The sequence below is a fragment of the Rahnella rivi genome (assembly GCF_019049655.1).
GTDB classification, from domain to species: Bacteria; Pseudomonadota; Gammaproteobacteria; order Enterobacterales; family Enterobacteriaceae; genus Rahnella; species Rahnella rivi.
In genome coordinates, this window is the sequence record NZ_JAFMOX010000063.1 from 173,015 (window position 1) to 230,685 (window position 57,671).

The window sequence follows — 57,671 nt, forward strand, 5'->3', positions numbered from 1 at the left end:
AATGCACACCAGCCCAATAAGTAACTTACTTGTAGATTTCATGTAAACCTTTTGAATTTATCATTGGCGATAAGAGACTGAAAAGTCGCCACAATATACGCCATTGGCTGAAAGGTGTCATGACATGCGCCGGTTGAGTTTAGGGGATATTTTGCGTAGTATACGAAACATATATGATTCGTATACTGCCGAGGTCGCCCGATGGGTATCATTAAGATTTCAGAACTGATGCATGAAAATCTGCGTATCGCCAGTCTGGCCTATACGCGTTCGATGAATGCGCAGGCGGAACACTGGATGAAAATAGGCATGCTGATGGAAACCCATCCGGACATGACGCACAGTGAAATTTCGCGGCTGCTGGTGCAATGCAGTCTGGAGTCGGATGAAAACACCGGCAGTATCCGCACGCTGTTAAACGTGGGTGGCACACACAGGAAGGCAAGCAATGAATAGTGGTTTAGACAGCAGGTATTTCGTTAATAACAACCGGATGATCAAAACCCCGGAAGGCATCGATAAAGCCCGCATCGCCGGAAAACTGGCCGCCCGCGTGCTGCACATGATCACCCCTTACGTCGTACCGGGTGTCACCACCAACGAGCTGGACCGCATTTGCCACGATTTTATCGTGGATGAACTTCAGGCGATCCCGGCCAACATTGGCTATCAGGGCTATCAGAAGACCGTCTGCACTTCCATTAATCATGTGATTTGCCACGGCATTCCTTCCGACAAGGCGCTGAAAAAAGGCGATATCGTCAATATTGACGTGGCGCTGATCAAAGACGGCTGGTACGGCGACACTAGCCGCATGTATTACGCCGGCGAACCCTCCATTATGGCGCGCCGTCTGGTGGACACCACGTTTGAAGCAATGATGGCCGGTATTGAAGTGGTACGCCCTGGCGCGACGCTGGGCGATGTCGGCTTTGCCATCGCCGCCGTGGCACACCGCGAAGGCTTCTCCATTGTGGAAGAGTATTGCGGTCACGGTATCGGCATGGGTTATCACGAAGATCCGCAGGTGCTGCATTACGGCGAGCAAAACCGCGGGCTGGTGCTACAGGAAGGCATGCTGTTTACCATCGAGCCGATGCTCAATGCCGGTAAGAAGCAGAACAAAGTGCTGGGCGATGGCTGGACGGTCGTGACCAAAGATCACTCGTTGTCGGCGCAGTGGGAACATATGATTGCGGTGACGAAAACGGGCTATGAGATCCTGACGCCGTGGCCTGAAGAGAATTGATGCTCTGATACTACAACGCCTCCGTCAGGAGGCGTTTTGCTTTCTGGCGCGCGGTTTAGCTACGCTCAATGTCTTTTGTCGCGCGATCTAACGCATCGACAATTTTAAATAACGTATCCTGCCCGACGGGGCCTTTCGCCAGCCGCAGGTTTAACGCCATGCGGATATTATTAATGGCCCGCTGCATTTCCGGAATACTGCGGTTATTCGATAATATCGCCAGCGAATGCAGTTTGCCGGTTACCGCATTCAGTAATTCGCCCTGCTGTGCCAGCGATTCGGCCCCTTCTGCGGTGATGGTATATTGTTTCTTCCCGCCCTCTTCCTGAGAAGAACTGATTAACGCCTGCTCTTCCAGAAAAGTCAGATTGGGATAAATAATACTGGCGCTCGGTGTGTATTCGCCTTTGGCTAATTCCTCGATTGCCTTAATCAATTCATAACCATGCGCCGGACGCTGCTTTAGAAAATGCAGCATTAATAACCGGATGTCTCCGGTTTCAAACATTCTTTCGCGACGATGTTTATTCATCAGCATTATTTATTGTGCCAGTAAGCCACGCAGCGTACATAAGCTGGATCGCATTTTTGAGTGACGGTGAAATAGTCGTTCAGCGCTTTCACCCGTTTGCCTTCGCCGGTGGCCCAGATATAGAAATCATTGTCCGGCAGCGTCAGGCTTTTGACTTTCTGCATCAGGGCATCGGTTTCCAGATCGTCGCTGTCTTCCGCGCCAATGATCCACTCGACGCTGACGTCTTTTTCGTCTTCAAGATAGCGCACACAGCTGGCGTCTCTGGCTTTCACCAGCACGGTGATTTTCGCGCCTGTCGCGGCCTGTTTCAGCTCACTCAGGCGGCGTTTCAGCGCCGGAAGACCGGTTTCATCACACACGTACAATTGCCACTGATAATCCATCGGAATGATCAACGAACCGCGCGGACCGCCGATAATCAGCTTATCGCCGGGCTTCGCGCCCTCCGCCCACTCACTGGCGACACCGCCGTCGTGAAGGTAAAAATCAAGCGTTAACTCATTGGCCTGCGCGTCAAAGTGCAGCGGCGTGTATTCGCGGTTAAGCGGACGCGGCCCCTCGCCCCACACAATGCCCTCTTCGGTGGCCACCGGCGGCGTGACCACATCCCCCTGGCTGGCAGGGAAAAACAGTTTGATGTGATCATCAAAGCCACGGGAGGTAAAACCTTTCAGGTCTTCTCCGCCGAGGACAATCCGCTTAAAGCAGCCTGCAAGATTTTCAGAGCGCTTCACGGTGAGATCACGAAAAGCCAGCTCGTTTTTAACGCGAACCGGCAAGTTGGCGGCAGGTAAATCAGTGCGATGTTGTTCCATGTTCTTCTCTCTTTCAGGGAATCAGTTGCCGTGAAAGATATATCTTAGGAATGTTTTACGCAAGTGCCTTACCGCACGCCACCCCGTAAAAACATATCGACGGCGTTCACTACCAGCTGGCGGATCTCGGCAATCTGTAGCGGTTCCGGGTTTTGCTGATAGATGCGTATATTGGTTTCAGCGGTGACCAGCGCCAGGAATTGCTGCGCGCGCAGGTGCGGATCGGCCTGCGCCAGTTGCCCTTTTTCCATCGCCACCGTCATGAACGCGGCCAGCGCCCCGATGGATTCCCGCGGGCCTGAATCATGGAACAGCGTGCCGATGTCCGAATGCCCGGATTCCGCGATCACCATGCGGTATACCGCCAGCGCGGTGCTGTCGTTGGTCAGCACCAGCAACATGCGTTCACCAAAACGCGTCAGCACGTTTTCTAAATCCAGATCGGCAAAAGCCACGTCCAGCCCGTCAACCGCTTCGGCAAGATGCCCGGTCGTAAAAGCTTTCACCACCGCGACCAGCAGCGCCTCTTTCGAGGGGAAATAACTGTAAAGCGTGGCTTTGGAACCGCCGAGGCGTCTGGCGAGTTCGTTCATTGACGCACGCTCGTAGCCCATTTCCTGAAACAACGTTGCGGCAGCTTCGACGATCGCTTCCCTGCGGGCTTCGGTACGAACTTTCATCTTCCCTCCTGAGACATTTTCCGGCACCGGCAAGGGGAGAATCGCCGCCGCCGGGCGCTAAACTGTACGGTACAGTTCTTGTATACCTTCACTCTAACTGCGGGTTTAGGGGTTGTAAAGCCAGCCTGAAACGCCCCTGGCGGCGTACGAAGTGCAAAGATTCCGTTAAGAAACGCATTTATCTTTATCATTTTGTTGATAACAATTATCAGTATCATTATCATTCGCACCAACGCCAAAATGGGTATCGCAAAAAATAAACCCATATTTTATAAGGACAAAGGCTTTCTCAGGAAGAGAATCACCAGTGCGTCTTAGAATTTGCAGGGCAGTTTTGTTGAGCAGAACTTAAAAAATCAGTGCAGGACTAAAAACACATGTTCAAATCCTTTTCACAGCAGGGTTTGGTGAAAAACGTCGTTTTTATGGGGACGATTCTCACCACCACTTTTAACGTACACGCAGCGGAAGCCGTAAAAGACACCACCGATCTGGCACAAAACCAGACCACTTCTGAAGTGACCAAGAAGAAACCTGTGCGTACCGCGCAGGATTTGGCGCAGAGCAACGAAGAAGTTATGACGGTTACCGAGACGCTGCCGGATAAAAAACCGGGCTCGAAAACCACCCTCACCGCCGCCGACATGCAGAAAAAAGGCGGTAAAGATTTCGGTACGATCATGCGTTATGAACCGCTGATAAGCGCAACGGGTTCCAGCGGCGGTTCCGGTAACGGCAAAAGCGGCTTTGACCGCGCCGGCTACACCGGCTACAACATTCGTGGTCTGGAAAGCAACCGCGTGAGCATCGACGTCGACGGCATTCCGCAGCCCAGCGCCACTGGCCGCGCCTACGCCAGCCGCGCCGGTCTGGGCACGTTCGGCATTGGCCGTGACTACATCGATCCGTACATGTACGGTCAGGTGGATATTGAATCCGGTGCCACCTCGGCTGAGCGCGCCAACACCTCCATCGGCGGTGCCGTCTCCTTCCTGCCTAAATCCGCAGACGATTATCTGCGTCCGGGCAAAGAAACCTACTTCGGTTACCAGTCAGATTACAGCTCCTCCGATCGCTCATGGCACAACGGCATTACTGCCGCCGCCGGCGACCAGGAACTGCGCGGGCTGGTGGCGATCAGCCGTCGTGACGGTCAGGAAACCCGTAACAACAGCGATACGCATGACGCGTATCCGGCCAACTGGCACTCCAACGCGATTATGACCTCCGGGATCTGGCAGCCAAACGATGAACACAAATTCACCGGCACGCTGGATTACTACGAAAAAGTAAACCACACCCATTACGATGCGTGGAACAGCGCAGGCAGCGCCGTGCTCGGCACCGCACAGCAGCAAAGTAACACCCGCCGCTGGGGTGTGAGCCTGAAAGACGAATGGACACCGTTTAACGATTTCGCTGACGCCGTGGTTTCCAAAGTCTATTACCAGTACACGCAGGCGCACGACAACACCTACATGCCGAACGCCAGCAAGCAGATGATGAACGTCTATTCCAACTATGACGTCAACACCTACGGCGCGGAAACCAGCTGGCTGAAAACCCTTGGCCGCCATGAGCTGAGCGCCGGGATCAACGGTCGCGTATCCAACACCGAGCGTCCGTTCCGCGAAAGCCCTGAGCAGAGCATTTACACCACCACCATGCAGCCGGAAGCCAACAGCCGCAGCTACATTCTGGGCGGTTTCCTGCAAGACACTATGAAGTTTGACCTCGATGGACATAACTTCTCGGTGATCCCTGCGGTGCGCGTGGCGTATCAGAACACCAAATCGACAGACCTGTCTGACCTGTCCAACAATGTGGTGTCGGAAGATTCCGTCTCCACTCTTTACGGCAAAGCCAATACGGACACACAGGTTCTGCCTTCTCTGGCGTTCACTTATGATCTGACGCCAAAACTGATGACCTATCTGCAATACAAACGCGGTGCACAGTTCCCGGATGCCAGCCAGCTTTACGGCTCATGGAACCTCGGTTCGTCTTACGCGGGCGCTGCGCAGTATGCGCTGATCGGTAATACCGATCTGAAAACCGAAACCAGCAACAACTTTGAGTGGGGCGTGAAAGGGGAAGCCACGCAAGGCGTGAGCTTCAAAACCTCCGTGTTCTACAACACCTATAAGAACTTCATCGCCAACACCCGCTACACCCGTGCGGCCAACGGCAACATGTTCACCAACGTGCCCTCCAACATTTATACGATTTATCAGGCTGAAAACCGCGATAAAGCGTACATCTACGGCGGCGAGCTGAGCACCAAAATTGACTACGGCGCCTGGTTCAGCGATGTGAATGGCCTGAGCACCACCTTTGCCCTGGGTTACGCGAAGGGTCAGTCCAAGTCCAGCTATGCGGGCGACAAATACGTCGATCTCGACAGCGTTCCGCCAATGAAACTGGTGGCAGGCGTGGCGTGGGACGATCCGTCCGGCGTGTACGGCACCGCGCTGACGGCGACCTTCGTGAAAGGCAAAAAAGCCGAATCCACTAACCGTCAGAGCTACACCAACAGCGGCACGCCAATCGCCGATTCCACGGTGGAGTACATGAACGTGCCGGGCTACGGCATGGTAGATGCGACGGCGTACTGGCAGGTGGCGAAGAACGTGAAAATCAACGGTGGCGTGTACAACCTCACCGATCGTAAATACTGGGATTACCTGAGCAGCCGTACGCTGACAGACACCACCAATCAGGATGCTTACAACAAAGCGCTGGCCGTGATGCCAGGCCGTAACTTCCAGCTGGGCGTTAACGTCGATTTCTAAACGATAATTCCACACGGTAAAAATCAGGGGCGTCATGTGCAAACATGGCGCCTTTTTTGTTATCCGTATGAAACCTGTCGGCGCGCACGTTTCGCCCAATGCTGAAACGTCAGAATAGGCGTTTTCCTTTTTTACCTTGAGAGATTACATGGAATTAATCAGAAAACCCGTCGCGCTGGCCCTCGCCCTGCTGCTGTTACCCCTCACGGTTTCGGCGACCACGACCCTGCGCTACACCGATCACGAACCGGCGGGCGCGATGCGTACCCGCTTTATTGAAGACGTACTTTTTCCGGCGATAGAAAAAGAATCTCAGGGTCGCCTGAAAATTGAAGCCCATTGGGGCGGCGAACTCTCCACCGGTTACGACGCGCTGCGCACCGTCGGCGAAGGTAAAACGGCTGATATCGGCATTGTGGTGCCGGAATACGCCGCTAAACAGTTACCGCTGCATCAGATATTTAAAAGCTTTCCGGTCGGGCCTTCGGGCGCTCAGCAGATCGCGTTTTTCCGCCGCGTGTTTGCTGAAATCCCCGCATTCAGCGCGGAGCTTAAAAAAGAAAATGTGGTGAACCTCTTCTCTGCGACCGGCTATCCGGTGGCGTTTTTCAGCACGCATCCGCTGAAAAATCTGGAAGACATCACCGGCACCACGTGGCGTTCAGCCAGTTTCTGGCATCAGGATTTCCTGCGCAATGCGGGCGCAAAACCGGTGACCATGCCGTGGGGCGAACAGACGGTTAACGCCTTTAAGACCGGCGCGCTGGACGGCATTATGGTCAACGTCGACAGCGGTTATGATCTCAACATTCACCAGATGGCGCCGGACGTTTTAGTCTCAAAAGAGCTGTGGCTCGGCCATGTGTATCTGCTGGTGATGAACCAGAACGTCTGGAACGGACTGGCGCAGGATGATAAAGACGCCCTCACCCGCGCCGCCAACACCGCGTACCAAACCGCGGGCTCAGTCATGGACAGTCACTTTGAAACGCAGCTCGAAGCGCTGCGAAAACAGGGGGCGAAGGTACGCGTTCTGCGACACAGCGAAGTGGCGCACTGGCAACAGGTGACGCGTTATCGGGAGATTCAGGCCGACTGGGTGATCAGGCAGGAAGTATCAGGCGTGAAAGACGCCGGTCCGGCGATGCAACAGGTCACTGACATCATGACGCAGGTGATGAAGTAAATTGTGGCGAATGTCAGACAGAGGCGTTCGCCCCGCCCCTGTCTGATGTCTTTTACCCGCCGCTGACCGGCTGGATCACCGGATTTCCTGCGCGATCCTGCAAGACTTCCACCTCCACGCCGTAAGTGTGTGCGATAAGCTCTGCCGTCACGACGTCACGCGGTTTACCTGCGGCCTGAATTTTCCCCTGCGCGACCACCAGTAAATTATCGGCATACTGGCAGGCCAGATTGAGATCGTGCAGCACAATCACCGTCACCCAGCCACGCGCACGGGTTTCGCGACGCACCAGATTGAGCAACGACATCTGATGTTTCAGATCCAGCGCGCTGACTGGCTCGTCCAGCAGCATGACGTCGGGTTCGCGCATCATCACCTGGGCAAACAGCGCCATCTGCCGCTGCCCGCCGCTCAGCGAGGCGATTTCACGCCCGGCAAGATGCGCAATGCCCGCCTGCTCCAGCCGCTGCATCGCGGCGTCGAGCGTTTCATCATCAATGTGCAGCGCCAGTTTGCCGAGCCGCCCGAGCACCACCACTTCCAGCACCGTCAGGTCGATATCGGCGGTGGTGTCCTGAGGAAGATAAGCTATCGCATCACGCCAGCCGTGCAGCGATTTCCCCCGCACCTTGCCGGGCGAGAGTGTACGTTCGCCGCAGCGGATCTGCCCTTGCGCCAGCGCCAGTTCGCCAAACATGGCGTTGAGCAGCGTGGTTTTACCGGTGCCGTTCGGGCCAATGATCACATGTATTTTACCGGCTTCCAGATGCGTGCTGACCCCGCCAATGATCGTGCGTCCCTGCCGGTGAATATTCACATTGTCGAGCCACATCATAGGGTTCTCCTGCGCGGTGCGAAGATAAGCCACAACAGGAACGGCACGCCGACAATCGCCGTCACGATACCCACGGGAAATAACGCCCCCGGCACAATCGACTTCGACAACACCGATGCCGCCGAGAGCATCAGCGCCCCGGCGAGCACCGACATCGGCATTGAGAAGCGCTGATCCTCGCCCACCATCATGCGGGCGATGTGCGGCGCGACCAGCCCGATAAAGCCGATCACCCCCACAAAACTGGTCGCCGTCGCGGTCATCACCGCCACGATGATCAGGATTTTCATGCGCAGCCGCCGGACGTTAACGCCCAGACTCAGCGCGCGCATTTCACCCATGCGCAGCGCCGCCAGTTTCCACGAATCCGCCATCAGTAACAGGCAGCACACCAGGGTGGTGACCGCGGTCAGCGCCAGCGTCGGCCAGGTTGCTTTGGTCAGGCTGCCGAACAGCCAGAATAAGATCTGCTGCGAAAGCTCCGGCGACGACAAAAACTGAATCAGCGACAACAGTGACTGGAACAAAAACAGCAGGGCAATACCGCCGAGAATGATGGTTTCGGTTCTGACCGTACGCATCGACGCCAGCATGAACAGAAACAGCGCGGCGATCATCGAAAAGATAAACGCACCGATCGGCACGGAAATCATCGGGTTCAGCCCGAAGCCGCCAAATGCCAGGCTCAGTGCCGCGCCAAACCCGGCCGCAGCGGCCATGCCGAGCGTGTACGGGCTGGCCATCGGATTGTTGAGCAATGTCTGCATCTGCGCGCCGCCCGCGCCTAAAGCCGCACCGACCACTAACGCCATCAGCGCCATTGGCAAACGGAATTCACGCACGATGGCATCTGTCATCGCTGCCCGTTCGCCAATGCCGGTCAGCGAGCGGATGACTTCAGAAGGCGACAGCATCGACGGGCCGGTGGCAATATCAAACACCAGGCTGATGGCGGTTAACAGCACAAAAAGCAGAACGTAGCGCCAGCGTTTACGTTCACGCGCACGGTGAGCGGAAATCGCTTCGCTCCGTCCGGTGGAAATGGTCATCAAAATCCCCTGTCAGAAAACGAAAGAAGCGCTGCTCAGTGGCAGCGCCCCGGTATCACACACCCTCAGGATCAGTCTTTCAGACCGACCACAAACGTGCCTTGCGGGGTGACAGGGAGATATTTTTTGTAGAAGTTCAGGTAGTTCGCCAGCGGATCCATATCTTTGAACTGCGCAGGATAGAGCTGTTTCGCCATGTACTGCACCATCGCGAAATCAGAGAGTGTGCGGGACGCACCCTGATATACGCCGTACAACTGGCCGTTTTTGATTGCCGGTAATTCAGCCCAGCCACGACGGTTTTCAAAGCCTTTCAGCTTCTCACGCGCTTCGGCTTTGCTGATGCCCACGCCCATCGGCAGGGCTGACGGATTTTTATTGTTTTCACGCCCTGAAATGAAGATCACATCCGGTTTTGACGCCAGCACCTGCTCCGGGTTGATCGGCCCCCACCACTCAACAAACGGCGCAGCGATGTTATCGCCGCCCGCCACGGTAGCCATCGCGCCCCACATATTTTTGCCGTAGGTGAACGAATACTCTTCCGGCCCTTTGTTTCCGAATTCCACATACACTTTCGGCTTAGGTTTACCGGAGGCGGCGATGCGATCGGCCACCTCTTTCAGGGAAGAGGCATACAATTCCGCCATTTCACCGGCGCGCGCTTCCTGCCCGGTCAGTGTGCCCAGCACGCGGGTTGAGGCCACATGGCGCTCAACGGTTTGCGCGTTGTAATCGATGACCACCACCGGAATCCCCTGCTTTTCGATGCGCGCCACGTCGGCGCCCAGCGCTTTAAACTGCCAGTCGGCCAGCACCAGTAAATCCGGGTTCAGGCTCAGCACTTTTTCTACCGAGAAACTCTGCGCTTCAACTTCGCCCACGTCAGGAATGTCTTTCAGCGACGGACGGTGTGCAACGTGCATCTGCCAGTTTGCCGGCACCCAGCCTTCCCACGCTTCGCGTGAAATCCCGACAACCGAGTCGTAGGCCTTTTCCCCGCCGACGGACATGTAATCTTCAAAATAAAAACCCACCACCACTCGCTTGGCGGGGAGATCGACTTTTACCTGACGTCCGATGACGTCGGTAATGGTTTTGATTTCTGCCAGAGCAGAAGCACTGAGGCTCAGCGTCGCGAACGACAGCGCGCAGGCCAGCGAGCGCAGGGTAAGAGTGTGTGCAGCCATGAAGTTCAGTTTCCCAGGATAAGTAGATCAAGTTGAATGAAAATTATTATCAATTACGTCTGACGCTTTTATTTACACAAATAAACATTTTCTTTCAAGTGATTTAACACAGCCTGCGTGGAAATCCGTGCATAACTGAACCGGGGTGTACATTTTCTTGACAGCGGAAAAGTCTTACTTCATAAATATACCGTACCGTACGGTTTTGATGTAAAAACAAACCGACGTCCCGCTGCGACTCCTGACAGAAGGTAAGACGAATGTCTGCGTTAACGAACGGCTATTCTTTAGCAGCCTTGATTTCTTTAGCTTTTCTCACCGGGTGCGCGAGCACCCAGCCTGTGCCCTACACCGGGGTCACCTCTTCCTCCCGGATGAAACCTGATACGCAGGATGAATCCGGCCACATTTCATACCGCTACAGCATCCCGACGGACTGGAATAAATACTCCAGAGCGATCCTCGATCCGGTGGTGATTTATCAGGGTTCGGATGCCCAGTTTGATGATGTTTCCGCCGAACAGAAGCAGGCGCTGGCGGACTATATGCACCAGGCGTTTGGCAAAAGTGTCGGTCAGCATTTCCCGCTGACGCAGACAAAGACGCCCGGCACCTTGCGCATCCGCCTGACGCTGACCGGCGCCGAAACCACCACGCCGGTGCTGGGCACGTTTTCCCGTTTCGATCTGATGGGCGGGCCGTACAACATCGTTCAGTCCGTCCGGGGTAAACAAGGCTCGTTCACCGGCTCGGTGAGTTACGCGGTGGAAATTTACGATGCGACGTCTGACCAGCTGCTCAGCGCTTACATCGCCAAACAGTATCCGAACTCGCTGAACATCGGCGCGAGCTGGGGTGCGCTGAGCGCGGCTGAAACCGGCCTCGACATTGGCGCCGAACAGCTGCAAGAACAGCTGAAATAAACGGGACGCAGAATGAAAATCTACCCGCAGCAGGTCATTTGCAAACACTGCGACAGCCTGTATACCCGGCAATCCGTGCGGTCCGGCGAGGCCGCGCGGTGTCAGCGCTGCCATGCCGTGCTGTACCGGGGAAGCTGGCTGAGTCTGGAACAGTGGCTGGCATTAACGGTGACGGCGGCGATGTTTTTTATCATCGCCAATCTGTTTCCGGTGCTTGAAATCCAGTTTCACGGTCAGTCGCAGGCGACGACCTTAGCGGAAACCACGATGGCGCTGGCGCACAGTTACGCCTCGCCGCTGGCTATTCCGCTGGCGTTGCTGATTATCGTTTGTCCGTGCCTGCAAATCCTGCTGCTGGGCTGGGTGCTGTGGCACGCCTGCCGGAATAAAACCGCACCGGGCTTCGCGCCCGTCATGCGTTTACTGGCCGGTCTTGCGCCGTGGAGCATGGCGGAAGTGGCGCTGCTCAGCATTCTGATCGCCGCCATCAAACTCTCCGGGCTGGTGCACATCACCACCGGCCCCGGCACCTGGGCGCTGCTCGGGTTATGCCTGTTACTCCCGGTAATCAATCATCAGGATTTTCATTCGCTGTGGAGACTGAAAACCCTGAAAGAGAAACGCGGATGAAGCCGGTCAGACAGGCATTATCTGCGGGTCTGGTGCGCTGCCCTGTCTGCGGGCTGGTGTGTGAGCATGTGCTGGCGGTGCAGGATTTGCCCTGCCCGCGCTGCAACACGCCGCTGCACCCCCGTCACCCGGAGAGTCTGTCGCAAACCTGGGCGCTGCTGCTGACCGGTCTGCTGCTGTATCTGCCCGCCAATCTTTTGCCGGTGATGTACAACAGCTTTGCCGGTCACGGCGGGGAGAGCACGATTCTTGGCGGAATCTCAGGATTCTGGAATTCCGGTGATTACGCCATCGCGGCGATCATTTTTGTCGCCAGCGTCGTTGTACCCTGCGCCAAATTCCTGATCCTCGGCGGGCTGCTGATCGCGGCCAAAAGGCCGCAGACCGGCGGCCAGCGTTTTCGATCCCGCCTGTTCCGCCTGACGGAACATGTCGGTTACTGGTCAATGCTCGACGTCATGGTGGTGGCGATCATCGCCGCGCTGGTGCAGTTTCCCGGTTTCAGCACCGCCGAACCCCGCATCGGCATTGTTTTTTTTGGCGCAGTGGTGATGTTCACTCTGCTGGCCGCACTGACGTTCGATCCGCGTCTGCTTTGGGAAAATAAAAAGAATGACTGACCACGACTCACCCCCGCCTGAGATCCTGCCGCGCCGCTGGCGTCCTTCGCTTATCTGGCTGGTGCCGGGGATCGCCGCGTTCACCGGCCTGTTTTTGCTGATGCAGCTCTGGATGTCCGCCGGGCCGGAAGTCTCCATTACCTTTCAGACAGCCAGCGGATTACAGGCCGGTAAAACCGAAGTGAAATACAAAGACGTCACCGTCGGGCTGGTGAAATCCATTGTGTTAAGCCCTGACAGCCAGCGCGTTCTGGTCACGGTGGCGCTGATGAAGAATGCTCAAAATCTGGCGAAAGCCGACACCCGTTTTTGGGTGGTTCGCCCGCGCGTCGGCATGGGCGGCATATCAGGCATTGATACGTTGCTGTCGGGCGCGTACATCAGTCTCGATACCGGCACATCTGAGAAATCCGGCAGTCTTTTTCAGGGGCTGGAATCGCCGCCGACGGTGATAAACGGCATGCCCGGCAAACAGTTTGAAGTGGTGGCCGACGATCTGGGTTCGCTGGATATCGGCTCGGCGGTCTATTACCGGCGGATACCGGTTGGCCGCGTCTCTTCTTACGCGCTGCGCCCGGACGGCAAGGGCGTGAGTGTGAATATTTTCATTGATGCCCCCTACGACCGTTTTGTCACACCATCCACCCGTTTCTGGAATGCCAGCGGCGTCGATTTATCATTGAATTCCGACGGGTTACAGCTGAAAACTCAGACACTGGCCTCGGTGATAGCAGGCGGGATCGCGTTTGCCAATCCGCCGGAAAGTGGCGCGTCTCTCCCCTCCGGCGGCCACAGCGTCTTTCATCTGGCAGACGATCTGGCTTCGGCGATGGCCCCGCAGGACGGCACCCCGCAAATCCTTCAGCTGCGTTTTCAGCAGTCCTTACGCGGGATGCAAACCGGCGCGCCGGTGGAGTTTTCCAGCGTGAAGCTCGGCAAAGTGACGGCGATCGATCTGGATTTCGAACCGGCGGGATCACGCTTTATTTCGGTGGTCACGCTCGAGGTCTACCCGAACCGTTTAGGCCGCGTGCTGCAAAAGCTGCCTAAACCGCAGAAAGATGGCGATAAACAGGCGGCCTTTTTCCTGCGCGATCTGGTGCAGCATGGCCTGCGGGCACAGGCGCGTACCGGCAATTTACTGACCGGCCAGTTGTATATTTCCCTCGATTTTGTTCCCGGTGCCGCGCCGGTGCCTTTCGATCTCAACGCCCGCCCTTTGCGCATTCCGACGCTGAACGGTGGTTTCGACCATTTGCAGGAACAGCTCGCCACCATCATCGGCAAAGTGTCGAAAATGCCCATTGAGTCGATAGGCAATAATCTCAACGCCACGCTGGGCAATCTCAATCAGACGCTGATTCAGGTGAACGGCCAGGTGTTGCCGCAAACCACGCAAACCCTGCGCCAGCTGGATCAAACGATGAAAGGCGCGCAGGCGCTGCTGGCGGCGGACTCTCCGCTCTTCAACACGCTGGCCGAATTCCAGCGCACGCTCTATTCCCTGCGCACACTGAGCGGTTTACTGACGCGTCAACCGCAGGCTTTGTTGACCGGCAGACAGAATGACCCGAAGGAACACCCATGAAACTTACCGCTGCTGTAAACACCGCCTGCGCCCTGCTGCTGCTCAGCGGTTGTGCCTCCTCCACGCCGCCGCACTATTACACGCTGGTGACCGCCGCCGACAGCGCACCGCCCGCCGTGGCCGCCGCGCCGTTCGTGATCCGCATTCACCCGGTGACAGTGCCGGAACAGCTGAATCAGCCGCAACTGGTCACGCGCAAAGGCGACGGCGAAATGGTGATGTCCGATGACGCCCTGTGGGCCTCGCCGCTGCCGGAAGAAATGCGCAGCGCGCTTACCGGCCAGCTGGAACATTTGCTTAATACCACTGAGATCAGCGGGCTGACGCCGCCGCAGGACAAACCGGTGGTCGGCATCAGCGTGGCGGTTCAGCGTTTCGATGCCTGGCCGGGAAACCGCGCCAGCATCGCCGTCACCTGGCGGCTGAGTTTTGCGGCAGGATCCGCCGAAGAACAGCTCCTCACCTGCCGCACGCAACATCAGCAAACGGCGCGGGGAAGCGATGCCGGACTGGTCAGCGCGCAACAGTTGCTGATGCGCGAGGTGGCACAAGACATGGCGGAGAGCATAAGAATGCGCCAGTGCCGATGACGAAAGAAAATCACAAAACCTTTTGCATCAAATTGATACATTTTGTTATGTTATCACATATCAGATAATCAGCAGCGAAAGACGGATTGACGGGAATGACAGCAGACAGGATGAAAAATGGCCGACCGGTGCTTGCGGTTGAAGGGCTGACGCTGTGGATCGCCGGAGAAAAACGCATCGACGATCTCAGCTTTCACGTAAACGCGGGTGAACGCGTTTGTCTGCTGGGTGCATCCGGTTGCGGAAAATCGCTGACCGCCAAAAGTATCACCGGCGTTCCCCCTGCGGGGGCAAAAATCAGCGGCAGCATCCGCGTCAACGACGTGGAAGTCTGCGGAAAACACCCGGTGGCACGCCCTCTGGCAGGCCGCGTAGCAACGGTGTTTCAGGACTCATCCACTGCGCTTAACCCGCTGATGACGCTGGGCAAACAGTTGCGCCTCGCCCTGCCCGCGGCCAGGGAAAGTGACATCAGCGCCATGCTCGGTGCCGTCGGGCTGGGTGATATCCCGCATTTTTCGGCCCGTTATCCGGCGGAGCTTTCCGGCGGCCAGCGCCAGCGCTTATGTATCGCGCTGGCGATGCAATCCTCCTCCTCATTGCTGGTTGCCGACGAACCCACCACTGCCCTCGATGTGCTGACCCAGCAACGGGTTTTAGACGTGATGCGCAACGCCTGCGAGGTTCGCGCGCTGCTGTTTATCACTCACGACGTGGCGGTTGCTGCACAACTTTGTCAGCATGCACTGGTGATGGAAAACGGCAAGCTGGTGGAATCCGCGCCCATGGCGCAGTTACTGCGCCACCCGCAACACCCTTACACCCAGCGTCTGGTTCACGCCGCGAAACAGGCCGCGACACTGCATTCTCCGGTCGTCTCCGCCTGCGGAGTGGCGGTCTGATGAATTCTCCCCTGCATCTGGTGACTGAGCCTTTTCTGCATCTGCACAACGTCAGCCGTCATATCGCGCTGCCGCGCTCGTTCTGGCGTGCCATAAGGCAGGCACCGGTTGAACGCAACACGCTGTTTTCGCATTTATCGCTGCGCATTGGCCGCCATGAGCGCGTCGGGCTGGTGGGTGCCTCCGGCTGCGGGAAATCTTCATTACTGAAAATTATGCTGGCGATGGAAGCACCTGACAGCGGTGAGGTTTTCTGTCACGGCGTGCCGGTTCGCCCCGGTTCTGCCCGCTCGCTGCGCGATTTCCGGCGTTGCGTTCAATACATTCCGCAGGATCCGGCGGGGTCGTTACCGCCGGATCACACCGTCGGTCAGATTGTGGCACAGCCGCTCAGGCGCCTCGGCGCGGGCGAGCCGGTCGGCCCGCGGATGCGGGAAGTGATGGCGCAGGTCGGGCTGAGTGACACCCTGCTTGAACGCAAAGCGGGGGCGCTCTCCGGCGGGCAGGCGCAGCGTGTGGCGATAGCCCGGGCACTCGCCATCCGCCCTGAATTTTTGCTTGCCGACGAGCCGGTCAGCGGGCTCGATTTGCCGCTGCGCGCGCAAATCAAACACCTTCTGCAACAGGTGACACAGCAAAATGGCATGGGCCTGATGATGGTGACGCACGATATATCGATGGTCGCCGGGCTGTGTGAACGCCTGCTGGTGATGCATGACGGCCAGATCATTGAAGACCGCGCCACACAGGATATTCTGCATTCTCCGCACCACCCGCATACCCGCCAGCTGTTGCAGGCGATCCCACATTTACCTTTGACCGTTAATGGATAACCGGATGTTCACCCGATCACTTTCGCGCACTGGCGCACCCTGGCCTCCGTTGCTGCTCGGCAGTAATCTGGTGTTTAACATCGGCTTTTACGCGGTGGTGCCGTTTCTAGCCATTTTCCTGCGCGATGACATGTTGCTTTCCGGCTGGGCGATCGGCCTGGTGCTCGGCCTGCGAACGTTTTCCCAGCAGGGAATGTTTTTGCTCGGCGGCGCGCTGTCCGATCGTTTCGGCGCGCGGGTGGTGATTCTGTGCGGCTGCGTGGTGCGTATCGCCGGCTATCTGCTGCTCGGGCTTTCCGACACGCTGACGCCGGTGATCATCGGTGCCTGTCTGACCGGCATCGGCGGTGCGCTGTTTTCGCCGTCCATCGAGGCCTTGCTGGCACAGGCCGGAACGCACAGTGAGAAAGCGGGAAAACGCAGCCGGGCAGAATGGTTTGCCCTTTCGGCGGTGTGCGCAGAGCTGGGCGCGGTGCTCGGCCCGTTACTCGGATCACTGCTTTCCGGCTATGGTTTTCAGCCGGTGGCGCTGGCCGGTTCGGGGCTGTTTTTACTGGCGCTGGTGGTGCTGTTTTTCACCCTGCCCGCCGCGCCGCAACGCGCTGCCGGACTGAACATTGTGCCCTGGTGGCAGACGTTCCGTCAGCCGCGGTTTGTGGCTTTCATTGTGGCTTATAGCGCTTACCTGTTCAGCTATAACCAGCTGTATCTGGCGCTGCCGGTGGAATTGCGCCGCTCAGGCGGCAGCGAGCAAGATCTCGGGCCGTTGTTTGTGCTGGCCTCGGTTCTGGTGATCGTTCTGCAAATGCCGCTGGCGCGATTTTCCCGCCGCATGGGCGCGCGGATTATTCTGCCCGCCGGTTTTCTGCTGCTGTCTTCGGCCTTCGCCGCCGTCGCGATGTTTGCCTGGACGGTGCCGCCGGAAGGCTGGCTGCGGCTGCTGCCCTCGGTGTTACTGATCACGCTGCTGACCGTCGGGCAGATGCTGATAGTGCCGGTGGGGATGGATCTCATTCCGCGCTTTGCCGGGCAACATAATCTCGGCGCCCATTATGGCGCACTCTCCTCCATGGGCGGCATTGCCGTGCTGGCGGGAAATTTCCTGCTCGGCGGCCTGCTCGATGACGCGCTGGTGCCTTCCCCCGGCGCGGTGATCCCGTGGCTGGCGCTGGCTGCCGTTCCGTTTTTAAGCGCACTGGCGATGTGGCGAATCTGCCGCCAGCTGCCTCCTCCTGCAATCTGACAAGGAACTTCTGATGTCTCTGTTACGCATAAGCCCGCTGGCCGGGCTGCTTTTTGCTGCACTTTTACTGACCGGCTGCTTCAATGAAGCCGATAAAACCACCGAAAACAGCGGCGATGCGCGCCTGCGTCTGGCGATGTTACAGCCGCCGCGCTCCGGCCTGACACCGCTGAGCGACGACGCGTTCAAGCTCTCCCGCTGGAGCACCGCAGAAACGCTGGTGATACTCGATAAACTCGGCGAAGCCCGGCCTGCGCTGGCCACCCGCTGGCAGCAAACCGGCGAAAACAGCTGGCGGTTTGAGTTGCGCCCGGACGTAAAATTCCACGACGGCACCGCGCTGGACGCCGCTGCCGTGGTCAATGCCCTGACCGTCGCCGCACACGCCGCGCCTAAACCGCGCATTCTCGATGGCGTGCAACTGACCGCCATGGCCGACGGCGAACATGCGGTGATCGTCACTACCGCGCAGCCGGATCCGCTTCTGCCACAGCGTTTATCCAGCCCGCAGCTGGCGGTGTTATCGCAGAAAGCCTACAGCGCCAGCGGCGTGGTGGACCCGCGCCACACCGGTTCCGGCCCGTTCGAACTGGTGGAGGTGAACGGCACCAGCAGCGCACGGCTGGAGCGTTTCGACGGATACTGGGGTGAAAAAGCCAAAGCCAGCGGCATTGACGTCAGTTTCGTGCCGGACGGCACCGCTCGCGGCGCGGCCCTGCGTACCGGCACGGCGGACATCGTCGAGGCCATTCCGGTGTCGCAGGCACCGCTGCTTGACCAGCACCTCATTCACGAAGTGCCGATGCCGCGCACCAATACGTTGTATCTCAATACGCGGCTGGGTGTGATGCAGGATCCGGCGCTGCGTGCCGCCGTGCGTGAAGCGCTTAACCGCCAGCAACTGGTGGATAACGTTTACGAAAAACGCGCCGACGTTGCACAGGGGTTACTCGGCCCGGCGTTGCCCTGGGCCGCACAGCTGCGTCAGCCGGTGAATTATCCGGTCACCGCCCGCAAACCGGCCGGTGAAACCATCACGCTGGCCACTTTCAGCGATCGCGCCGAACTGCCGGAAGTGGCGGTGTACCTGGCGCAACAGCTGACGGCGGCAGGTTTCACCGTCAGACAGGTTGTGCGCGAATATTCGCAAATTGAAACCGACGCGCTGGCCGGTAAATTCGACGCCTTTATTTTATCGCGGGCAACGGTACTCGATTCCGGTGATCCGGTGGCCTATATGTACAGCGATTTTGCCTGTAAAGGGTCGTTCAACATCGCGCAACTTTGCCGTCCGGAAATCGACAAAGCGCTGCAACAGGCCGCCGTTATTCCGGCGGGCGGGGAACGTCGCCAGGCGATCATGCAGGCTGAAAACCTGATCCTCGCGACCGATGCCGCCATTCCGATGTTGCACGAACGCGTGATTCAGGGCGAAGCGGCGGATGTGCGCGGTGCCGTGCGCGATCCGCGTGAACGCACGCTGATTAACGCCGCCACGCAGCGCGGGGTTCAGGCCGACTGATGAGCGAGTCCTTGTATTGCCGCACCTGCGCGGGGGTGAGCCGTTTTCGTCAGCGCCAGCCCGGCGGAGCGCTGTTACCGCTGATCTCACGCCTGCTGACGCTGGCGGCCATCGTGGTACTGATCGGCCTGCTGCCGTGGCTTTCCGGCACGGATCCCGCGCTGTCGCTGCTGCGCGCACGCTCCGGCGATCAGGAAGCCACCGCGGAAACCCTTAATGCCATCCGTTTGTCGCTCGGGCTGGATCAGGGGCCGTGGCACGCGCTGGCCCACTGGCTGGGCGGCCTGCTGCGCGGTGATGCAGGGCTTTCGTGGATTTCAGGCCTGCCGGTTTTACCCGGCATGTTGCGGGCGACCGGCGTGTCGCTGACGCTGATGGCCTGTTCGGCGCTGGTGGCGCTGGTCATCGCGCTGCTGCTGTGTGCTGGCACCCTGAGGCGCGGATTGCAGGGCGACACGCCGCGTCCGGCGGGTTTTCTGGCCGCGATGCTGACCACGATGCCCGAGTTTTTACTGGCTTCGCTGTTGCTGATTACCGGCGCGGTCTGGCTGCCACTTTTTCCGCCTTACGGCTGGCAGGGCTGGCATTACGCCGTACTGCCGTCGCTGGCGCTGGGGCTGCCTGCGGGAGGCTATCTTGGCCGTATTTATTCCGATGCGCTGACCGGCACGTTCGGCGAAAGCTGGATCACAACCTGGAGCGTGCTGGGGATCAGACGTCGCCATACGGCACGCGCAGTGATCCTGCGTTCGCTGCCGGGCGTGATGCCGTTAACCGGTCTGGTGCTGGTGGCGCTCACCGGCGGCGCGGTCGCCGTCGAGAAAGTGTTCGCGATCCCCGGTATCGGGCGCGCCACGCTGGGCGCCGCTGCCGCCGGAGATTTACCGGCGTTGCAAACCGGCGTGCTGATCCTGCTGCTGCTGGCCTCGGTTATCGGCATGCTGGCGGGCGGGGTTCGGCGACTGTTGCTTGGCCGGGCCCTGACGCTCGGTGCCGTCCCGGTGCCCGCGCAGGCCGCCCCCGCGCACCGGCAAAGGGTGTGGATCCCGCTGGTCTGTCTGGGCCTTCTGCTGCTGATGGTCCTGGCCGGTTACGGACGGGATCCGCTGTCGTCTGACTATATGCGGTTACAGCCGCCGTCATTCGGGCTGCCTTTTGGGGCGGATGCCATGGGGCGCGATCTTCTCGCCCGCGTCGCCCACGGAACGCTGAATACCTGTTTACAGGCGCTGGTGGTTTCGCTGATTTGTCTGGCGATCGGCGTCATCGTGGGGGCATTTCCCCGCGCGATGACCGGCCCCACCGAAGTCACCAACGCCCTGCCGCCGGTGATCGCCGGGCTGATGGTCGCCGCGTTGAACGGGCCGACCGCAACCGGCGCGATCGTCGCCGTGACCGCCGTCAGCTGGGCACCGCTTGCCGCGCACACAGCGGCACTGGTGGCAGAGATTCAGGCACGTCCTTATATGAAAATGCTGCCGGTGGTGGGCGTCGGTGCAGTACGTCGCACCCTGTTTTACGTGCTGCCTGCCCTTTCAGGCCCTCTGGTGCGCCATGCCATGTTGCGGCTGCCGGGCATTGCGCTGGCGCTGGCCTCTCTCGGCTTTCTCGGCCTCGGCGCACCACCGCCGGTTCCCGAATGGGGGCGCGTGCTGGCCGAAGGAATGCCTTACATCGAACGTGCAGGCTGGAGCGTTTTCGCCCCTGCTGCCGCGCTGGCGGTGCTGTCGGTGATGGCGGTGACGCTGAGCAGCCTGAGGTGGAAAAAATCATCAATGGCACACTGAATCGTTATCTGAAAGGCTAAATCGCGCTAAGCTGTCGCCTCGAATTTTAAGGGGTGACAGGAAATGGATCCGCGTAAACCGCTGGACGGATTTGCCAGCAGCGTGATGGTGGTGTTGTGTGTTATTTGGGGTGTGCAGCAGGTGGCGATCAAAAGCGCTGCGGCAGATATCACGCCGTTATTACAGGTCGCGCTGCGTTCCGGGATCGCCGGGCTGGCGGTGCTGATGTTGCTGCTGGTGCGCCAGCGTAAAGTGCCGTTCAGCGCGGACAATCTTGGCCCCGGTTTGCTGGTCGGCCTGCTTTTTTCCATCGAATTCATGTTCGTCGCCGAGGGGTTGCGGTTCACCACCGCCGCGCACATGGCGGTATTTCTCTACACCGCGCCGATATTTGCCGCGCTCGGGCTGCATTTTCTGGTGCCTGAAGAGCGGCTGAGCGGGCTGCAATGGTCGGGCGTCGGCGTGACATTTGTTGGCGTGATGGTGGCGTTTCTGTTTGGGGGCCATGCTTCGAACTCGCCGCAGGCCAGCAACATGCTGCTCGGCGATTTCTTCGGCCTGCTGGCCGGTGCGTTCTGGGGGATGACCACTCTGGTGGTACGCCGCAGCAAGCTCTCTTCCGGCAGTGCGACCATGACGTTGTTCTACCAGCTTGCCGGTGCCTTCGTGTTGCTCGGCGGGCTGGCATTACTGACCGGCCAGACGCAATTTCGCCTCACCCCGGTGTCGGTCAGCAGCATGCTTTTCCAGACGCTGGTCGTCACCTTCGCCAGCTATCTCGCGTGGTTCAGCCTGATGCGCCGCTATCACGCCTCACGGCTGGGGATCTTGTCCTTTATGACGCCGGTTTTCGGTATTCTCGCGGGGGTAGTTTTCCTGCATGAGCCGCTGAAAGTGAACTTCATTCTTGGCGCAATGCTGATCATGCTCGGCATCCTGACCGTCAGCGCCGACAGCATTCTCAGGCCATGGGTGGCGCGGCGGCGCAGATAGGTTTTGGCGGCGGTAAACTTAGGGCCCGTTGATCTCACAGCATGCGTGAGATCAACATTCTTTTAAAACATTCACCTCTCTAATCAGTCATCGGCTGATGACGCTTGACACTCAACCTTCTCTGTTGAGATAACACCCTGAAAATAAAAATTGTACATATTTTGACATGACTTATTTCAGGACAAACAACATGAGAAGATTACCCGTTTACCTTCTGCTCGATACGTCAGGCTCCATGACAGGAGAACCGATTGAAGCGGTGAAAAATGGCGTTCAGACGCTGCTTTCCACCCTGCGCCAGGATCCTTATGCTCTTGAAACAGCCTATGTTTCCGTGATTACCTTCGACTCTTCTGCCAGACAAGCCGTTCCGCTGACCGATCTTCTTAACTTTAAACTTCCGGACCTGGTCGCCAGCGGCACCACGGCGCTGGGAGAAGCACTTTCCCTCACCGCTCGCCGTATCAATGATGAAGTTCAGAAAACCACCGCTGAAACCAAAGGGGACTGGCGACCGCTGGTCTTCATCATGACCGATGGCTCACCGACCGATGACTGGCGCAAAGGTGTCAGTGATTTCAAAGCGGCCAGAACCGGCGTAGTGGTAGCCTGCGCAGCCGGGCATTCGGCTGAAACCAAGGTTTTGCAGGAGATCACCGAAATCGTACTCCAGCTCGATACCGCCGATTCCACCTCGATCAAAGCCTTCTTTAAGTGGGTATCTGCCAGTATTTCAGTGGGCAGCCAGAAAGTGGAATCCGGCAAGAAAGAGGTTATCGGGCTGGACGACTTACCCCCACCACCACCGGAAGTTAACGTCGTTTTGTAGAAATAATCAGGAGGTTTCTATGACAGTCAGTTTGAGCAAAGGACAAGGCGTAAGCCTGAAAAAAAATGAGCACGACTTATCCTCAGTCACCATTGGTTTAGGCTGGGATATCAACGAAGAGAAAAAGGGATTTTTGGGCGGATTGCTGGGTAAAAAAGACCCTGAGTATGATCTCGATGTGGTGGCGTTTCTGTGTAATGCACAGGGCAAAGTCACCGATCTGGGGAAAACTGAAAACGGCAAACCGACGCTGGTCGATGGCGATATCATTTTCTTCAACAGCATGCGCCACAAGTCCGGCCAAATCTGGCTGACCGGAGACAACCGAACCGGTGCAGGCGACGGTGATGACGAGCAGATCATCGTTAAACTGAACACCCTGGATCCTAAGTACGACAAAATTGTGTTTATCGTGCAGATTTACAACGGCGTCCAGCTGAACCAGCATTTCGGCAAAGTGAAGAATGCGTTCATCCGCGCCGTCGACGCCAAAAACATCGAAATGGCCCGCTTTGACCTTTCAGGGGGAGCCGCCTTTACAGGACGTCGGTCAATGCTTTTCGCTGAACTGGTGCGCGAGAGCAACGGCTGGAAACTGACTGCGGTCGGAGAACCTTCTGATTCGGATACTTTTGTCTCACATCTGAAGGGCTATATGTAATATGAGAAGGCTCCCCGTTTATCTGCTGATCGATACCTCCGGCTCAATGCGTGGTGAATCTATTCACGCGGTTAACGTCGGAATTCAGGCGATGTTGAGCGCGCTGCGTCAGGATCCTTATGCGCTGGAAAGTGCACATATCTCCATCATTACCTATGACAATGAGGCGCGTGAGTTCATACCGCTCACTGCACTGGAGGACTTTCAGTTCACTGATATTGTGGTTCCTGCCGCGGGCGGTACCTTCACGGGAGCCGCGCTGGAATGCCTGATTCAGTGCGTAGACCGCGATATCAAACGTTCAGAGGGTGATCAAAAAGGCGACTGGCGTCCTTTGGTCTTTCTGATGACCGACGGCACGCCTTCTGATGCGTGGGCCTATGGTGAAGCGATTAAAGAGATAAAAAAACGCACGTTTGGTTCCATTATCGCGTGCGCGGTGGGTCCAAAAGCCAGACATGAGCCTTTGAAACAATTGACCTCTCAGATTGTGGCGCTGGAGACGCTGGATTCCACCGCCTTCTCCGGTTTCTTCAAATGGGTATCGGCCAGCGTGGCTTCCGGTAGCAGCAGCGCTGGCGTCAGCACTGGTACGGATAATCTCCCGCCTCCCCCACCTGAGATTCAGCTGGTTCTGTAGTCCGATGGCAAAGTGCAGACATTCTGTACTTTGCCTTTTTTTATCGCTTCCTCAGGCGCGGCAACTTGTGTGTCCGTGCCGGAAAAGGATGTTGCTATGAGAAGACTGCCCATTTTCTTCATCCTCGACTGCTCTGAGTCCATGGTCGGAGAAAATCTGAAAAAAATGAATGACGGTCTGCAGATGATCGTCAACGACCTGAAAAAAGATCCCCACGCCCTCGAAACTGCCTGGGTATCCGTCATTGCCTTCGCAGGTGTGGCAAAAACCATTGTTCCGCTGGTGGAGGCAGCATCATTTTATCCCCCTCGTTTGCCCGTAGGCGGGGGTACCAGCCTCGGCAGCGCGCTGCGAGAACTGACGCGCCAGATTGACAGCCAGGTTCGAAAAACCACCCAGGAACGTAAAGGCGACTGGAAACCGGTGGTGTATCTGCTCACTGATGGCAGACCAACTGATGATGTGACCCCTGAAATCAAACGCTGGAATGAGCACTATGCCCGAAAGGTCAACCTCATCGCCATTGGCCTCGGGCCTTCGGCTGATCTGAACGTGCTTCAACAGCTCACTGAAAATGTCCTGTTATTTACCGATGCCCGTGAAGGCGATTTCACCCAGTTTATCAAGTGGATCACGGCATCCGTTTCCGCGCACAGCCGCAGCGTGGGTGAAGAGGCGCCGCCTCTGCTGAACAACACGGATTATATTGTCCGGCTGGCGAAAGATGATGTGGCGAGAGCCTATGATGAAAACTGCGTCACGCTGACCGGCCGTTGCAGCCGCTCCCGCCGCCCTTATCTCATGAAATATGAACGCCCGGACATCAATCTCTCCACCCTCAATTTCAAACTGAACATCAACAGCTTTAATCTCGCCGGATGCTTCCCGATTGATGAGGATTATTTTGAATGGAGCGATGAAACCGCGTCTTCGCTACAGGTCAATACCAGCGAACTGAATGGCGTTCCGGGCTGCCCGCACTGCGGGAACTCCAGCGCGTTTGCCGCCTGTAGCTGCGGGAAATTGCTGTGTATCAACGGTCCCGATGATGTGATCTGTCCGTGGTGTGCCAAAGCGCTTTCATTCAGTGACGATAACGGACACTGTGATTTTGATGTTAACCGGGGCAGAGGCTGATGGAGATCAATGCCAATTTACATCAGAAAGTGCTGTCACAAATCATTGAGACTCACGCACTGACATTGTCAGACGCGCGGCGCGTGGCGCTGTGCGAGGATGCAGAACTGCAGGCGGCATTTGAGCATTTCGTGAGTCTGGTGAGTGAGAAAGCGCAAAGGGATCACTCAGCGCATGAACCCTCAGTCATGGAAGACGAAATGAGAGAGATGCCAGAGGTGACACAACCACTGGAACAGGAGCCCGCCAGCGATATCCTTTCATCGCCTGAACCGGAACTTCCTCCGACAGAAGAGACAAAAACCGCTTCGCCGGTGTCCGTCCCTGAAGAAACGTGGAAACAGGCGCCTTTTCCGTCGTTCGATCAGGAAGAAAACCCGCCGCCCGTGACGGCTAAACCGGTATTAAAACCCGGTCAGGTGCCTTCGGATGCCGACAGGCTAACAGTGACGCCGGTGTTATCTGCGGTATCGGTGGCGAGAATTAACATTGCGAATGCCCGCGCCGGGTCACTTTTCCATTCTGAAATTGACATCACCTTGGATAACGGCGAAAAAGCCACGATTCAGGATGTCTCTTTTTCACAAGATATCGGGCTTACCTTCGATCCCCTGACGTCTTCGCTTCAGGGCACACCAGCCGCCAGTGGTGACCACGAGATTATCGTCACCTGGTCCGCCGGCGATGCCCAATCTCATGCTCAAAAGGTGTTATTTATTGTGAACCCGGATCCGCGCAGTCTCTGGAAAATCATCGATCCGCCGGCTGACGATAAATATTTCAAAGCCAATGTGGATCATCATCAGCTGGACGACAACGGTATCCGCATCGCCGCCGCCAGCCGACGCGGACGTTCGCATGAGCATGTCGGATCTTTTCGTGATGATGATTTTTTCATCTCCCACTGTGCAGACCCTGGCTGGAGCATCATGCTGGTCGCCGACGGGGCGGGCAGCGCGAAGAATTCCCGCGAGGGCTCACGCATTGTCACCGAAACCGTGGGCAAACAGTTGACACAGTATCTCGGGGGGGAGCGTGGCCGCGAGTTAAAAGAACGGGTGCTGAACTGGAGCGCTGAGGATCAGCAGGTCATTGGCGCTGACTTCATTAAACAGTTTCATCAGGCCTCGAAAATGGCCGTCAATAACATCAACAATGCCTCTATTTCGACAGAGGAACCCGTGAAATCCTACTCCACCACTCTGCTGGCGACGGTGACACTCAGAACAGGTGCCGAACTTTTTGCCGCCTCTTTCTGGATGGGTGATGGCGCGATCGCAGCTTATGGCCCGGCGGGAAAAGTCCGTGTTCTGGGTACACCCGACAGCGGTGAATATGCCGGGCAAACGCGGTTCCTCGACCTGGAAGCGTTACAGGATGCTGAATTCAGTAAACGTATCCGCATCGGTAAGTGGCCGGACATCTCACATTTGATCCTGATGACCGACGGTATTTCCGACCCCTATTTTGAAACCGATAATGGGTTGCTGAAAGCCGAAAAATGGGATGCGCTGATCGCTGAAATCGCACCGTCATTGGACGGGACAGGCAATACGGCGGAGCAGCTGGCTGAATGGCTGAACTTCTTTTCTCCCGGCAACCACGATGACCGCACGATCATTGTTTACTGGTGATTAACGATGGCAAATATTATTACGTGTACAACCCGGGATGGAAAAACCATCCAGTACGTTGACGAAATTATTGGTTCCGGGTCGATGAAAGACGTGTATTTCTCACCGGATAAATCTTACGTGGTGGCATTTTATAAGAAGACCCCATCGGCTCAGGCTAAAGAACGCATTGATATGATCACCGGGCGTTACCGGGAGAGCATTTTTGAACAATCAGGCGGTGACTACTGGAAAGGCTTATTCTGCTGGCCAACCAGCGTGGTCGAATCTCAGGGCAAAATCGGGGTAGTGGTGCCCACTTATCAGAATCATTTTTTCTTCAAATACGGCTCTAAAAATAATGATTTCCTGGGTATTAAAGGCCGTGAAAAAGAGGGTAAATGGTTTGCCAGTGCCAACAATCAGAGCAAGTTTTTGGATCCCCGCGAGCGAGGGAACATCCTCAATTATCTCAAGGTCTGTCTGCTGCTGACCAGGGCGGTCAGAAGAATGCATGCGGCGGGTTTATGTCACAGCGATCTGAGTTATAAAAACGTTCTGATTGATCCCGAGCAAGGGCACGCCTGCGTCATTGATATCGACGGGCTGGTTGTGCCAGGGAAATATCCTCCCGACGTAGTGGGAACGCCAGATTTCATTGCGCCAGAAGTGGTGAAAACCAGCCATCTGGAGAAAGACGATAATCAGAGATTCTTACCCAGCATCTCGACCGATCGTCATGCCCTTTCGGTACTGATCTACATGTATCTTTTTTACCGCCATCCTTTACGTGGTGGAAAGATCCACGATATGGATGACGAAATGCGCGACGAGTCGCTGTCCATGGGTGAAAAAGCGCTGTTCATTGAACACCCGACAGATCACAGTAATGCGGTTAAACTCAGTCAGGTGAGCCCTTCTTCTTTACCCTGGGCGGATCCTCAGCAAATCCCGTACACCATTATGGGCCCTTACCTTACGCCTTTGTTTGAAAAGGCCTTTATCGACGGCCTGCACGTACCGGCTAAACGCCCGACCGCCGATGAATGGGAAACTGCGCTGGTGAAAACAGTGGATCTTATCCAGCCCTGCCTGAACCCCGCCTGCGAGCAGAAATGGTATGTTTTCTCAGGGAAAACCCAGCCCGTTTGCCCTTACTGCGCGACACCCTTCAAAGGAAAGTTGCCGATCCTGAATTTATACTCTTCCCGCAAGGCAGGCAGTTACCGACCGGACGATCACCGCCTGATGGTGTGGAGCGGCCAGTCTCTTTTTGCCTGGCACGTTAACCGGCTGATTGCCCCAAACGAAAGAACATCCGACGCGCAAAAAAAACGTGTCGGTTACTTTGTTTTTCACCATGATCAGTGGTGGCTTGTGAACGAAGGGATAACCGGTCTGATGTCGTTGCCCGACAAAAAGAATATCCCCATCGGTGATAAAATCGCCCTGAATGACGGTACTCAGTTTGTTCTCTCTGCCGAAGAGGGCGGAAGACTGGTGGTGGTTCAGTTGGTGTCGGGCTGAGTAAGGTCAATGACGCGGCAGTGAATTGTCTTTCATGCAGAGGGTAAATGAGAGGCTTCACTGCCGTTTTTTTGGTGGGATCATCGCCAGGATTCTGGCGAAGTTACGGCAATCGGTCCGCTTGTCGCTGCAATCCATCGAAGATAGCGCTACTGATTTTTTCGGGAAAATCATCAGGCAACAGAGATTTCACCTCTTCGATCACAGGTCCCGTCTGTTCTTTCAGCTCCGCCATCATGCGAACGATGTTTTCACCCGGATAATCCACGCGTTGAGCCATTGAGACAAAATGCCGCGGGAGAATTCTACTCCAGTGAAAATGCCGGTTACTGCCTTGCAAGGCCATTGCCATCTTCGCTTTTTTCGCCGGGATACCCAGCGGATGCATCAGAGGATATGCCGACATAACATCATAAAGTGGCGTCATCCGGTAAGCACTGCCCGGCTCAATGTAGAGGCTGAAATTCTTGGCATGGCCGTCAATGGCCGCCAGCATCCAGAACAGGATCTGGCTTTTAAAGAAGGTGTCGCGATCTTTTGCCACCTGCTGAGAACCGAGCAACAGCTTCATTGCCGATGCAATACCGGGTCCACCGTCCGACTCATATTTGAGCGCAGGCGCGACACCCAGTGCCTGACAAAAATCCTCCTGCGGCAAACGCATCAACCATGACGCATCCTGCGACCAGCGGCGGTCGAACCTTTCAACGATAAGTACCTTTTGGGCGCCGAAACGCGCAATCTCTGCACGCGCCACCGGAAATCCAAATTTTTCGGCAATCTTCAGGCACAACCATTCATTTTCAACGCTCTCACTCAAATCGATACCATTGTTAGCGATATATCCGATGGGCAGTTTAAGAATATGGCTGGTCGGTGTACTCCCCTGAGGGCGATGCCACTGGTTGCGATACCACAACAACGCAGTTTTCTCCTGAGCTCCGGCAATGGAAATACGGAAATCGTCGATTTCGGCCCCCATGCCTAACGGAGCTTCTTTATAGCCCTTTAGCAGTTGCTCGATCTCTGTATCACTCAAAGGCTGGGCATGGATTTCAGTCACCGGCGAAACCGGTTCACCTTCCGGATACAACTGGATTGCACCCACACAATCACTGCCGATTCGGGAGAGGAGATCAAAGGGTTGCCTGGTGGGGATATGAAAACGTGCCTGAATTCGATTTCGGATGTGTTCGTTGTCGGGGAGAAGATTATCAAAAAAGTTGTACACCACAGAACCACGGAATTTGGCTACCTGCAGCGGCAATGAAAGTGAAATAGCACGAGAGCCGGCACGTTCCAGCCAGCTTTCATGATAGACAAATGACATTTCCCCGCCGCCTGCTTTTTCTAACGTACCCACAATGATGCCGTTCAACGCGAGCGTTAACTTATCCATGTATCACCACTCCTGATCCCAGGTCGTTTTATCCTGTGGATTACTGTTCCTTGGTGTTATTTGCAGTTCCAAATCCAGCGCTGCTAATAATTTAAACAGAGTTTCCAGCCGGGTACCGTCCGGGTAGTTTTCAAATTCTGAAACGGTAGATTGCTTAAGTCCTATCGTTTCTGCTGTTTTACTCTGGCTCAGTTTACGCTTTTTGCGCTCATTCCGGAGGGCATTGGCCAACATTTTTGTCGAAGTTATGTTCATTTTATCCTCCATGGCGGATTTTTTTAGTATATCCCCTAAAAGGGATAAATCAATTTCTATCCTCCAGGGCGGATAAAAAATTAATATCCCCTGCAAGGGATAGAAGTCATCAATTGCCCTCCCCGCCGCCGCATGTTCAAATATCGTTTTTGCGATCTCACAGAAGCGCCGATGAAGAAAAGTGAATTTATCGCTCAGGATTTACTGAGCAAAATTTATCAGCACAGCGGATCACTGCCGGAAAAGTTGCCGCCGGAACGTCAGCTGGCGGAAGAATATGGGGTGTCGCGCTTTACGGTGCGCAAGGCGCTGGAAAAACTGGTGAGTATTGGCGCGGTGCATATTGTACAGGGCTCGGGGATTTACATTAACCCCGGCGTCAGCAGCAATCCGCTGGTATATAACTCGATCACCGAAAAGAAATTCGCTGAGATCAGTTTCAAAATGCTGGAGCTGCACAAGCGGCGGCCGGACAAAGAAGAGCAACAGGTTTTCGATCTGACTGCGGATGATTTTATCTGGGCGTTCACCCGTTTGCGGCGCATCAGCCAGCGTAACGTACAGATTGAATATTCGCGTATGCCGGCCAGTGAATTTGGCGATCTGAATCAGAAGACCATTGAACACTCTATCCAGCAATATGTGCTGAGCAAAGGCTATGCGATTTCACATTCCCTCACCCGCTATCAGGCGGTGACAGTCAGCAAAGAGCAGGCACAGATCCTGGGATGCAAAAAAGGCATTGCCGCCATGCACATTACCAACAGAGGCATTTTGCAGGGCGGCAAGGTTTACGCGTTCAGCGACATTATCGATATCGATTATTCCTGCACCTACGTTATCCCGTTTAATCAGGACAATCTGGCCTTCCGCCAGACTTAAGGTGTGTGGATCACGCCGTCCGGCAGGCGGCTTTGCGTCCATTCGTGCGGCCGGTACACCACCGGAAACTCTGCGGCGGCCTCCTGGTTAAAGCCCACGCCAATCCCCGCGTCTTCTCTCGGATAAAAATAGCCGTTTTCAGGCATCTGCGCGCCGGGGAAAACCTGCTGCGTGTTGGCCGGATACGCCACAAACTCCTGGATCGCCGCGTTGTGCAGATGAATATTCAGGTGCGTGTTCACAGCGGCACCAATCGGGGTCATGTCCGGCGGGCAATGCCACGCCAGGCGCACGCCAAAACTCTGGCAAAAATGCGCCAGTTTTAAAGCCGGTGTGATGCCGCCGATTTGCGAAACGTGGCAGCGGATAAAATCGATCCGGCGGTTGATAATCAGATCTTTCCATTCAGCCGGATTATTGAATAACTCACCGGTCGCCAGCGGTACGGCGGTCTGGCTGCGGATTTGCGCCAGCCATTCGTTCTGATCCGGCGGCAGAATATCTTCGATAAAGTAAGGCCGGTACTGTTCCACCGCTTTGGCGAACTGCACCGCCTGTTGCGGGAACAGCCGTTCGTGAACGTCATGCAGAATGTGGAACTGATGACCGTACTTTTCACGCAGCGCTTTGAACATCGCCAGCGTGTTGTCGATGTACTGATCCTGATCGTAATACGCGCCCGCGGTCGGTTCACGGGTACTGTGAAAATCACGCGCATTGCCGCCGTAGAAGCCCAACTGACAGCGGATATGCCGGTAACCTTCGGCCAGTAAACGGTCCACCTGAGCGAACAGTTCTTCCAGCGTTTCACCTGCCGCATGGCTGTAGGCGGTCACCGCATCTTTCGATTTACCGCCAAACAGATGATACAGCGGCATGTTGGCCAGCTTGCCTTTGATATCCCACAGCGCCATATCGATGCCCGCAATGGCGTTGTTGATCACCGGCCCGTTTCGCCAGTAAGCGTTCACCATCATCATCTGCCACAAATCTTCGATGTGATTGGCATCGCGCCCCATTAGCAGCGGTTTGAGGTATTCATCCACCATCAGTTTGACCGCCAGCGGACGCTGCTGGAACGTCGCGCAGCCCAGGCCGAAAACGCCACGATCCGTTTCAATTCTGACCACCACTAAATTATGGCGATCCGGGCGTGTTATCTGACATTCGATATTGGTAATCAGCACAGGCTGCATGATAAATCCTTAATAAAGACCGTGATCCGTTTTAAAAAAAAGGCGGCGGGAATATTCGTATTGGGGTTATTTCAGCGTATTTTTAGCCTGCTTGTAAACCTTAAATTGAGGCTTTTATTTTGGTTTAAAAGCACAGCTGAATATCACTAAAAAACAGACCAATTTGACTGACACGCACGAAAATGGTGCCTTGCAGTGAAGTTTTGTGATGAAGATCCTGTTTTATTGGTTTGTTTTTAAAAAGGCGCGTCATTACACTCCCCTTCCATCTAACAATGAATAATTAATTTGTCGTCGCGGGGTTCAGGGTGAATACAGAAATAATGCATTCAGTGATTAAACTGGTGGGCGGTGCAGAAAATATCAATAAAGTCTGGCATTGCATGACCCGTCTGCGTTTTGATTTACACGACGAAAATAAAGTGGCCTGGGAGGAAATTAAAAACCTGTCCGGCGTGCTCGGCGCACAAAGTCAGAGCGATCAGGTACAGATCATCATCGGACCCAGGGTGAATATCTGGTACGAGGCCATCGTCTCGCAGCTGGATCCGGTGAGCGTTAACGGCGATCCGGCAACAGGAAATGTTTCCACAAAAGGACGAAAAAGCCTGGTGTCGATGTTCATGGATACCGTCTCCGGCGTGTTCGGCCCGATCGTTCCGGCCATTGCGGGCGCGGGGATGATCAAAGGTTTGCTGGCCGGACTCATTGCCCTGAAAGTGATATCAGCCAAAAGCGAAACGGTGATGATCATCGATTTGATCGCCAGCGGCGTGTTTTACTTCCTGCCATTTTTCCTCGCCGTTTCTGCGGCGAAGATCTTCAAAACCAATGAGTATCTGGCTGCCGCCGTGGCCGCCTGTCTGATGTATCCGACGCTGATGGACGCGGCGAAAGCGCTCGCCAGCCATACCGCCGGGGCACCCACCGCGCTGTACTTTATGGATGTGCTGCCGGTGTCTGTGTTCAACTATTCGGCGAGCGTCATTCCGGTGATTTTCTCGGTGCTGGCGCTGAGTTACATCCACCGCTGGGTGGATAAAATCATGCCGGACGTGCTGAAAACCGTGTTTACCCCGACGCTGACCCTGTTTATCGCCGCGCTGGTGTCGCTGACGCTGATTGGTCCGGCGGGGATTTACCTCGGCAAGTTGCTGGCGTTTGGCATTCAGGGATTGTTCGATGTGTCGGCGGTGTTTGCCGGATTTATTGTCGGCGCGATCCGCCCGGTGGCGATCCTCACCGGGATGCATCACGCGATGACGCCAATTGCCTTGCAGAACTTCACCGATCAGGGCTGGGACATGCTGATGCCGATGATGTTTATGGCCAACATGGCGATTGCGGGATCGACCTTTGCGATTTACTTCCACGTTAAAACCCGCGAACAGAAATCCGTGGTGCTCTCTGCGGCGATTTCCGGCCTGCTGGGGATCACCGAACCGGCACTGTTCGGCGTGCTGACGCGCTACAAAAAAGCCTTTATCGCCACCACCATCAGCAGTTCCGTGGCGTCGGCGTTTATCGCGTTCTTCGGCGTGCGGTTGTACGGCTATATTCTGTCGAGCATTTTCAGCCTGCCCGCTTATATCGGCCCGTACTTTATCTACATTCTGATGGGTGTGGTGCTGTCGCTGGGGCTGTCGTTTACGCTGACCTATCTGATGGTAGTCAAAAATAAAGGCACCGAACAAAGGGTGCCTCTGGTAAATCAAACGCGCTGAGACGTGTCAGGCCGCTGTCTTTGAATGCGCAATCTCAGACAGCGGTTCGTTCTCAATCAGATTGGTCAACCGGCCAATATTTTCAATTTCCACTTCAATTTTGTCATTCTCATGCAGGAACAACGGCGGAACGCGGGTTTTGCCAACGCCGCCCGGTGAACCGGTCATGATCACATCGCCCGGCGAAAGCTGGGTAAAGGTGCTGATGTAGGCGATGATTTGCGGAATGGTATGGATCATATTGGCGGTGGTATCGTCCTGCACCAGCCGGTCGTTCAGCCAGGTTTTGATGCTCAGATTTTGCGGATCACCCACTTCGTCCGGCGTCACCATCCACGGGCCAAACGCGCCCGTTGACGGCCAGTTTTTACCGGCGGTGTACCATTTATGCTGCCAGTCACGCACCGAGCCATCCATATAGCAGCTGTAACCGGCGATATAATCCAGCGCGTCTTCGGCGGAAATGTTGCGGCCGGTACGGCCAATAATGATCGCCAGTTCGCCTTCATAATCGAACTGCTCTGAAGAAGCCGGTTTGATGATGGTGCCGTTGTGGCCGACCTGAGAATCGGCAAAGCGGATAAACAGCGTGGGGGCCGGATTCGTTTCGTTAAACTCTTTGCGCTTTTCCGCGTAGTTCATGCCCACGCCGAAAATTTTGCCCGGACGGTCGATAACCGGCAGGAAGCTGATGTCGTTCAGCTGAAGATCCGCTGGCAGCTCAACGTAGCGTTGCAGCTCCTCAGGAGAATGGCGTGCCATGAATTCGTTAATATCCCGGCATCCTGAGTGGCTGCCGACGTCGACAATCCCCTGTGCCTGAAAGATGCCGAAGCTTTTGGTGTGGTCTTTATTGATGGTGAAATTAACAATTTTCATAGATGCACTTAGATTCTTATTTTACTTAAAACAGGTAAATTCGCTGGCGTTCGTGTTGCGAAAACGGCTTGCCCGTCGCAACGTTGGCGTGATTATTGACCCTGCCTCTCATGCCTTCTACTATATTTTATTATCAAATCGATGAATTTCAGGAATCAATGTTAAATAACAGAGACTTAGAGTATTTTGTGACAGCCGCAGAGATAATGAATTTGAGACTTGCGTCACAAAATTTAAATATAACTCAGCCTGCACTTTCGAAATCCATCACCCGTTTAGAGAAAGAACTGAACATCAAACTGTTCAAACGGGCAGGTCGCGGGCTGGAACTGACCGAAGCGGGGCGGGTGCTTTATCAGCGTGGTTTAGCGCTGCAAAGTTCCTATCTGGAGCTTGGGGAAATCATGAATGAACTGAGCAGCGGCGCGGGCGGCATCGTTCGCGTGGGCGTCTCCGGTTCTGCCACGCAATTCTTACTGCCTGAAATCTGCAAAATGCTGCAATCGCAGGTGCCGAATATGAAACTGGAAATCCAGATCGGCATGAACGACGTGCTTTTTACCTTGCTGGAACGTCATGCGATCGACGTGATCATCGGGCCACTGGTCAATTACGACAGCCCGGTGGTGCAGCTGCCGGTGACCGCAGACCGGGTGATCGTCGCCGCCTCACGCGACCATCCGCTGGCCGGTAAACCCGCCAGCCTGCGTGAACTGAGCCGCTATGGCTGGATATTACCGGCAAAAACCGTCTCGATGCGTCAGTGGCTGGATAAAATGTTCTATGAAAATCACTGCCCGCCACCGGACGTTAAAGTGGAAATCAGTTCACTGGCCTCGGTGCCGGGGCTGATCGCGAAAAGCGGATTGCTGAGCTTTTTGTCGGAGAACATTCTGGTGGAAGAAGAATTTCTGTCGCGGCTGATCCGTATCGATAACGATCAGTTAGTGATGGAACGCCGGGTCGGCATCACCTGGCTGGAGGGTGCTTTTCTTTCCCCCGCCACGCAAAAGGTGATCGACGTGACCAAAAGCGTCGGGCAAAAAATGCAGATGGAAGCCCGCCGGATCCTGGAAGACTAAATACCGGCGGGTAAGGGTTTACACCAGATGGCAGGCCACGCGGTGACCGTTTTCCACTTCACGTAACGCCGGAATGGCCTCCCGGCAACGGGCTATGGCGTGCGGGCAACGGGTGTGGAAACGACAACCGGCGGGCGGTTTTGACGGATCCGGAATTTCCCCGCTGACCATCGCCACCGGTTCACTGTCAGGATCAAGCGTCGGCACTGCCGCCAGCAGCGCCTGCGTATAAGGATGCAGAGGCTGGCGAAACAGCGCATCGCGGCTGGCGGTTTCCACTAACTGGCCGAGATACATCACCGCCACGTCATCACACAGGTGTTCCACCACCCCGAGATCGTGCGAGATAAACAGAAATGTTACGCCGTGATCGTCACGTAAATCCGAGAACAAATTGATGATCTGCGCCTGAATTGACACGTCCAGCGCGGAAATCGGTTCGTCGGCAATAATGAAATCCGGTTGCAGGATCAGCGCGCGGGCGATGCCGATACGCTGGCGCTGACCGCCTGAGAACTCGTGCGGGAAGCGGTTGTAATGCAGCGGCGACAGGCCGCAAATTTTCATCACCTCCGTCACTTTCCCGTGCAGTTGCGCCCGCGTACACAGCTTATGTTCCAGCATCGCTTCGCCGATGGCATCACCAATGCGGATGCGCGGGTTGAGCGAACTGTAGGGATCCTGAAACACCAGCTGAATTTTCGGGCGCAGCGCTTTCAGTTGTTTCGGCTTCAGGCCGTGCAGGTCTTCGCCACGAAACTTCACGCTGCCCGCCGTTTTGTCATACAGCCCCAGCAGGGTGCGCCCGACGGTGGTTTTGCCACTGCCAGATTCACCCACCAGTCCAAAAATCGTGCCTTTGCGGATGTTAAAACTGACGCCATCCACGGCGCGCAGTTGCCCGGTTTCCTGACCGAACACGCCGTCGCGGATCGGGAAATACTTTTTCAGGCCATCCACTTCAATCAGATAGTCAGCGTTCATGGCTGCAGCTCCCTGTTTTTCGTCTCACCTGGCGTACTCAGCCCGCTGTAAAAACACGCCGCCTGCCTGAACTGCCCTTCCAGCGGCGGAATGCCCTGACGGCATCTTTCCGTGGCGCGTGAACAACGCTCGGTAAATGCGCAGTAAGGCGGAAGCGCGGCCAGATCCGGCACCTGACCGGGAATAGAGTATAAACGGCGGCGGCGCTCGCCCGGCGTCGGTCGGGAAGCGATCAGCCCCTGAGTGTAAGGGTGCAGCGGATTGCGCAGCACTTGTGCGGTCGCGCCCTGTTCGACAATTTTACCGGCGTACATCACCACCACGTGATCGGCCATCTGCGCGATCACGCCCAAATCGTGGGTGATCAGCATCAGCGCCATATGATTTTTTTGCGCCTGTTCACGCAGTAAGCGCAGGATCTGCGCCTGCACGGTGACGTCCAGCGCGGTGGTCGGTTCATCGGCGATCAGCAACTGCGGCTTACAGCTCAGCGCCATCGCAATCATGATGCGCTGCAACATGCCGCCGGAAAGCTGATGCGGATAACTTTTCATCAGGCTTTCCGCCCGCGCCAGCCCGACGTTGGTGATCATCTGCGTTGCCTGTGCCCACGCTGATTTCGGTGATTCACCGAGATGGCGGATAAGCGGCTCGACCAGCTGTTCACCGAGAGTCAGCACCGGGTTCAGTGCCGTCATCGGCTCCTGGAAGATCATCGCCAGCTCATTGCCGCGTAAATCGGCCATCTGCGAAGGCCGCAGTTTGAGTAAGTCGCGCCCCTGAAACAGGATCTCGCCGCCATCGATACGCGCAGCCTGTGGCGGCAACAGCCCCATCAGCGACATCGCCGTGACGCTTTTTCCGCAGCCGGATTCACCGACAATGCCGACCGTCTGACCGGGCTGAACGTCAAACGTCACATCCTGCACGGCGCGCACGCGACCCTGATCGCTGGAAAATGACAGGGAAAGCTGGTTAAAACGGATTAAGGGTGGCGTCATTTTTTGCTCCGTTTCAGTTTAGGATCGAGCGCGTCACGCAGGCCATCGCCCAGCACGTTAATCGCAATCACCGTAATAAAAATCGCCACACCCGGCGGCATCCATAGCCACGGACGACGCTGGAAATCGATCAGGCTGTTGGCCGCATCCATCATATTTCCCCACGACGGCGTTGGCGGCACCACGCCCAGACCCAGATAACTGAGCGCAGATTCGCTGAGAATGGCGTTTGCCACGGCCATCGTCGCCATCACCACCAGAATGGGTACGGTATTTGGGAGCAAATGGCCGAACAGGCGACGGCGCGGGGAGAGCCCGAGCACCTGCGTCGCCAGCATGAAATCGCGTTCGCGCAGGGAGAGAATTTGCCCGCGCACCAGACGCGCCAGTTTCGGCCATTCAAGCAAACTGAGCATGACGATCACCATGTACACGCGGGAATCCGGCGAAAAATCCATTTCAGACAGCATCGCGCCCATCACGATCAGCAGCGGCAGGCTGGGAATGGTCATCACCAGATCGGCAAACCGCATGATGATCTTATCGGTGATACCGCCGACATAGCCGGATACCGCGCCCATCAGATAACCGAGCGTGACGGAAAGCAGCATGGTTAACATGCCGATAATCAGTGAGATACGCCCCGCCAGCAGCAGTCGCGTATAGACATCGCGCCCGAGGAAATCGGTGCCCAGCCAGTGCTCTGCATTGGGCGCTTTGTTGATCATCAGCGCGTCCGTGGCGTCATCCTGCCAGGGAGAATAGTAAGGGCCCACTATGCACCAGACCGCCATCACCAGCAGCAGAACCAGACAAAACATCGCCAGACGGTTCTGGCGCAACGCCCGCCAGGCCTGCCGCCACGGTGACGGTGTCACCTGTGCCAGCACCGGAATGTGCGCTTCGCGCAGGCGGCGTTGGGTTGAGAATAAAGAGCCAAACATCACGACCTCACACGAATGCGCGGGTCAGCCCACGCATACAGCACGTCGGCAATCAGATTGCCAAGAATGGTTAATACCGCCAGAAACAGGGTGAATCCCATCAGAACCGGGTAATCACGCGCCGCCAGCGAATCAATATGAATGTGCCCTGCCCCCGGCCAGTTAAAGACTTTTTCAGTGATAAGCGCCCCGGAAAACAGCCCCGGCAGCTCAAACCCCAGCAAGGTGATAATCGGCAGCAGCGCGTTTCTCAGCGCGTGCTTCAGGATAACGGTGCGCTCACGCAACCCTTTGGCGCGTGCAGTACGGATGAAATCCATGCGCACGACGTCCAGCATGCTGGCGCGGAAATAACGCGTCAGGCTGCCCGCCTGCAGCATCACCAGGGCCAAGACTGGCAACACCAGATGCGCGGCCACCTGCATCACCCACGCCCAGCCTGTGGCATCGCTGCCGGTATTGGTCATGCCGCCCACCGGCAACCAGTGCAGATCAACGGCGAACCATTTGATCAGCAGCAGGCAAAGGAAAAACGTCGGGAAGGACATCGCGGCGAAGATAACCACGCTCACCACGTGATCGAACAAAGAATACGGCTTCATCGCCGAGACAATGCCGACCGCCAGCGCGATCCCCCAGTACAACACCATCGCAATGGCCGCGAGCAGGAACGAATTCCAGATGTACTGGTTCAGCAGCTGACTGACGGGGATCTGATATTGCAGCGAAAAGCCCAGATCGCCGCGCAGCAGATTGCCCAGCCAGTGCAGATAGCGGCTGAGCAGCGGTTGATCCAGGCCGTATAAGGCTTTCAGTTCAGCAGCACGTTGCGCGGTCAGCGTGATATTGCCATCGATAAAATCGCCCGGCGTTTTGGCAAACAGCATGAAGATGAGCAGCGAAGCGAGGAACAACATCGGAATGGTTTGAAGCAAACGACGCAGAATGAAATTTCTCATGACTTTCTCATTGAAGCTGCCGGAATAGCCCGGCAGCATCGTTATTTCTGATTATTTGACGATTTTGACGTCCGGCAGACTGCCGGTCAGGCCGTTATAGATATCCGGTTTAAAACCGGTCACGCGGGCGCTGCTGGCGGAAAGGATTTTACGGTTGCCGAGCAGGATCACCGGCGGATCGTTTGCCAGCACCTTGTACAGCTCGTGGTAGATAGGCTTACGCTTTTCGATATCCAGCGTGGCGTTCCCTTCGTTGATCAGCTTATCGACCTGAGGATTGTTGTAGCCCGATTCAGTCGCCTCGGTGCTGTAGTAATCCCACACGCCATCGTGCGGATCGTTAAGCGTGCTGGTGCTGAACGACGCCAGATCGTAGTTGCCCGCTTTACGCTGTGACATCAGGGCGTTGAAGTCCACCACCTGCGGTTTCAGCAGGACGCCAATCTTCTGATAGTCTTCTTTCGCAATCGGGATCAGCGCATCATTAAGCACTTTTTTGCTGACCAGCAGCGTCAGTTCGAGACGTTTACCGTCTTTCACGCGGATCCCGTCACCGCCGACCTTCCAGCCCGCTTCATCCAGTAATTTTTTCGCCTGTGCCGGATCGAATTTGTACGGGTTCACGCCGTCAGTGTTGTACGCCCAGGAGATCGGCGCGATCGGCTCAACCGCCACGGTGCCGTAACCCTGATACACCACGTCGATCAATTTCTGCCGATCCAGCCCGTAAATCAGCGCCTGACGCACTTTCACATCCTGCAAAGCCGGGCGACGGACGTTAAATTCAATCTTGCTGTAATCGCTGGATCCGTACAGATTGATGTTGGCGAAGCCGAGCATTTTCAGCTGTTCGATATCATCCGGACGTGAAGTGAACGCGTCATAATCGGTATCGCCGGTCTGGAACAGCTGGAAGTTAGTTGACGGATTCGTCACACGATAGATAAAGCGGGGCGTTGGCGGAACGCCGCGATAGTAGTTGGCGTTGGCGTGGAAGCGGATCTCCTGCCCCGGAATGTATTTGTCATACACATACGGGCCGTTGCCCAGCGGTTTGCCGTGAAGCGTGCGCAGCGTATCGAGATTTCCGCGCTGATAGCCTTTGCCGTAATAGGCTTTGGAGAGCACCGGCCCGCCGATCTTTTGCAGCGTGGTGGCGCCCGGTTGCGTGGTGTTAACCTGCAACGTCAGAGGATCCACCACTTTCAGGCCGCTCACGCTGTCGGCTTTGCCCTGTTTGTATTCATCACCTCCGGCAATGTGTGCCAGCGTGATATCGGTATCACCATCGTATTTCGGGTCATACAGCACCGTCAGCGTAAACGCGACGTCTTCGGCGGTCAGCGGCGAACCATCGCTGAACTTCAGATCCGGGCGCAGTTTAATGGTATAGGTTTTGCCATCCGGGCTCACGGTCCAGCTCTGCGCCAGACCAGGAACCAGTTTGCCCTGGCTGTCCCAGTCGATCAGACGGGCGAAAATCACGTTCGTGACGTTTTCATCCCAGCCATTAACGAAGAAGTACGGGTTAAAAATCCCCTGAGGTTCGGAGATCCCGGCGATCACCGTGTCCGTGCGCAGTTTCGCCGCCGCAGGCACCTGGCTGGCATCGGTGGCCGGGGTGATGCCTTCTTTTAAAACATCATCAGCGAATGCGAAAGAGGACAGCATCACGGCGCTGGCCAGCAATGCAATTTTAAAAGAAGCAGTACGGCGCGCGCGTGTTGCAGCTGGCGCGAGTGCAGAGCGTAATAACGTAGCCAAAAGAGATCCCTCATCATGAGTGTGCAAACGGTTTACAAAACATGACAAAGAGTAAGGATGCGGTTTGGCCTTGTCTAACAACGAAATAGTATGCCTTATAGCTTTTACAAAGCTTGCTGTTAAAGCCACCAAAACGGGTAATGTGGAAAGATTTCCTGATATCACCCAGTAAGCACTCACTCACTTATTAGGGCTTGCGGGATGTGGATCGGCCTCCTGCCCGCCGGTGTTTTTCCCAAAGAAAAACGGCGTATCTGATGAAGATACGCCGTTCATTTTTATTTATTGTTAAGGCAATCAGGCAGCGGCTTTCTTGCTGCGGGCGCTGACTTCAGCGAGGATCTCTTTTTGCTTGTTCTTCTCGCCGATCATCTTGTACCAGCCAGATAACTTGCGCAGATCCGGCAGCGTGGCCTTCTCTTCCACATCGTACGCGCTGAGTTTATCGCGATACTCTTCAAAGATGGCGATACAACGGCGTGCCCACTCACCTTCCAGCGCAGAGCCTGCCACGGCCCGCGGACGGCGTGGTAAGCGCGGACGCAGCGGTTTGCTGGCTTCTGGCGCGGACTCGTCCACATACGCGAACTTGATCGATACAACGGTTCTGCCCTGCTTGACTGGCTCCCAGACGACGGAGATATCGGTGTTGGCGTTGATCCGGTTGATCGTCGGTTCAAGCAGCTTCTGGCGGAAGTCACGATAGTCCTCGTATTTGCCCGCCAAACCGGCCTTCTCGCGCATCCAGTTGAGATCCAGGGTCACTTCGATGGCTTTGCCGCTGCGACGCCCGTAGAGGTTCTTGGCTTTGATTAACCACCCGTAGAGTCGCACCGAGAACGGCGTATCCAGTTTGGCGATGTTCGCAAAATTCAGTTTGGTAAAAGATTCTTTAAGTTCATAGAGATACGGCGCAACGTCCTGGCCGAACCGCAACACCACTGCACTGTGATCGTCACTACTCACATACTCGAGACGTGAGAACCAGGATAACTGGACGGTGCGAACCTTGCCGGTTTTGACATCGGGTTTGTAGATCGTCACCGGTTTTTTCATCAGGCTTTCCGCCGCTTCACGCAGCTGCCGGTGGCTGCTGGTCGGGTTCACCCCGTAGATCCGCTGATAATCCTGCGGGAAGAGGCGATACAACGTGTCTGGTTGCGGTTTCCTGCTATCAATTTGAGCCAGAGCCAGGTTCAGCAGGCGCATTTCATCCAGAGTGACGCTGTAAGCGCCTTCCAGAAGATCGTTCCCCTGAACTACGGTCAGTTTATTCAGTTCCATGTAGCAGGATCCATAGGTGGAAAGTAGGTAAATTATTCCACATAAAAAATGCCGACGTAAAGTAAAAACAGGGGTTATTTATTCATTTAATTTCAATGGATTAGCAAAGGATCCGAAAAGTGTGATCAGGAAAAATCTCCACATATTGATTTCAGAACAGGCAAGGATCCTTTTTTTAACATGTTGGATCATCACTCTTTTTACAGGAAATAACTCCACATAAGCACACGTCGGTCAACCCGCCAGATCCCCGAGACTTTACGCCCTAACACCTGAAATCCGCCCCGTGACTACAGATAATCTTTCCACATTAGCGTTTGCTCTGGTGAATAATCGTACGAAATCAATGTGTGACCCGTCTCTCACTTCATACAGCCCCGTCGGATCGCCCTCCTCCCTCCCCTGAACAGGAAAAAACTCCACATATGCGTCGTCGTGGGATCAGATAATCTTTCCACATGTATGGCAAAGCGATCATCAGACAAGGAAATGTCTCCACATTTGGCGATTCCGGGGATCACAGGAAAAGTTTCCACATAAAGACTGTGAAGGGATCAGGAAATCTCTCCACCTGTCCGATAAAACCGGCGCTACAGAGCACGCTGTTCAGCACTCATTGCGCGTGAATGATCAGATAATGTCTCCACATATCGTCGTGTGACATTGTCACTTATTGTCTAACTCATTGATTTATATGAGGTGATAAATACGCGAGTGACTAACGCAGGCGGGTTAAGATCAGATAATCCTTCCACATATGCTCCCGCAGGGATCAGATAATCTTTCCACATATGCTCATTTGCTGTGAAAAATCTGATGCCGATCCCCTGCCGCAGCTGGTAATGGGATCCAAAAGTGACATAAAAAGGGTAACGTGACGCTGTCACAGGAAATTATTCCACATATGAGGGATTGTGCGGGGATCAGGAAATGTGTCCACCCTTGAGGAAAAACGCTTTCTGGCAGTAAGTTAGCCGGAGAAACGTTAGAATGAGCGTACGCACACCTGCCACAGCAAGATATCAACAGAAAATCTCTCCACGCTGATAATTATCTGATCCCTAAAGAAATTATCCACAGGAAAAAGCTCTACATTGATCATGAAAAGGATCCACATCTAACAGGAACGATCTCCACCGCAGACAGGAAAACTCTCCACGATAGCGCTTGTAACCTGCTAATTTATCTAGTGAAAAACATGTCTTAAAGAGAAAGATCTAAACTTAAAAAAGAAACAAAAGACTATTTGATCTTTGGATCTTCTAAACCGTGCAAAGGGGCTTCAGGAAAGGATAAGGCGGAAGGGAAAGTGTCATTCTGTCAGTGGGTTGAGAGAGGATCTGCCAGAACGGATCTTGTCGCAGACCCGCTCCGGCATAACTCTTCAGATCACGAACGTTCGTTATTGATAAGCCAGCCTTGGATTAATTCCGTCAGCACGTCTTTCATTTCACGATCTTGCAGGAAACAGCTGGTCTTAAACCGGCGATGTAACTCTTCATCGATATTGGTTTGCAGTTTTTTCACTGAAGCGGGTGGCTTTGCTACGGCGTCCAGTGCGGTAGTCAGCTGTCTGTGCTGCCCAAGTTTCATTTTCATTTCAACAACTCCGTGATTTCTTTGGTCATAATTTCTATCTCACCCTTTGCGTTACCATCTGTCGTATCGAAAACGGTACCGCCATCCATCATGGTGCGAATGTAAACCTGGCGCTGAGTGGTGCCGGTGCGTAACGCAGGCACGCCAGTGTCAGCGATGGATGCTTTAAGGACTTCCAGCATTTTTGCCGAGGCGACTTTTTTGGTGATCAGGAAACGAGCAATAACGGGCTGAAGGTTTTCACGGGCTTCAACGACGGCCAGGATTGCGCCACAAGCTGCAAAGTCTAAAGGTGACGGTGTCACGGGGATCAGCACTAAATCACTGACCATCACCGCAGCCGATGAGATTGCAGAGATTGCCGCTGCCCCATCAATGACGACGTAATCATATTCCTTCAACTGCTTACGTACGGTATAGACTTCTTTCTCAGATGCTGCTTCGGCCAGATCGAACTGACATTTGCTATCATCGTACCAGTTACTGATGCTTCCCTGTGGGTCGGTATCGACCATCACGACCTTATGACCTTGTCTTGCAAGACAGGTAGCAATGTTAATGGAGGTCGTGGTCTTCCCTACCCCGCCCTTCCCGTTCAGGAAGGAAATAATTTTCGCTGCCATAACATCCTCTTGATGAAGCGTCGGTAAGTTGCTTGCATCCTAAAATGCTAAGATTTCAGGATTCAAAAATATTGTAATCATAGGATTCTGAGATTTACTAATCCATGAATCACAGGATTGAGGTGATACTATAAGGTTTGTATCCAGGGATTACAATATTTAAGGATTATCGAATTTTACAATCTTGTGATTACAGGATTATAGAATTCTAAGGTTTGCGCTCAGGCGTAAGGTTGAAAAGAGATTTGTTGTTATCACAGGTTGCAAAGATTTTATGATGCAAGGATTTCAGAATCACGAAATCTCAGGATGATGTAATTCCACAATTCTCGGATGTTCAATGTGATCAGGAGTCTCCTTACTTTCACAGGCAAAGATTTCCTAACCTCTAAATTAGTCTGGACAGACAAAACGGAACCGTTACGCTCTCACTATCTCACTATCTCACTATCTCACTATCTCACTATCTCACTATCTCACTATCTCACTATCTCACTATCTCACTATCTCACTATCTCACTATCCTGTGATTATTGAATGGCAGGATTCTGGGAGTGTGGGGATTCTATTATCCTGAGGTTTCATGATTCTGTGATGCAGCAATCCATGAATCCGTCATCCTGCAATCTTATACTTCCATCCTTATGGGATGTCAGGATTTGGTTATCATGTGATTCTGTGATCAGCCTATCCGGGGTTCACAGCACAACAGGATGCTAAGATTTCAGGATGCAGGAATGCAGGGATACACGAAATCACAGCATTGTCAGGATGGCAGGATTCCATTGCTACGTGATAATCCTGGGATTATAACATCCTGAGAATCACCATGATTATGAGATTCCAGGATGCTGATGGCGTCACGTTCAGCATAACCTTTAAGGCGTAATCATGAGATTATATGATTATTCGATAATCCTGAAATCTTGGGATTGTTGAGTGATTATATGATTTCAGGATTCTCACTATCTATGCATATCTGCATGTAATATATATGTATTTTTATCTTATCTGGTGTTGGGATTCAATGATTCTGGGATTTATTAAGGATTATAATATCCTGGGATGCAATTCTATGATTACAGTATCATGAGATTATCAGGCTGGAGTATTGGGATTGCAGGATTCAGAGATTTAATCTTGGGATTTCAGGATCCTGTAACCAGAGCGATGGTAGTATCCGGGGATGTGATGATTCTGTAATTAAATCCGGAGATTTCACCATCCTGAGATGATAGGATTTAAAGGTGTTTGAAAACGGTGGATTCAATAATCAAAGGATTCCAGGAGTATGGAATTAGCCTGGTTGCAGAATTACAGAATTACAGAATTACAGAATTACAGAATTACAGAATTACAGAATTACAGGATGTTGAGATGTTGAGATGTTGAGATGTTGAGATGTTGAGATGTTGAGATTATAGAGGTATCGGGATGATACCTCTACGGATTTAATGCGTGATGACATCAAGGGCACGAAGGTGCTCGGGTTGCCATGAAAGCATAACCTCAGTTCCCGGTTGCCATTCCGGACGCAACGTGGTGGCAGAAAGTTTCACCATGAAATTATCTTGCCCTGCCACTTCTGTGATCATGCGGACGTGATCGCCTAAATAGATAAACTGTTTGATTCTGGCTTTGACCGTTTCCATGCCCGGCTGATGATCATTTACGGTGATGCGTTCAGGCCGAATCGATAGCAGGATTTTTCTGCCTGGCGAACTTGGGCGAATCTTGACTGCCCGTAACTCAGTGCCGTCATCGAGTGATGCGCGGTAAAAAATACCTTCTGCTGATGTATGCGTGGCGAGCAGGCTGTTATTTTCACCGATGAATTGCGCGACAAAAGCATTATCAGGTTTCTCATAAATTACGCTCGGGCTGTCCATCTGCTGGATAACGCCGTCATTAAACACCGCCACCCGGTCTGACATAGTCATCGCTTCACTCTGATCATGCGTGACATACACGATAGTGAGATCGAGCATGTGGTGCAGTTGCTTGATCTCCATCTGCATGTGTTCACGCAATTGTTTATCCAGCGCGCCAAGTGGCTCATCCATCAGTACCAACTTTGGTTCAAATACCAGCGCGCGGGCCAGCGCCACACGCTGCTGCTGACCGCCGGACATCTGCGCCGGATAGCGGTCAGCCAGGGGTTTCAGTTTGACCATGTCCAGAATGCGGTCGACTTTTTCTTTGATGTCAGACTTGTTCAGACGGCGAATGGTCAGCGGGAACGCCAGGTTTTCAGCCACTGTCATGTGCGGAAACAGCGCATAATTCTGGAAAACCATACCGATATCGCGCTGATGGGGCGGCAAGTTGTGCAAGGGTTTGTCGCGCAGAAGAATTTCACCCTGGGTCGGTGTTTCAAAACCAGCGAGCATCATCAGGCTGGTGGTTTTGCCCGACCCCGACGGGCCCAGCAAGGTGAGAAACTCACCCTCGTGAACATCGAGATTGAGGTTTTTAACCACCAGTTTATCGCCATCGTAGCTCTTCTTGATATTTTTGAAGCTCACATACGTTCTCATCACAGACACTCCACAGATAAAAATACGCGATTACGCGACAGCAGAAACCGGCATGGATTGTGCATAAAACATCCTCTGAAGGATCGTTTGCGCGGTGTTATTAAAAATCTTTACCACCCGTATCTGAGCCAAACAAGTCATTTCTGACAAATTAGCGCAAAAAAATAGCCTGAGAGAAATCTCGCAGGCTTATGAATTTTATTGCTATTTTTAAAATGTGAATACTTTTTGCTAGCACGTTCACAACGACGTTATGCAGGATCAGGCAAGTTTGCGTCCGGTTCAGTTTTCATCTTCTCAGCATGCCGGGTTGCACCTTGGCGTTGCAGCCTGCGCTTAAGACAGTCAGCGATGTGTGCGAAAGCTGGCCCGATGTCCTCTTCCGGTACGCACCCGTAGCCCAGCAGCAGACCACGCCGCGGAGCGGGGCGCAGGTAGTAGGCGGAGAGCGGTCGGGTGAGCACATTTTTTTGTTCCAGCTCGGCGCTTAAGGCCACATCGTCAATCGCGTCAGGCAGTGAGAGGATCAGGTGCAGCCCGGCGTTACTGTTTTCACACACAAATTCCGGACCAAGTTCCTGTTCGATCAGGCGGGTCAGGGCGCTGCGACGTTTACCGTAAATCAGCCGCATCCGGCGGATATGGGCGGCGTAATGTCCATCACTGATAAATTCGGCGAGCGTCAGCTGCGTTAACCCGTTGCCGCCACGGTATAACTCGGAATGCGCGATTTTCAGGCGCGATGCCAGAGGGCGGGGCAAAACCACATAGCTGATGCGCATGGCGGGATACAACGTTTTACTGAAAGTGCCGATATAAATCACCGGCGCATCGCTGCTTAGCCCCTGCAGCGCAGGGATCGGGCTGCCGGAATAACGGAACTCACTGTCGTAATCATCTTCCACGATCCAGCTTCCCTGCTGCGCCGCCATCGCGAGAATTTTCTGTCGACGCGCCAGGCTCATCACCGAACCCAGCGGATAGTGATGTGACGGTGTCACGCATATCAGCTTCGGCGCACGGCTCTCGGGCGCGGATTCCGGCGGATTCATGCCGTTCTCGTCCACCTCAACCGGGTGTGTTTCTACACCATTCACCGACAATACGTTACGGATCCCCCAGTAACTCGGCTCTTCAATCCAGGCCACATCGCCGGGATCGCACAGCATTTTCGCCAGCAAATCCAGCGCCTGATGCGTCCCTGCGGTGATGAGGATCTGGTCCGGTGTGCAGTCGACTGAGCGTGCGACGCGCAGGTAGTCGGCCAGCGCCTGCTGCAAGGGCGGGCAGCCACCGTGGCGGGAGTAGGTGAGAAACTCAGGATGCAGCCGGCGGCTCAGGCGGTTTTGCAATTTTCGCCAGACATCATGCGGGAACTGGGTGACATCCGGCACGCCGGGCATGAACGCGCCCCACTGGTGCGAGGCTACGCCGGTGCGCGTCAGCAGTTGCGACCCCCGCCGGGAGAGCGTGACGTGGCTGCGAACCGGTGAACATTGGGTCGCCGTTTTATCGGCAATGACGCCGTCTTTCGGTAAATCGGCGGTGACGAATGTCCCGCTGCCTGTTCGGGTCTGAATATATCCCTCAGCCTGCAGTTGTTCATAAGCGGCGAGCACCGTATTGCGCGAAATATCCAGTTCTTTAGCAAGGTCACGGGAGGCAGGAAGACGGCTGCCGGGGCTGATGCTGCCATCGAAGATAGCCTGTTGTAATGCCTGATAAACCCGTTTATTCAGGGTGCCGGGTAAGGCCGCTGAAATGCCGTTTAGCCGTTGCAAAATGAGGTCAGAGAGCAGAGAGCGCAAAAGTGGATCCTCGAAATAAACAGAACTGGTTCTGGATTATAGGGCCGCTGACAGGATAAAAAACAAGGGCGGATAACAAATTTCACATGTCCTTTACCCGTAACCTACAAAATATCAGCCTTCAGGCAGGAGCAAGAGATGAGTCACAGCGAACTGGAAAAACGCCGTAAAGAAGCGACACCACGCGGTGTCGGCGTCATGTGTGATTTCTACGCAGCGAAAGCAGAAAATGCCACGCTGTGGGATGAAGAGGGCAGGGAGTACATCGATTTTACAGCGGGGATCGCCGTGCTCAATACCGGCCATCGTCACCCGAAAATTGTGGATGCCATCCGCAAACAGCTCGATCAGTTCACGCATACGGCCTATCAGATTGTGCCTTACGCCAGCTTTGTCACGCTGGCAGAGCGCATCAACGCCATTTCTCCGGTGGCGGGAAAAGCCAAAACCACCTTTTTCTCCACCGGCGCTGAAGCGGTAGAAAACGCGGTGAAGATTGCCCGCGCAGCCACTGGCCGCCCTGGCATCATTACGTTCTCCGGCGCGTTTCATGGCCGCACCCTGCTGACGATGGCGCTGACCGGAAAAGTGGTGCCGTACAAAGTGGGCTTCGGACCTTTCCCGGCGTCAGTATTCCACGCGCAGTTCCCCAATGCGCAGCACGGTGTCAGCACAGAAGCGGCGCTGGAGAGCATAGAACGTATTTTCCGCAGTGACATCAGCCCGCAGCAGGTCGCCGCGATAGTGTTTGAACCGGTACAGGGCGAGGGCGGTTTCAACATCGCACCGGAAGAATTCGTCAAAGGATTGCGCGCGCTGTGCGACCGTCACGGCATCGTGCTGATCGCCGACGAAGTGCAAAGCGGCTTTGCGCGCACCGGCAAAATGTTTGCGATGGAATATTACGGCGACGCTAAACCGGATTTAGTCACCATGGCGAAAAGCCTGGGTGGCGGGATGCCGATTTCCGGTGTCACCGGCCGGGCTGAGCTGATGGATGCGCCTGAACCCGGCGGCCTCGGCGGGACCTATGCCGGTAACCCGCTGGCGGTGGCGTCTGCGCTGGCGGTACTGGATATCATCGAAGAAGAAAAGCTGTGCGATCGTGCTAACCGTCTCGGTGCTGAACTGGTTGAGGTGCTGGAAAAAGCCAAAGCCAGCTGCCCGGCGCTGGTGGACGTGCGTGCGCGCGGGTCTATGGTGGCGGCTGAATTTAACGATCCGGCCACCGGAAAACCTTCTCCTGAACTGACTAAACAGTATCTGCGCAAAGCGCTGGATGCCGGTTTGCTGATGCTGAGTTGCGGCGTACACGGTAACGTGATCCGCTTCCTGTATCCGCTGACCATTCCCGACGCTCAGTTCAAAGCTGCACTGGCGATTTTGTCCCGCGTACTGGCTGGCTGAGGGAATCTATGCAACTGAAACATCACAGGTTGCTGCGCCAGCAATGCCTGATCAACGGCGACTGGCTGGACAGCGAAAACGGCAAACGTGAAGACGTCATCAATCCGGCCACCGGTGCGGTGATCGCCAGCGTGCCACAAATTACCCCGGCGCAAACGGCGCAGGCTATTGTTTACGCAGAGCAGGCGCAGATTGGCTGGCGTGAGAAAACCGGCAAACAGCGCGCCGCACTGATGCAGAAATGGGCGCAACTGATGGTGGAGCACGCCGACGATCTGGCCGCGTTGCTGACCGCAGAACAGGGCAAATCCCTTGCCGAGGCGCGGGGCGAAATCGTCTACGCCGCGTCGTTTATCGAATGGTTTGCTGAGGAAGCGAAGCGCATCGAAGGCAGCGTGCTGGCACCTGTTCAGGCCTCGCAACGTATGCTGGTGCTGAAACAGCCGATTGGCGTGTGCGCGGCGATCACCCCGTGGAATTTCCCGGCGGCGATGATCACCCGTAAAGCCGCACCGGCGCTGGCCGCAGGCTGCACGATGATCGTCAAACCGGCGGAACAGACGCCGCTGAGCGCGCTGGCACTCGGACAACTGGCGATTGAGGCGGGTATTCCGGCCGGAGTGTTGCAGGTGATCACCGGTTCAGCGCGCGATGTCGGGAAAGTGCTGTGCGACAGCCCGGTGGTGCGCAAACTCAGCTTTACCGGTTCGACGGAAGTGGGGCGCATTCTGATGGCGCAAAGCGCGCAGACGGTGAAGAAACTCTCGCTTGAGCTTGGCGGAAATGCACCGTTTATCGTCTTCGATGACGCCAATCTGGAGCGCGCCGTGGCGGGGATCATGGCGTCGAAATTCCGCAACAGCGGGCAAACCTGCGTCTGCGCCAACCGTATTTATGTCCAGCAGGGGATTTACCCTGCGCTGGTCGCCAGGCTGGTGGAAGAAGTGCAAAAGCTGAAGGTCGGCGACGGCACTGAAACCGGCGTTACGCAAGGCCCGCTCATCGATCATGATGCGATTGCGAAAGTGCGGGAACACATTGCTGATGCCTTGTCGCAAGGCGCCACGCTGCTGACCGGCGGCGAACCGCACGCGCTGGGCGGAACCTTCTTCCAGCCGACGGTGATCGGCAATGTGACATCAGCGATGAAATTTGCCCGTGAAGAAACCTTCGGCCCGGTCGCGCCGGTGTTCAGTTTTACTGACGAAGCGCAGGCTGTGGCGATGGCTAACGATACGGAGTTCGGGCTGGCTGCTTATCTTTTCACCCGTGACGCGGCGCGCCAGTGGCGGGTTCCGGAAGCGCTGGAATATGGCATGGTCGGCATTAATACCGGTCTGATTTCAAACGAAGTGGCACCGTTCGGGGGGATCAAACAGTCCGGGCTGGGGCGTGAGGGGTCACGTCACGGCATGGACGATTATCTGGAAATGAAATATCTGTGCATCGAGCTGGCGGAGTAATCCGTCACCACGCCGCAGATAAAGGTTCAGATAACGTGCAGTGATGCACACAAGCTGTGCAAGGTTTAACAATAAAAAGAAACTGAGTGGTCATGAGGCGCAAAAAAAATACATATTGCCTCAACAAAGCCTGTCCGTACGGCATTGCGCCTCGCGCGTAAGGCCGCACGGGCGGACTCCACAGGAATGGCATGGTTTATGCTTCATCATAAAATATGATGCATCATATTTTAACACGCCGTTTACTTTAGCGCTTTCCGCACTTTTTAAGTTAACCAGGAGTCACAGCATGTTTAAGAAGATTGCACTGACCACTCTCCTCGCCGGTATGTTTTTTCAGGCTCAGGCCGAATCTCTGACCGTGATCTCATTTGGCGGCCTGAATAAGGACGCGCAGGATAAAGCGTTTTACAAACCCTTCGCCGCTGCCGGAAAGGGCACCATCGAACCGGGCGAATATAACGGTGAAATGGCGCGCATTCGTGCCATGGTCGAAACCGGACAGGTCGGCTGGGATGTGGTGGAAGTCGAAAGCCCGGAGCTTATCCGCGGCTGTGATGAAGGTCTGTTTGAACCTCTGGACTGGAACAAACTCGGCGATAAAACACAGTACGTACCGGGCGCGGTCACCGAATGCGGCGCGGGTATCTTCCTGTGGTCAACGGTACTGACTTATGACGCCAGCAAACTGAAAAAAGCGCCAACCAGCTGGGCGGATTTCTGGGATGTGAAAGATTTTCCGGGTAAACGCGCACTGCGCAAAAGTGCCAAATTTACGCTGGAAATTGCGCTGCTGGCCGACGGCGTCAAACGCGCAGACATCTATAACGTGCTGGCCACCCCGGCCGGTGTGGAACGTGCCTTCAAAAAACTCGACCAAATCAAACCCAATATTCAGTGGTGGGAATCCGGTGCTCAGCCGTTGCAGTGGCTGGTGTCCGGCGATGTGGTCATGAGCTCGGCCTATAATGGCCGCGTCAGCGCCGCACAGGCTGAAGGTCATGACTTCAAAATGGTCTGGGAAAACAGCCTGTACGATCTCGACAGCTGGGCGATCGTCAAAGGCTCGAAACACAAAGAGCTGGCCGAACAGTTTATCGCCTTTGCCAACAAGCCTGAGAATCAGAAAGTCTTTGCCGAAACCATTCCTTACGGCCCGACTGAAAAATCCGTCACCGGCATGATCGATGCAAAATACGCGCAGAATCTCCCGACGGGTGAGAAAAACCTGGCAGGCGCATTGCAGGTGGATACTCAGTTCTGGATCGAACACGGAGAAGATCTCGAGCAACGATTCAACGCCTGGGCTGCGAAATAACTCCCTTTCATTTATCGGGCTGAACCGGCGAGACTCGCTGCCGTGATTCAGCCCGCACTCTCTTGTGCTCAGCACCTGTGAAACACGACATCAGAACACCCGCTGCGGGAGAAAAATATGAGCCAAACCGACATGCTGACCACACCGGTGCCGGACGCCGGGACATCAGGCCCGACCCTGCGTCAACGCCTGCGAAAAACAGAGGCCGCTTACACCCGCCGCTCTTTACTGCTGATTGCACCTTTACTGCTGTTTGTGATCGTCAGCTTTCTGTTTCCGATTGCGTCGATTTTAGTGAAAAGCGTCACCAACCCCGAACTGGGGGACACCCTGCCTGGCACGGTGACGCAGTTATCGCGCTGGGATGGCAACAGCGTGCCCGACGAAGCGACATTCAACGCCCTGGTGTCTGATCTGCGCAACGCACGCAGCAGCGGGCAAATGGCGGCGATTGCCAAACGTTTAAGCTATGAAGATAACCGCTACCGCAGCCTGATCACCGGCACGTTACGCCATGTACCGGCAGGCAGCACCGCGGTGCGCGAAACGTTAATCCAAAGCCTGCCTTTGTGGGGCGAAGTCAGCACCTGGCAGACCCTCCGGCGTGCGGCAAAACCCGTCACCTCTCTCTATTTGTTATCAGCGTTTGACCGCAAGGTTGATGTCGATACCGGCCACATCGTTGCGCTGCCTGCGGATCAGGCGCTGTACGTCAATGTGCTGCTCAGAACGCTGTGGATGGCGCTGGTCGTGACGTTGTGCTGCGTGCTGCTCGGGTATCCGCTGGCCTACTGGCTGGCAAAACAGCCCGCCGGGCGCGCCAATTTACTGATGATTTTGGTGCTGCTGCCTTTCTGGACGTCGCTGATTGTGCGCACCGCCAGCTGGATTGTGCTGTTGCAGTCCGGCGGGCTTATCAACCGCGCACTGCTTGGCACCGGCATTATCGATCAGCCGCTGGTCATGGTTTTTAACCGGCTGGGCGTTTACATCTCGATGACCCACATCATGCTGCCGTTTATCGTGCTGCCTTTATATGCGGTGATGAAAGGCATTTCACCTAACTATGTGCGGGCGGCGATTTCGCTGGGCGCGCATCCGTTTTCTGCTTTCTGGCGGGTGTATGTGCCGCAAACCTATGCCGGTGTCACCGCAGGCGCATTGCTGGTGTTTATGATGGCGATTGGTTACTACATCACTCCCGCGCTGCTCGGCGGGCCGGGCGATCAGATGGTCAGCTACTTTGTGGCATTCTTTACCAACAGCACGATGAACTGGGGAATGGCCGCGGCGCTGGGCACACAGTTGCTGGTGATTGTGGTGTTGCTGTACATCGTTTATATCCGCGTCACGCGCACTAAAGCGGAAGTTGCCGCGCATTAAAGGAGCCCGAAAATGAAACATCAAATGAGACAGAAAGGGGCATTGTTGCTGCGTTTATGGCGCTGGTTTTTCAACTTCTACAGCGCGGCGATCCTGCTATTTCTGATTGTGCCGGTGCTGATCATCGTGCCGCTGTCGTTTAATGCCGGGTCTTTTCTCAGCTATCCGCTCACCGGATTTTCGCTGCGCTGGTATCACACCTTTTTTCATTCGGATGAATGGCTGAGTTCGCTGGGGAACAGTCTGTTGATTGCGCCGCTGGCGACCCTTCTGGCGACGGTGCTGGGCGTACTGGCCTCGGTCGGGCTGGTGCGCGGGGAGTTTCGCGGTAAATCACTGGTGATGGCTGTCCTGATTTCGCCGATGATTGCGCCGGTGGTGATCATCGCGGTCGGCATGTTCTTCTTTTTTGCACGTATTTCGCTGCTCAACAGCTACCTCGGGCTGGTGCTGGCACACGCCATGCTTGGCGTGCCTTTTGTGGTGATCACCGTCACGGCGATTCTCAAAAACTACGACCGTAATCTCTCGCGGGCCGCAGCCAGTCTGGGGGCTTCGCCTCTGACCGTTTTTCGCAAAGTGACCCTGCCGCTCATCGCACCCGGCGTGTTCTCCGGTGCGCTGTTTGCGTTTGCCGCGTCATTCGATGAAGTGGTGGTGACACTGTTCCTCGCCAGCCCGCGCCAGAGAACGCTCCCTATCCAGATGTTCGCCGGAATCCGCGAAAATCTCGATCCGACCATAGCCGCTGCGGCGTCACTGATGGTAGGCGCCTCACTGATTTTACTGGTGGTGATGGAACTGCTGCGCCGTCGCGGCGAACGTCTGCGTCACTCCGGCGCCACGCATTAAGCCACTTTTTCATCAGAGGACTTTACAGGTCCTCTTTTTTTGATTATTCCTGATGCATCAAATATCAAAAGCAACCGAGGCAATCACCATGACCGAAAAAAAGACATTGTTACTGACCGGGGCGAGCCGGGGTATCGGACACGCGACGGTCAAACATTTTTACGCGGCGGGCTGGCGGATTTTTACGGCCTCGCGCCAGAACTGGGTGGATGAATGTCCGTGGGCAGAAGGTTTTCTGAACCATATTCATCTGGATCTGGAAGATATCGACAGCGTGCAGAATGCCCTGCCGATGATCAAAGAACGTCTCGGCGGCAGGCTGGATGCGCTGGTAGACAACGCCGGGATGTCACCCAAAACGGCCACCGGCGGTCGCCTCGGCGTGCTCGACAGTGATTACGCCACCTGGCTGAAAGTGTTTAACGTCAATCTTTTCTCCACCGCGATGCTGGCCACCGGCCTGTTCGATGAGCTAAAAGCGGCGCAGGGCAGCATCATCAATGTCACCTCGATTGCCGGCAGCAAAGTGCATCCGTTTGCCGGTGTGGCTTACGCCTGTTCTAAAGCGGCGCTCTCGACGCTGACCCGCGAGATGGCGCACGAGTTCGGGCCTCACGGCGTGCGCGTAAACGCTATCGCACCCGGCGAAATTGATACCTCCATCCTCTCGCCCGGCACACAAGAGATTGTGGAACGCAGCGTGCCGTTGCAGCGTCTGGGCAAAGCGGAGGAAGTGGCGTCATTGATCTATTTCCTCTGCACCTCCGGCGCTTCTTACGTCAACGGGGCGGAGATCCACGTCAACGGCGGTCAACATGTCTGAGACGTCTTCACTGCTGACCACAGAAGTCCCGCGCGTAACGCCGTTGCAGGCAGAGAAAATTGCGGTGCAGGTTTACGGGCTGGAAGGCACGGCTGAGATCCTCGGGGGCGAACGCGACAGCAATTTTTGCCTGACTACGCTTTCAGGCCGGGCATACATGCTGCGTTTTGTTAACCCGGCGGAAGTGCCTGCCGAGGTAGATTTTCAGACGGCCATCCTCAGCCATCTGGCGCTGCGCGACAGCGCGTTGCCGGTTCCCCGTTTGCAGGAGAGCCGCGGCGGAGAACTCACGCCGCAGGTGAACATCAGCGGGCAAAATCTCACCCTGCGCGCGGTCAGTTATCTGCCGGGTACGGCGCAGTATCAGGTGCCGCGATCCAAAAAACTGATGCAGGCGCTGGGCGATACGCTGGCGCGTCTGGATATCGCGCTGAGTGATTTTGAACATGCGGGCGCGCACCGCAATTTGCTGTGGGATATCACAGATTTGTCACGGATGCAGGGCTGGGTGCCGCACCTGACTGACGCGGAGCAACGCCGCACAATCGCGCGGGTACTGCAAACGCATCAGCAAAAGGTGGTTCCTGCCAGCCCTTTGCTGCGCAGACAGGTGATCCACAACGATTTGAACACGCACAACGTGCTGGTGTGCAGCGCCGATGCGCAGCGGATCGCCGGTATCATCGATTTCGGCGATGCCCTTCACGCTCCACTTATCAATGAACTGGCGACCGCTCTGGCCTATCAGCTGGACAGCAACGGGGACGACCTGTTTCTGTATTGCCGCCCGCTGATTGCTGCCTACACCGCCCGGCAGCCGCTGACCGAGGCTGAACTTCAGCTGTTGCCGGAACTGGTGGCATCACGGCTGGCGCTGAGTTTGCTGATCGCCCAGCACCGTGCGGTACTTTATCCGCTGAACCGTGACTATATTCTGCGCAATCAGACGCACGCGTGGCGCAGTCTTTCACGGCTGATGCAACAACCCTTTACGCAGACAGACGCGATTTTCCGTCAGTCCTGCACTTCATCACTGATGTAACGGGAGGCCAGCGGATGCTGACTCAGCAACAGGTTTCAGAAGGCCGCCAGCAGTGGCTTGGCGGCGGTTATCGTTTGTTTTATCAGGAGCCGCT

53 protein-coding genes (2 of these 53 running past the window's edge) are annotated in these 57,671 nt (G+C 55.3%); 32 read left to right on the forward strand and 21 right to left on the reverse strand.

Annotated features, from left to right (window positions below; translation table 11 throughout):
* Positions 1–42, reverse strand: the 5' end (the start) of a protein-coding gene (locus tag J1779_RS17295) for a hypothetical protein (RefSeq protein ID WP_056779557.1). The gene continues 348 nt to the left of window position 1, outside the view; 42 of the gene's 390 nt are visible here — the first part of the coding sequence; its start codon is at positions 40–42; the stop codon falls past the left edge of the window.
* A 159-nt stretch (positions 43–201) separates the two neighbouring features.
* On the opposite strand from J1779_RS17295, the gene J1779_RS17300 reads away from it, so the two are divergent.
* Positions 202–456: a ParD-like family protein gene (locus J1779_RS17300; RefSeq protein ID WP_056779560.1), complete on the forward strand. Its 255-nt coding sequence runs from the start codon at positions 202–204 to the stop codon at positions 454–456.
* Positions 449–1,249, forward strand: coding sequence for a type I methionyl aminopeptidase (gene map / locus J1779_RS17305; RefSeq protein WP_122096878.1), 801 nt, complete (start codon positions 449–451; stop codon positions 1,247–1,249). Before J1779_RS17300 ends, map begins: the two co-directional genes overlap by 8 nt.
* Before the next feature lie 55 nt (positions 1,250–1,304).
* Here map and J1779_RS17310 read toward each other — a convergent pair whose 3' ends face one another.
* From J1779_RS17310 to J1779_RS17320, 3 genes are all read right to left on the reverse strand, one after another.
* Complete coding sequence (locus J1779_RS17310) at positions 1,305–1,787, reverse strand: PadR family transcriptional regulator (protein WP_238485197.1); 483 nt, start codon at positions 1,785–1,787, stop codon at positions 1,305–1,307.
* Positions 1,787–2,599 (reverse strand): siderophore-interacting protein, encoded by an 813-nt coding sequence (locus tag J1779_RS17315; RefSeq protein WP_217204357.1) that lies wholly within the window; start codon positions 2,597–2,599, stop codon positions 1,787–1,789. Before J1779_RS17315 ends, J1779_RS17310 begins: the two co-directional genes overlap by 1 nt.
* 68 nt (positions 2,600–2,667) lie before the next feature.
* On the reverse strand, positions 2,668–3,279 hold the full coding sequence (locus J1779_RS17320; protein WP_217204358.1) for a TetR/AcrR family transcriptional regulator: 612 nt from the start codon (positions 3,277–3,279) through the stop codon (positions 2,668–2,670).
* Between the two features lie 377 nt (positions 3,280–3,656).
* On the opposite strand from J1779_RS17320, the gene J1779_RS17325 reads away from it, so the two are divergent.
* Positions 3,657–6,071 (forward strand): TonB-dependent receptor domain-containing protein, encoded by a 2,415-nt coding sequence (locus J1779_RS17325; protein WP_217204359.1) that lies wholly within the window; start codon positions 3,657–3,659, stop codon positions 6,069–6,071.
* Between the two features lie 148 nt (positions 6,072–6,219).
* Entirely contained in the window at positions 6,220–7,257 is a 1,038-nt protein-coding gene (dctP, locus tag J1779_RS17330) for a TRAP transporter substrate-binding protein DctP (protein WP_217204360.1), read from the forward strand.
* Between the two features lie 52 nt (positions 7,258–7,309).
* Here dctP and J1779_RS17335 read toward each other — a convergent pair whose 3' ends face one another.
* From J1779_RS17335 to J1779_RS17345, 3 genes are all read right to left on the reverse strand, one after another.
* Positions 7,310–8,092 (reverse strand): ABC transporter ATP-binding protein, encoded by a 783-nt coding sequence (locus J1779_RS17335; RefSeq protein WP_136376713.1) that lies wholly within the window; start codon positions 8,090–8,092, stop codon positions 7,310–7,312.
* Complete coding sequence (locus J1779_RS17340; protein WP_217204361.1) at positions 8,089–9,141, reverse strand: FecCD family ABC transporter permease; 1,053 nt, start codon at positions 9,139–9,141, stop codon at positions 8,089–8,091. Before J1779_RS17340 ends, J1779_RS17335 begins: the two co-directional genes overlap by 4 nt.
* A 71-nt stretch (positions 9,142–9,212) precedes the next feature.
* Positions 9,213–10,331, reverse strand: coding sequence for an ABC transporter substrate-binding protein (locus J1779_RS17345; protein WP_217204362.1), 1,119 nt, complete (start codon positions 10,329–10,331; stop codon positions 9,213–9,215).
* A 260-nt stretch (positions 10,332–10,591) separates the two neighbouring features.
* Between J1779_RS17345 and J1779_RS17350 the strand changes: the two genes are divergently transcribed.
* From J1779_RS17350 to J1779_RS17430, 17 genes are all read left to right on the forward strand, one after another.
* Positions 10,592–11,254 carry a DUF3313 domain-containing protein gene (locus tag J1779_RS17350; protein ID WP_183849323.1) on the forward strand — a complete coding sequence of 221 codons (663 nt, stop codon included), beginning with the start codon at positions 10,592–10,594 and terminating at the stop codon, positions 11,252–11,254.
* 12 nt (positions 11,255–11,266) lie between these two features.
* Complete coding sequence (locus tag J1779_RS17355; protein WP_217204363.1) at positions 11,267–11,884, forward strand: paraquat-inducible protein A; 618 nt, start codon at positions 11,267–11,269, stop codon at positions 11,882–11,884.
* Positions 11,881–12,504, forward strand: a complete 624-nt coding sequence (locus tag J1779_RS17360) for a paraquat-inducible protein A (RefSeq protein WP_122096870.1) — start codon at positions 11,881–11,883, stop codon at positions 12,502–12,504. The genes J1779_RS17355 and J1779_RS17360 overlap by 4 nt, the downstream gene beginning before the upstream one ends.
* Entirely contained in the window at positions 12,497–14,092 is a 1,596-nt protein-coding gene (locus J1779_RS17365) for a PqiB family protein (protein ID WP_217204364.1), read from the forward strand. Before J1779_RS17360 ends, J1779_RS17365 begins: the two co-directional genes overlap by 8 nt.
* Complete coding sequence (locus J1779_RS17370) at positions 14,089–14,682, forward strand: PqiC family protein (RefSeq protein ID WP_217204365.1); 594 nt, start codon at positions 14,089–14,091, stop codon at positions 14,680–14,682. Before J1779_RS17365 ends, J1779_RS17370 begins: the two co-directional genes overlap by 4 nt.
* Before the next feature lie 95 nt (positions 14,683–14,777).
* The gene (locus J1779_RS17375; RefSeq protein WP_217204366.1) at positions 14,778–15,584 is read left to right on the forward strand and encodes an ATP-binding cassette domain-containing protein; all 807 of its coding nucleotides are present in this window, start codon (positions 14,778–14,780) and stop codon (positions 15,582–15,584) included.
* Positions 15,584–16,417, forward strand: coding sequence for an ABC transporter ATP-binding protein (locus tag J1779_RS17380; protein ID WP_217204367.1), 834 nt, complete (start codon positions 15,584–15,586; stop codon positions 16,415–16,417). The genes J1779_RS17375 and J1779_RS17380 overlap by 1 nt, the downstream gene beginning before the upstream one ends.
* Positions 16,418–16,421: 4 nt before the next feature.
* Positions 16,422–17,660 (forward strand): MFS transporter, encoded by a 1,239-nt coding sequence (locus tag J1779_RS17385; RefSeq protein WP_056780128.1) that lies wholly within the window; start codon positions 16,422–16,424, stop codon positions 17,658–17,660.
* Between the two features lie 13 nt (positions 17,661–17,673).
* Positions 17,674–19,182: an ABC transporter substrate-binding protein gene (locus tag J1779_RS17390; protein WP_217204368.1), complete on the forward strand. Its 1,509-nt coding sequence runs from the start codon at positions 17,674–17,676 to the stop codon at positions 19,180–19,182.
* Positions 19,182–20,969: an ABC transporter permease subunit gene (locus J1779_RS17395; RefSeq protein ID WP_217204369.1), complete on the forward strand. Its 1,788-nt coding sequence runs from the start codon at positions 19,182–19,184 to the stop codon at positions 20,967–20,969. Before J1779_RS17390 ends, J1779_RS17395 begins: the two co-directional genes overlap by 1 nt.
* Positions 20,970–21,032: 63 nt before the next feature.
* Positions 21,033–21,962 carry a DMT family transporter gene (locus J1779_RS17400; RefSeq protein WP_238485198.1) on the forward strand — a complete coding sequence of 310 codons (930 nt, stop codon included), beginning with the start codon at positions 21,033–21,035 and terminating at the stop codon, positions 21,960–21,962.
* Positions 21,963–22,152: 190 nt separating this feature from the next.
* Positions 22,153–22,791 (forward strand): vWA domain-containing protein, encoded by a 639-nt coding sequence (locus J1779_RS17405; protein WP_217204370.1) that lies wholly within the window; start codon positions 22,153–22,155, stop codon positions 22,789–22,791.
* A 19-nt stretch (positions 22,792–22,810) separates the two neighbouring features.
* Positions 22,811–23,452 (forward strand): TerD family protein, encoded by a 642-nt coding sequence (locus J1779_RS17410; RefSeq protein WP_056779631.1) that lies wholly within the window; start codon positions 22,811–22,813, stop codon positions 23,450–23,452.
* Between the two features lies 1 nt (position 23,453).
* Positions 23,454–24,092 (forward strand): vWA domain-containing protein, encoded by a 639-nt coding sequence (locus tag J1779_RS17415; protein ID WP_056779635.1) that lies wholly within the window; start codon positions 23,454–23,456, stop codon positions 24,090–24,092.
* A 96-nt stretch (positions 24,093–24,188) separates the two neighbouring features.
* The gene (locus J1779_RS17420) at positions 24,189–25,229 is read left to right on the forward strand and encodes a TerY-C metal binding domain-containing protein (protein WP_217204371.1); all 1,041 of its coding nucleotides are present in this window, start codon (positions 24,189–24,191) and stop codon (positions 25,227–25,229) included.
* Entirely contained in the window at positions 25,229–26,863 is a 1,635-nt protein-coding gene (locus J1779_RS17425; protein WP_217204372.1) for a PP2C family serine/threonine-protein phosphatase, read from the forward strand. The genes J1779_RS17420 and J1779_RS17425 overlap by 1 nt, the downstream gene beginning before the upstream one ends.
* A gap of 6 nt (positions 26,864–26,869) precedes the next feature.
* Positions 26,870–28,369: a helix-hairpin-helix domain-containing protein gene (locus tag J1779_RS17430; RefSeq protein ID WP_056779640.1), complete on the forward strand. Its 1,500-nt coding sequence runs from the start codon at positions 26,870–26,872 to the stop codon at positions 28,367–28,369.
* Between the two features lie 103 nt (positions 28,370–28,472).
* Here J1779_RS17430 and J1779_RS17435 read toward each other — a convergent pair whose 3' ends face one another.
* Together J1779_RS17435 and J1779_RS17440 are read right to left on the reverse strand one after the other, a co-directional pair.
* Positions 28,473–29,768, reverse strand: a complete 1,296-nt coding sequence (locus J1779_RS17435) for a type II toxin-antitoxin system HipA family toxin (protein WP_217204373.1) — start codon at positions 29,766–29,768, stop codon at positions 28,473–28,475.
* A gap of 3 nt (positions 29,769–29,771) precedes the next feature.
* Positions 29,772–30,023: a helix-turn-helix domain-containing protein gene (locus J1779_RS17440; protein WP_056779646.1), complete on the reverse strand. Its 252-nt coding sequence runs from the start codon at positions 30,021–30,023 to the stop codon at positions 29,772–29,774.
* 171 nt (positions 30,024–30,194) lie between these two features.
* Here J1779_RS17440 and J1779_RS17445 point away from each other — a divergent pair, with 171 nt between their 5' ends.
* Positions 30,195–30,905: a GntR family transcriptional regulator gene (locus J1779_RS17445; RefSeq protein ID WP_217204374.1), complete on the forward strand. Its 711-nt coding sequence runs from the start codon at positions 30,195–30,197 to the stop codon at positions 30,903–30,905.
* On the opposite strand, the gene J1779_RS17450 is transcribed toward J1779_RS17445, so the two are convergent.
* Positions 30,902–32,101, reverse strand: a complete 1,200-nt coding sequence (locus tag J1779_RS17450) for an enolase C-terminal domain-like protein (protein ID WP_217204375.1) — start codon at positions 32,099–32,101, stop codon at positions 30,902–30,904. The two genes, J1779_RS17445 and J1779_RS17450, sit on opposite strands and share 4 nt — an antisense overlap.
* A 323-nt stretch (positions 32,102–32,424) precedes the next feature.
* Here J1779_RS17450 and J1779_RS17455 point away from each other — a divergent pair, with 323 nt between their 5' ends.
* On the forward strand, positions 32,425–33,825 hold the full coding sequence (locus J1779_RS17455) for a PTS transporter subunit EIIC (RefSeq protein ID WP_217204427.1): 1,401 nt from the start codon (positions 32,425–32,427) through the stop codon (positions 33,823–33,825).
* A gap of 6 nt (positions 33,826–33,831) precedes the next feature.
* Here J1779_RS17455 and J1779_RS17460 read toward each other — a convergent pair whose 3' ends face one another.
* Positions 33,832–34,704: a fumarylacetoacetate hydrolase family protein gene (locus J1779_RS17460; RefSeq protein ID WP_056779655.1), complete on the reverse strand. Its 873-nt coding sequence runs from the start codon at positions 34,702–34,704 to the stop codon at positions 33,832–33,834.
* 158 nt (positions 34,705–34,862) lie between these two features.
* Between J1779_RS17460 and J1779_RS17465 the strand changes: the two genes are divergently transcribed.
* Entirely contained in the window at positions 34,863–35,786 is a 924-nt protein-coding gene (locus tag J1779_RS17465; protein WP_183849351.1) for a LysR family transcriptional regulator, read from the forward strand.
* Positions 35,787–35,804: 18 nt separating this feature from the next.
* Here J1779_RS17465 and J1779_RS17470 read toward each other — a convergent pair whose 3' ends face one another.
* The 10 genes from J1779_RS17470 to pdxR form a co-directional block, all read right to left on the reverse strand.
* Entirely contained in the window at positions 35,805–36,770 is a 966-nt protein-coding gene (locus J1779_RS17470; RefSeq protein WP_056779662.1) for an ABC transporter ATP-binding protein, read from the reverse strand.
* Complete coding sequence (locus J1779_RS17475; protein ID WP_217204376.1) at positions 36,767–37,771, reverse strand: ABC transporter ATP-binding protein; 1,005 nt, start codon at positions 37,769–37,771, stop codon at positions 36,767–36,769. Before J1779_RS17475 ends, J1779_RS17470 begins: the two co-directional genes overlap by 4 nt.
* Positions 37,768–38,715 (reverse strand): oligopeptide ABC transporter permease, encoded by a 948-nt coding sequence (gene opp4C / locus J1779_RS17480; RefSeq protein ID WP_056779667.1) that lies wholly within the window; start codon positions 38,713–38,715, stop codon positions 37,768–37,770. The genes J1779_RS17475 and opp4C overlap by 4 nt, the downstream gene beginning before the upstream one ends.
* The gene (locus tag J1779_RS17485; RefSeq protein WP_056780137.1) at positions 38,715–39,674 is read right to left on the reverse strand and encodes an ABC transporter permease; all 960 of its coding nucleotides are present in this window, start codon (positions 39,672–39,674) and stop codon (positions 38,715–38,717) included. The genes opp4C and J1779_RS17485 overlap by 1 nt, the downstream gene beginning before the upstream one ends.
* A gap of 51 nt (positions 39,675–39,725) precedes the next feature.
* Positions 39,726–41,345, reverse strand: coding sequence for an ABC transporter substrate-binding protein (locus J1779_RS17490; RefSeq protein WP_238485211.1), 1,620 nt, complete (start codon positions 41,343–41,345; stop codon positions 39,726–39,728).
* A 390-nt stretch (positions 41,346–41,735) separates the two neighbouring features.
* Complete coding sequence (locus tag J1779_RS17495) at positions 41,736–42,722, reverse strand: replication initiation protein (RefSeq protein WP_056779676.1); 987 nt, start codon at positions 42,720–42,722, stop codon at positions 41,736–41,738.
* Positions 42,723–44,111: 1,389 nt separating this feature from the next.
* Positions 44,112–44,321, reverse strand: a complete 210-nt coding sequence (locus tag J1779_RS17500; protein ID WP_056779680.1) for a plasmid partition protein ParG — start codon at positions 44,319–44,321, stop codon at positions 44,112–44,114.
* On the reverse strand, positions 44,318–44,944 hold the full coding sequence (parA, locus tag J1779_RS17505; protein WP_056779683.1) for a ParA family partition ATPase: 627 nt from the start codon (positions 44,942–44,944) through the stop codon (positions 44,318–44,320). Before parA ends, J1779_RS17500 begins: the two co-directional genes overlap by 4 nt.
* A gap of 1,451 nt (positions 44,945–46,395) precedes the next feature.
* Positions 46,396–47,481, reverse strand: coding sequence for an ABC transporter ATP-binding protein (locus J1779_RS17510; protein ID WP_217204378.1), 1,086 nt, complete (start codon positions 47,479–47,481; stop codon positions 46,396–46,398).
* Between the two features lie 251 nt (positions 47,482–47,732).
* The gene (pdxR, locus tag J1779_RS17515; RefSeq protein ID WP_217204379.1) at positions 47,733–49,289 is read right to left on the reverse strand and encodes a MocR-like pyridoxine biosynthesis transcription factor PdxR; all 1,557 of its coding nucleotides are present in this window, start codon (positions 49,287–49,289) and stop codon (positions 47,733–47,735) included.
* A 138-nt stretch (positions 49,290–49,427) separates the two neighbouring features.
* Here pdxR and J1779_RS17520 point away from each other — a divergent pair, with 138 nt between their 5' ends.
* The 8 genes from J1779_RS17520 to J1779_RS17555 form a co-directional block, all read left to right on the forward strand.
* Complete coding sequence (locus J1779_RS17520; protein ID WP_217204380.1) at positions 49,428–50,696, forward strand: 4-aminobutyrate--2-oxoglutarate transaminase; 1,269 nt, start codon at positions 49,428–49,430, stop codon at positions 50,694–50,696.
* Between the two features lie 8 nt (positions 50,697–50,704).
* Positions 50,705–52,159 (forward strand): NAD-dependent succinate-semialdehyde dehydrogenase, encoded by a 1,455-nt coding sequence (locus J1779_RS17525; protein ID WP_217204381.1) that lies wholly within the window; start codon positions 50,705–50,707, stop codon positions 52,157–52,159.
* A 289-nt stretch (positions 52,160–52,448) separates the two neighbouring features.
* Positions 52,449–53,477 carry an ABC transporter substrate-binding protein gene (locus J1779_RS17530; RefSeq protein ID WP_217204382.1) on the forward strand — a complete coding sequence of 343 codons (1,029 nt, stop codon included), beginning with the start codon at positions 52,449–52,451 and terminating at the stop codon, positions 53,475–53,477.
* Positions 53,478–53,594: 117 nt separating this feature from the next.
* A complete protein-coding gene (locus J1779_RS17535) occupies positions 53,595–54,860 on the forward strand; it encodes an ABC transporter permease (RefSeq protein ID WP_122096853.1) in 1,266 nt (421 codons plus the stop codon).
* Between the two features lie 24 nt (positions 54,861–54,884).
* Positions 54,885–55,712, forward strand: coding sequence for an ABC transporter permease (locus J1779_RS17540; RefSeq protein WP_056780139.1), 828 nt, complete (start codon positions 54,885–54,887; stop codon positions 55,710–55,712).
* 88 nt (positions 55,713–55,800) lie between these two features.
* Positions 55,801–56,535, forward strand: a complete 735-nt coding sequence (locus tag J1779_RS17545) for an SDR family NAD(P)-dependent oxidoreductase (RefSeq protein ID WP_056779705.1) — start codon at positions 55,801–55,803, stop codon at positions 56,533–56,535.
* Positions 56,528–57,577 (forward strand): phosphotransferase, encoded by a 1,050-nt coding sequence (locus tag J1779_RS17550; protein WP_217204383.1) that lies wholly within the window; start codon positions 56,528–56,530, stop codon positions 57,575–57,577. The genes J1779_RS17545 and J1779_RS17550 overlap by 8 nt, the downstream gene beginning before the upstream one ends.
* Positions 57,578–57,591: 14 nt before the next feature.
* Positions 57,592–57,671, forward strand: the 5' portion of a protein-coding gene (locus tag J1779_RS17555) for an aspartate aminotransferase family protein (RefSeq protein WP_217204384.1). It continues 1,192 nt past the right edge of the window; the window shows 80 of its 1,272 coding nt (coding positions 1–80); the start codon lies at positions 57,592–57,594; its stop codon lies beyond the right edge, outside the window.

Excerpts from the sequence above, each read along its gene's own strand:
- J1779_RS17415 (WP_056779635.1), top strand. The coding sequence starts at position 23,454 with ATGAGAAGGCTCCCCGTTTATCTGCTGATCGATACCTCCGGCTCAATG.
- J1779_RS17385 (WP_056780128.1), top strand. The coding sequence starts at position 16,422 with ATGTTCACCCGATCACTTTCGCGCACTGGCGCACCCTGGCCTCCGTTG.
- J1779_RS17520 (WP_217204380.1), top strand. The coding sequence starts at position 49,428 with ATGAGTCACAGCGAACTGGAAAAACGCCGTAAAGAAGCGACACCACGC.
- J1779_RS17340 (WP_217204361.1), bottom strand. The coding sequence starts at position 9,141 with ATGACCATTTCCACCGGACGGAGCGAAGCGATTTCCGCTCACCGTGCG.
- J1779_RS17360 (WP_122096870.1), top strand. The coding sequence starts at position 11,881 with ATGAAGCCGGTCAGACAGGCATTATCTGCGGGTCTGGTGCGCTGCCCT.
- J1779_RS17455 (WP_217204427.1), top strand. The coding sequence starts at position 32,425 with ATGCATTCAGTGATTAAACTGGTGGGCGGTGCAGAAAATATCAATAAA.
- J1779_RS17300 (WP_056779560.1), top strand. The coding sequence starts at position 202 with ATGGGTATCATTAAGATTTCAGAACTGATGCATGAAAATCTGCGTATC.
- J1779_RS17530 (WP_217204382.1), top strand. The coding sequence starts at position 52,449 with ATGTTTAAGAAGATTGCACTGACCACTCTCCTCGCCGGTATGTTTTTT.
- J1779_RS17370 (WP_217204365.1), top strand. The coding sequence starts at position 14,089 with ATGAAACTTACCGCTGCTGTAAACACCGCCTGCGCCCTGCTGCTGCTC.
- J1779_RS17350 (WP_183849323.1), top strand. The coding sequence starts at position 10,592 with ATGTCTGCGTTAACGAACGGCTATTCTTTAGCAGCCTTGATTTCTTTA.
- J1779_RS17470 (WP_056779662.1), bottom strand. The coding sequence starts at position 36,770 with ATGAACGCTGACTATCTGATTGAAGTGGATGGCCTGAAAAAGTATTTC.
- J1779_RS17335 (WP_136376713.1), bottom strand. The coding sequence starts at position 8,092 with ATGATGTGGCTCGACAATGTGAATATTCACCGGCAGGGACGCACGATC.
- J1779_RS17450 (WP_217204375.1), bottom strand. The coding sequence starts at position 32,101 with ATGCAGCCTGTGCTGATTACCAATATCGAATGTCAGATAACACGCCCG.
- J1779_RS17510 (WP_217204378.1), bottom strand. The coding sequence starts at position 47,481 with ATGAGAACGTATGTGAGCTTCAAAAATATCAAGAAGAGCTACGATGGC.
- J1779_RS17395 (WP_217204369.1), top strand. The coding sequence starts at position 19,182 with ATGAGCGAGTCCTTGTATTGCCGCACCTGCGCGGGGGTGAGCCGTTTT.
- J1779_RS17345 (WP_217204362.1), bottom strand. The coding sequence starts at position 10,331 with ATGGCTGCACACACTCTTACCCTGCGCTCGCTGGCCTGCGCGCTGTCG.
- J1779_RS17535 (WP_122096853.1), top strand. The coding sequence starts at position 53,595 with ATGAGCCAAACCGACATGCTGACCACACCGGTGCCGGACGCCGGGACA.
- map (WP_122096878.1), top strand. The coding sequence starts at position 449 with ATGAATAGTGGTTTAGACAGCAGGTATTTCGTTAATAACAACCGGATG.
- J1779_RS17315 (WP_217204357.1), bottom strand. The coding sequence starts at position 2,599 with ATGGAACAACATCGCACTGATTTACCTGCCGCCAACTTGCCGGTTCGC.
- J1779_RS17355 (WP_217204363.1), top strand. The coding sequence starts at position 11,267 with ATGAAAATCTACCCGCAGCAGGTCATTTGCAAACACTGCGACAGCCTG.
- opp4C (WP_056779667.1), bottom strand. The coding sequence starts at position 38,715 with ATGTTTGGCTCTTTATTCTCAACCCAACGCCGCCTGCGCGAAGCGCAC.
- J1779_RS17500 (WP_056779680.1), bottom strand. The coding sequence starts at position 44,321 with ATGAAAATGAAACTTGGGCAGCACAGACAGCTGACTACCGCACTGGAC.
- J1779_RS17465 (WP_183849351.1), top strand. The coding sequence starts at position 34,863 with ATGTTAAATAACAGAGACTTAGAGTATTTTGTGACAGCCGCAGAGATA.
- J1779_RS17410 (WP_056779631.1), top strand. The coding sequence starts at position 22,811 with ATGACAGTCAGTTTGAGCAAAGGACAAGGCGTAAGCCTGAAAAAAAAT.
- J1779_RS17380 (WP_217204367.1), top strand. The coding sequence starts at position 15,584 with ATGAATTCTCCCCTGCATCTGGTGACTGAGCCTTTTCTGCATCTGCAC.
- J1779_RS17390 (WP_217204368.1), top strand. The coding sequence starts at position 17,674 with ATGTCTCTGTTACGCATAAGCCCGCTGGCCGGGCTGCTTTTTGCTGCA.
- J1779_RS17440 (WP_056779646.1), bottom strand. The coding sequence starts at position 30,023 with ATGAACATAACTTCGACAAAAATGTTGGCCAATGCCCTCCGGAATGAG.
- J1779_RS17430 (WP_056779640.1), top strand. The coding sequence starts at position 26,870 with ATGGCAAATATTATTACGTGTACAACCCGGGATGGAAAAACCATCCAG.
- J1779_RS17525 (WP_217204381.1), top strand. The coding sequence starts at position 50,705 with ATGCAACTGAAACATCACAGGTTGCTGCGCCAGCAATGCCTGATCAAC.
- J1779_RS17545 (WP_056779705.1), top strand. The coding sequence starts at position 55,801 with ATGACCGAAAAAAAGACATTGTTACTGACCGGGGCGAGCCGGGGTATC.
- J1779_RS17325 (WP_217204359.1), top strand. The coding sequence starts at position 3,657 with ATGTTCAAATCCTTTTCACAGCAGGGTTTGGTGAAAAACGTCGTTTTT.
- J1779_RS17420 (WP_217204371.1), top strand. The coding sequence starts at position 24,189 with ATGAGAAGACTGCCCATTTTCTTCATCCTCGACTGCTCTGAGTCCATG.
- J1779_RS17485 (WP_056780137.1), bottom strand. The coding sequence starts at position 39,674 with ATGAGAAATTTCATTCTGCGTCGTTTGCTTCAAACCATTCCGATGTTG.
- J1779_RS17400 (WP_238485198.1), top strand. The coding sequence starts at position 21,033 with ATGGATCCGCGTAAACCGCTGGACGGATTTGCCAGCAGCGTGATGGTG.
- parA (WP_056779683.1), bottom strand. The coding sequence starts at position 44,944 with ATGGCAGCGAAAATTATTTCCTTCCTGAACGGGAAGGGCGGGGTAGGG.
- dctP (WP_217204360.1), top strand. The coding sequence starts at position 6,220 with ATGGAATTAATCAGAAAACCCGTCGCGCTGGCCCTCGCCCTGCTGCTG.
- J1779_RS17550 (WP_217204383.1), top strand. The coding sequence starts at position 56,528 with ATGTCTGAGACGTCTTCACTGCTGACCACAGAAGTCCCGCGCGTAACG.
- J1779_RS17475 (WP_217204376.1), bottom strand. The coding sequence starts at position 37,771 with ATGACGCCACCCTTAATCCGTTTTAACCAGCTTTCCCTGTCATTTTCC.
- J1779_RS17490 (WP_238485211.1), bottom strand. The coding sequence starts at position 41,345 with ATGCTGTCCTCTTTCGCATTCGCTGATGATGTTTTAAAAGAAGGCATC.
- J1779_RS17320 (WP_217204358.1), bottom strand. The coding sequence starts at position 3,279 with ATGAAAGTTCGTACCGAAGCCCGCAGGGAAGCGATCGTCGAAGCTGCC.
- J1779_RS17495 (WP_056779676.1), bottom strand. The coding sequence starts at position 42,722 with ATGGAACTGAATAAACTGACCGTAGTTCAGGGGAACGATCTTCTGGAA.
- J1779_RS17425 (WP_217204372.1), top strand. The coding sequence starts at position 25,229 with ATGGAGATCAATGCCAATTTACATCAGAAAGTGCTGTCACAAATCATT.
- J1779_RS17460 (WP_056779655.1), bottom strand. The coding sequence starts at position 34,704 with ATGAAAATTGTTAATTTCACCATCAATAAAGACCACACCAAAAGCTTC.
- J1779_RS17365 (WP_217204364.1), top strand. The coding sequence starts at position 12,497 with ATGACTGACCACGACTCACCCCCGCCTGAGATCCTGCCGCGCCGCTGG.
- J1779_RS17375 (WP_217204366.1), top strand. The coding sequence starts at position 14,778 with ATGACAGCAGACAGGATGAAAAATGGCCGACCGGTGCTTGCGGTTGAA.
- J1779_RS17445 (WP_217204374.1), top strand. The coding sequence starts at position 30,195 with ATGAAGAAAAGTGAATTTATCGCTCAGGATTTACTGAGCAAAATTTAT.
- J1779_RS17405 (WP_217204370.1), top strand. The coding sequence starts at position 22,153 with ATGAGAAGATTACCCGTTTACCTTCTGCTCGATACGTCAGGCTCCATG.
- J1779_RS17435 (WP_217204373.1), bottom strand. The coding sequence starts at position 29,768 with ATGGATAAGTTAACGCTCGCGTTGAACGGCATCATTGTGGGTACGTTA.
- J1779_RS17310 (WP_238485197.1), bottom strand. The coding sequence starts at position 1,787 with ATGCTGATGAATAAACATCGTCGCGAAAGAATGTTTGAAACCGGAGAC.
- J1779_RS17540 (WP_056780139.1), top strand. The coding sequence starts at position 54,885 with ATGAGACAGAAAGGGGCATTGTTGCTGCGTTTATGGCGCTGGTTTTTC.